Source organism: Paenibacillus sp. EZ-K15 (genome assembly GCF_002573715.1).
Classification (GTDB): Bacteria; Bacillota; Bacilli; order Paenibacillales; family Paenibacillaceae; genus Paenibacillus_AQ.
Map to the genome: position 1 here is coordinate 926 of NZ_PDHM01000003.1, position 57,671 is coordinate 58,596.

The 57,671-nt window shown below is 50.0% G+C and carries 57 protein-coding genes; 46 read left to right on the plus strand and 11 right to left on the minus strand.

The genetic code is table 11. From position 1 onward, the window contains the following. Positions 1-151: 151 nt before the first annotated feature. The 19 genes from CRG97_RS00635 (at position 152) to trxB (ending at position 19,902) form a co-directional block, all read left to right on the plus strand. The gene (locus tag CRG97_RS00635) at positions 152-1,366 is read left to right on the plus strand and encodes a PucR family transcriptional regulator (protein WP_098741285.1); all 1,215 of its coding nucleotides are present in this window, start codon (positions 152-154) and stop codon (positions 1,364-1,366) included. Positions 1,367-1,474: 108 nt separating this feature from the next. After that, positions 1,475-2,599 carry an ABC transporter ATP-binding protein gene (locus tag CRG97_RS00640; RefSeq protein ID WP_098741286.1) on the plus strand — a complete coding sequence of 375 codons (1,125 nt, stop codon included), beginning with the start codon at positions 1,475-1,477 and terminating at the stop codon, positions 2,597-2,599. Positions 2,600-3,138: 539 nt separating this feature from the next. Then, complete coding sequence (gene hprK / locus CRG97_RS00645) at positions 3,139-4,077, plus strand: HPr(Ser) kinase/phosphatase (protein WP_076326127.1); 939 nt, start codon at positions 3,139-3,141, stop codon at positions 4,075-4,077. Positions 4,078-4,097: 20 nt separating this feature from the next. Beyond that, entirely contained in the window at positions 4,098-5,231 is a 1,134-nt protein-coding gene (gene lgt / locus CRG97_RS00650; RefSeq protein ID WP_098741287.1) for a prolipoprotein diacylglyceryl transferase, read from the plus strand. A 7-nt stretch (positions 5,232-5,238) separates the two neighbouring features. Continuing rightward, positions 5,239-5,889, plus strand: a complete 651-nt coding sequence (gene ppaX, locus CRG97_RS00655; protein WP_098741288.1) for a pyrophosphatase PpaX — start codon at positions 5,239-5,241, stop codon at positions 5,887-5,889. A gap of 13 nt (positions 5,890-5,902) precedes the next feature. Then, entirely contained in the window at positions 5,903-6,409 is a 507-nt protein-coding gene (locus CRG97_RS00660; RefSeq protein WP_076326130.1) for an acyltransferase, read from the plus strand. 181 nt (positions 6,410-6,590) lie between these two features. Beyond that, positions 6,591-7,817, plus strand: coding sequence for an acyltransferase (locus CRG97_RS00665; protein ID WP_098741289.1), 1,227 nt, complete (start codon positions 6,591-6,593; stop codon positions 7,815-7,817). A gap of 342 nt (positions 7,818-8,159) precedes the next feature. Next, the gene (locus CRG97_RS00670) at positions 8,160-9,353 is read left to right on the plus strand and encodes an ATP phosphoribosyltransferase regulatory subunit (RefSeq protein ID WP_098741290.1); all 1,194 of its coding nucleotides are present in this window, start codon (positions 8,160-8,162) and stop codon (positions 9,351-9,353) included. 52 nt (positions 9,354-9,405) lie between these two features. Beyond that, on the plus strand, positions 9,406-10,047 hold the full coding sequence (gene hisG / locus CRG97_RS00675; RefSeq protein ID WP_098741291.1) for an ATP phosphoribosyltransferase: 642 nt from the start codon (positions 9,406-9,408) through the stop codon (positions 10,045-10,047). Between the two features lie 130 nt (positions 10,048-10,177). Further along, positions 10,178-11,461 (plus strand): histidinol dehydrogenase, encoded by a 1,284-nt coding sequence (gene hisD / locus CRG97_RS00680; protein WP_098741385.1) that lies wholly within the window; start codon positions 10,178-10,180, stop codon positions 11,459-11,461. A gap of 61 nt (positions 11,462-11,522) precedes the next feature. Further along, positions 11,523-12,128 (plus strand): imidazoleglycerol-phosphate dehydratase HisB, encoded by a 606-nt coding sequence (gene hisB / locus CRG97_RS00685; protein ID WP_098741292.1) that lies wholly within the window; start codon positions 11,523-11,525, stop codon positions 12,126-12,128. A gap of 3 nt (positions 12,129-12,131) precedes the next feature. After that, positions 12,132-12,740 carry an imidazole glycerol phosphate synthase subunit HisH gene (hisH, locus tag CRG97_RS00690; protein WP_098741293.1) on the plus strand — a complete coding sequence of 203 codons (609 nt, stop codon included), beginning with the start codon at positions 12,132-12,134 and terminating at the stop codon, positions 12,738-12,740. A gap of 42 nt (positions 12,741-12,782) precedes the next feature. Beyond that, entirely contained in the window at positions 12,783-13,514 is a 732-nt protein-coding gene (gene hisA / locus CRG97_RS00695; protein ID WP_202618844.1) for a 1-(5-phosphoribosyl)-5-[(5-phosphoribosylamino)methylideneamino]imidazole-4-carboxamide isomerase, read from the plus strand. A 68-nt stretch (positions 13,515-13,582) separates the two neighbouring features. Continuing rightward, entirely contained in the window at positions 13,583-14,341 is a 759-nt protein-coding gene (gene hisF, locus CRG97_RS00700; RefSeq protein WP_098741295.1) for an imidazole glycerol phosphate synthase subunit HisF, read from the plus strand. Then, positions 14,338-15,039, plus strand: coding sequence for a bifunctional phosphoribosyl-AMP cyclohydrolase/phosphoribosyl-ATP diphosphatase HisIE (hisIE, locus tag CRG97_RS00705; protein ID WP_098741296.1), 702 nt, complete (start codon positions 14,338-14,340; stop codon positions 15,037-15,039). The genes hisF and hisIE overlap by 4 nt, the downstream gene beginning before the upstream one ends. A gap of 11 nt (positions 15,040-15,050) precedes the next feature. Continuing rightward, positions 15,051-15,890 carry a histidinol-phosphatase HisJ gene (gene hisJ, locus CRG97_RS00710; protein WP_098741297.1) on the plus strand — a complete coding sequence of 280 codons (840 nt, stop codon included), beginning with the start codon at positions 15,051-15,053 and terminating at the stop codon, positions 15,888-15,890. 170 nt (positions 15,891-16,060) lie between these two features. Continuing rightward, a complete protein-coding gene (locus tag CRG97_RS00715) occupies positions 16,061-17,011 on the plus strand; it encodes a ribose-phosphate diphosphokinase (protein WP_076326139.1) in 951 nt (316 codons plus the stop codon). Between the two features lie 89 nt (positions 17,012-17,100). Further along, positions 17,101-18,837 (plus strand): tetratricopeptide repeat protein, encoded by a 1,737-nt coding sequence (locus CRG97_RS00720; protein ID WP_397330366.1) that lies wholly within the window; start codon positions 17,101-17,103, stop codon positions 18,835-18,837. 111 nt (positions 18,838-18,948) lie between these two features. Continuing rightward, complete coding sequence (gene trxB / locus CRG97_RS00725) at positions 18,949-19,902, plus strand: thioredoxin-disulfide reductase (RefSeq protein ID WP_076326141.1); 954 nt, start codon at positions 18,949-18,951, stop codon at positions 19,900-19,902. Between the two features lie 127 nt (positions 19,903-20,029). Here trxB and CRG97_RS00730 read toward each other — a convergent pair whose 3' ends face one another. Next, on the minus strand, positions 20,030-20,512 hold the full coding sequence (locus CRG97_RS00730; RefSeq protein WP_098741299.1) for a spore coat protein: 483 nt from the start codon (positions 20,510-20,512) through the stop codon (positions 20,030-20,032). Between the two features lie 83 nt (positions 20,513-20,595). After that, positions 20,596-21,048 carry a GNAT family N-acetyltransferase gene (locus CRG97_RS00735; protein ID WP_098741300.1) on the minus strand — a complete coding sequence of 151 codons (453 nt, stop codon included), beginning with the start codon at positions 21,046-21,048 and terminating at the stop codon, positions 20,596-20,598. 183 nt (positions 21,049-21,231) lie between these two features. Here CRG97_RS00735 and CRG97_RS00740 point away from each other — a divergent pair, with 183 nt between their 5' ends. The 15 genes from CRG97_RS00740 to CRG97_RS00805 all read left to right on the plus strand — a co-directional run bounded on the left by CRG97_RS00740 (position 21,232) and on the right by CRG97_RS00805 (position 40,229). Beyond that, entirely contained in the window at positions 21,232-22,050 is an 819-nt protein-coding gene (locus tag CRG97_RS00740; protein WP_098741301.1) for a methyltransferase domain-containing protein, read from the plus strand. A gap of 120 nt (positions 22,051-22,170) precedes the next feature. Continuing rightward, positions 22,171-22,509 carry a DUF2642 domain-containing protein gene (locus CRG97_RS00745; protein ID WP_098741302.1) on the plus strand — a complete coding sequence of 113 codons (339 nt, stop codon included), beginning with the start codon at positions 22,171-22,173 and terminating at the stop codon, positions 22,507-22,509. Between the two features lie 169 nt (positions 22,510-22,678). Continuing rightward, entirely contained in the window at positions 22,679-23,455 is a 777-nt protein-coding gene (locus CRG97_RS00750) for an aminoglycoside 3'-phosphotransferase (protein ID WP_098741303.1), read from the plus strand. A gap of 18 nt (positions 23,456-23,473) precedes the next feature. Next, the gene (locus tag CRG97_RS33425) at positions 23,474-23,626 is read left to right on the plus strand and encodes a hypothetical protein (protein ID WP_237566236.1); all 153 of its coding nucleotides are present in this window, start codon (positions 23,474-23,476) and stop codon (positions 23,624-23,626) included. A 30-nt stretch (positions 23,627-23,656) separates the two neighbouring features. After that, a complete protein-coding gene (locus tag CRG97_RS33430; protein WP_237566237.1) occupies positions 23,657-23,968 on the plus strand; it encodes a GNAT family N-acetyltransferase in 312 nt (103 codons plus the stop codon). A gap of 43 nt (positions 23,969-24,011) precedes the next feature. Then, on the plus strand, positions 24,012-24,563 hold the full coding sequence (locus CRG97_RS00760; protein WP_098741304.1) for a GNAT family N-acetyltransferase: 552 nt from the start codon (positions 24,012-24,014) through the stop codon (positions 24,561-24,563). A 227-nt stretch (positions 24,564-24,790) separates the two neighbouring features. Further along, positions 24,791-25,699 (plus strand): carbohydrate ABC transporter permease, encoded by a 909-nt coding sequence (locus CRG97_RS00765; RefSeq protein ID WP_098741305.1) that lies wholly within the window; start codon positions 24,791-24,793, stop codon positions 25,697-25,699. A 29-nt stretch (positions 25,700-25,728) separates the two neighbouring features. Beyond that, positions 25,729-26,550, plus strand: coding sequence for a carbohydrate ABC transporter permease (locus CRG97_RS00770; protein WP_098741306.1), 822 nt, complete (start codon positions 25,729-25,731; stop codon positions 26,548-26,550). 130 nt (positions 26,551-26,680) lie between these two features. Further along, positions 26,681-28,042 carry an ABC transporter substrate-binding protein gene (locus CRG97_RS00775; RefSeq protein ID WP_098741307.1) on the plus strand — a complete coding sequence of 454 codons (1,362 nt, stop codon included), beginning with the start codon at positions 26,681-26,683 and terminating at the stop codon, positions 28,040-28,042. A gap of 116 nt (positions 28,043-28,158) precedes the next feature. Beyond that, positions 28,159-29,973: a cache domain-containing sensor histidine kinase gene (locus CRG97_RS00780; RefSeq protein ID WP_237566239.1), complete on the plus strand. Its 1,815-nt coding sequence runs from the start codon at positions 28,159-28,161 to the stop codon at positions 29,971-29,973. After that, complete coding sequence (locus tag CRG97_RS00785; protein WP_237566240.1) at positions 29,942-31,546, plus strand: helix-turn-helix domain-containing protein; 1,605 nt, start codon at positions 29,942-29,944, stop codon at positions 31,544-31,546. Before CRG97_RS00780 ends, CRG97_RS00785 begins: the two co-directional genes overlap by 32 nt. 30 nt (positions 31,547-31,576) lie before the next feature. Beyond that, the gene (locus CRG97_RS00790; RefSeq protein WP_098741309.1) at positions 31,577-33,442 is read left to right on the plus strand and encodes a DUF2264 domain-containing protein; all 1,866 of its coding nucleotides are present in this window, start codon (positions 31,577-31,579) and stop codon (positions 33,440-33,442) included. A gap of 34 nt (positions 33,443-33,476) precedes the next feature. Continuing rightward, entirely contained in the window at positions 33,477-34,601 is a 1,125-nt protein-coding gene (locus CRG97_RS00795; protein WP_202618845.1) for a glycoside hydrolase family 88 protein, read from the plus strand. Positions 34,602-34,808: 207 nt separating this feature from the next. Then, positions 34,809-35,858, plus strand: a complete 1,050-nt coding sequence (locus CRG97_RS00800; RefSeq protein WP_098741311.1) for a peptidylprolyl isomerase — start codon at positions 34,809-34,811, stop codon at positions 35,856-35,858. A gap of 36 nt (positions 35,859-35,894) precedes the next feature. Then, positions 35,895-40,229 (plus strand): S-layer homology domain-containing protein, encoded by a 4,335-nt coding sequence (locus CRG97_RS00805; protein ID WP_098741312.1) that lies wholly within the window; start codon positions 35,895-35,897, stop codon positions 40,227-40,229. 122 nt (positions 40,230-40,351) lie between these two features. Here the strand turns inward: CRG97_RS00805 and CRG97_RS33935 are convergent, their stop codons facing one another. The 5 genes from CRG97_RS33935 to CRG97_RS00830 form a co-directional block, all read right to left on the minus strand. After that, positions 40,352-40,480 carry a hypothetical protein gene (locus CRG97_RS33935; RefSeq protein ID WP_272914341.1) on the minus strand — a complete coding sequence of 43 codons (129 nt, stop codon included), beginning with the start codon at positions 40,478-40,480 and terminating at the stop codon, positions 40,352-40,354. 157 nt (positions 40,481-40,637) lie between these two features. Then, the gene (locus CRG97_RS00815) at positions 40,638-42,059 is read right to left on the minus strand and encodes an NAD-dependent malic enzyme (RefSeq protein ID WP_098741313.1); all 1,422 of its coding nucleotides are present in this window, start codon (positions 42,057-42,059) and stop codon (positions 40,638-40,640) included. Positions 42,060-42,095: 36 nt separating this feature from the next. Further along, positions 42,096-43,622: a tripartite tricarboxylate transporter permease gene (locus CRG97_RS00820; RefSeq protein WP_098741314.1), complete on the minus strand. Its 1,527-nt coding sequence runs from the start codon at positions 43,620-43,622 to the stop codon at positions 42,096-42,098. 18 nt (positions 43,623-43,640) lie between these two features. Then, the gene (locus CRG97_RS00825) at positions 43,641-44,096 is read right to left on the minus strand and encodes a tripartite tricarboxylate transporter TctB family protein (RefSeq protein WP_098741315.1); all 456 of its coding nucleotides are present in this window, start codon (positions 44,094-44,096) and stop codon (positions 43,641-43,643) included. 63 nt (positions 44,097-44,159) lie between these two features. Continuing rightward, positions 44,160-45,167 carry a Bug family tripartite tricarboxylate transporter substrate binding protein gene (locus CRG97_RS00830; protein ID WP_098741316.1) on the minus strand — a complete coding sequence of 336 codons (1,008 nt, stop codon included), beginning with the start codon at positions 45,165-45,167 and terminating at the stop codon, positions 44,160-44,162. A 259-nt stretch (positions 45,168-45,426) separates the two neighbouring features. On the opposite strand from CRG97_RS00830, the gene CRG97_RS00835 reads away from it, so the two are divergent. The 12 genes from CRG97_RS00835 to CRG97_RS00885 all read left to right on the plus strand — a co-directional run bounded on the left by CRG97_RS00835 (position 45,427) and on the right by CRG97_RS00885 (position 55,064). Continuing rightward, a complete protein-coding gene (locus CRG97_RS00835; RefSeq protein WP_098741317.1) occupies positions 45,427-47,037 on the plus strand; it encodes an ATP-binding protein in 1,611 nt (536 codons plus the stop codon). After that, positions 47,015-47,707, plus strand: a complete 693-nt coding sequence (locus CRG97_RS00840; RefSeq protein ID WP_098741318.1) for a response regulator — start codon at positions 47,015-47,017, stop codon at positions 47,705-47,707. The genes CRG97_RS00835 and CRG97_RS00840 overlap by 23 nt, the downstream gene beginning before the upstream one ends. A gap of 489 nt (positions 47,708-48,196) precedes the next feature. Beyond that, positions 48,197-49,303: a VanZ family protein gene (locus tag CRG97_RS00845; protein ID WP_098741319.1), complete on the plus strand. Its 1,107-nt coding sequence runs from the start codon at positions 48,197-48,199 to the stop codon at positions 49,301-49,303. 44 nt (positions 49,304-49,347) lie between these two features. After that, positions 49,348-50,025 (plus strand): hypothetical protein, encoded by a 678-nt coding sequence (locus CRG97_RS00850; RefSeq protein WP_237566238.1) that lies wholly within the window; start codon positions 49,348-49,350, stop codon positions 50,023-50,025. Between the two features lie 48 nt (positions 50,026-50,073). After that, positions 50,074-50,550 (plus strand): hypothetical protein, encoded by a 477-nt coding sequence (locus tag CRG97_RS00855; RefSeq protein ID WP_098741321.1) that lies wholly within the window; start codon positions 50,074-50,076, stop codon positions 50,548-50,550. Between the two features lie 186 nt (positions 50,551-50,736). Then, entirely contained in the window at positions 50,737-51,198 is a 462-nt protein-coding gene (locus CRG97_RS00860) for an NUDIX domain-containing protein (RefSeq protein WP_098741322.1), read from the plus strand. Between the two features lie 66 nt (positions 51,199-51,264). Next, a complete protein-coding gene (locus CRG97_RS00865; RefSeq protein WP_006207549.1) occupies positions 51,265-51,468 on the plus strand; it encodes a DUF4177 domain-containing protein in 204 nt (67 codons plus the stop codon). Between the two features lie 26 nt (positions 51,469-51,494). Continuing rightward, entirely contained in the window at positions 51,495-52,244 is a 750-nt protein-coding gene (locus CRG97_RS00870; RefSeq protein ID WP_098741323.1) for a DUF3891 family protein, read from the plus strand. A 108-nt stretch (positions 52,245-52,352) separates the two neighbouring features. Further along, positions 52,353-52,529, plus strand: a complete 177-nt coding sequence (locus CRG97_RS33045; protein WP_009595674.1) for a hypothetical protein — start codon at positions 52,353-52,355, stop codon at positions 52,527-52,529. Positions 52,530-52,592: 63 nt separating this feature from the next. After that, the gene (locus CRG97_RS00875) at positions 52,593-53,402 is read left to right on the plus strand and encodes a DUF368 domain-containing protein (RefSeq protein ID WP_098741324.1); all 810 of its coding nucleotides are present in this window, start codon (positions 52,593-52,595) and stop codon (positions 53,400-53,402) included. Between the two features lie 270 nt (positions 53,403-53,672). Continuing rightward, complete coding sequence (locus tag CRG97_RS00880) at positions 53,673-53,867, plus strand: hypothetical protein (RefSeq protein WP_098741325.1); 195 nt, start codon at positions 53,673-53,675, stop codon at positions 53,865-53,867. A 201-nt stretch (positions 53,868-54,068) separates the two neighbouring features. Beyond that, the gene (locus CRG97_RS00885) at positions 54,069-55,064 is read left to right on the plus strand and encodes a serine hydrolase domain-containing protein (protein ID WP_098741326.1); all 996 of its coding nucleotides are present in this window, start codon (positions 54,069-54,071) and stop codon (positions 55,062-55,064) included. A gap of 88 nt (positions 55,065-55,152) precedes the next feature. On the opposite strand, the gene CRG97_RS00890 is transcribed toward CRG97_RS00885, so the two are convergent. The 4 genes from CRG97_RS00890 to CRG97_RS00905 are packed head-to-tail and all read right to left on the minus strand — an operon-like array spanning position 55,153 to position 57,599. Beyond that, positions 55,153-55,605, minus strand: a complete 453-nt coding sequence (locus CRG97_RS00890) for a hypothetical protein (RefSeq protein ID WP_098741327.1) — start codon at positions 55,603-55,605, stop codon at positions 55,153-55,155. 59 nt (positions 55,606-55,664) lie between these two features. Then, entirely contained in the window at positions 55,665-56,354 is a 690-nt protein-coding gene (locus tag CRG97_RS00895) for a hypothetical protein (protein ID WP_098741328.1), read from the minus strand. Continuing rightward, positions 56,347-57,225, minus strand: a complete 879-nt coding sequence (locus tag CRG97_RS00900; RefSeq protein ID WP_098741329.1) for an ATP-binding cassette domain-containing protein — start codon at positions 57,223-57,225, stop codon at positions 56,347-56,349. Before CRG97_RS00900 ends, CRG97_RS00895 begins: the two co-directional genes overlap by 8 nt. 5 nt (positions 57,226-57,230) lie before the next feature. Continuing rightward, entirely contained in the window at positions 57,231-57,599 is a 369-nt protein-coding gene (locus tag CRG97_RS00905) for a GntR family transcriptional regulator (protein ID WP_098741330.1), read from the minus strand. Positions 57,600-57,671: the final 72 nt, after the last annotated feature.

A 57,671-nucleotide genomic window follows, 5' to 3' on the forward strand; every position in this document is an offset into this window, starting at 1 on the left:
TCCGAAGAGTCGTCAACGTTGTTGACGGCTCTTTTTGTGTTGTTTTTAAGCTGTTTTTCTCTAATGTAACTGGACTTAGAGAGAAGGCATTGTCGCTTGCACTGGGTGTTATGCTAAAATAAGAAAAAACGATAAAGTGGTGGAGTCATCAATGGTGGAGATGGAGCACATCGTTCAGAAACTAGAGCAGACCTTGGGTACCTCACTCGGTTTAAAAACATTGAATGCTCAGGAAGCAGCATGGTTAACAAAACTAATAGCGACCTCACCGCCATTCGGTGATCGGATGGGTCATGAGGAAAGAGCCCAGGGGGCTAGTAGCCGTGAAGAAAACAGAACCTCACACCAATCACGAAGGGTTCACGGCGCCTATGTGCACAAGAACCTTGGTGAGATTTGGATTCCTGTGAATCAACAGGATCCTAGTCGGGTAATTGTAGCGAATCAGAGTGCTTTGACGGAGTCGGAGATTGGGCTTATAACTCTACTATTGTCGAGCCTTCAGGATACGACACCAGGGGTAGTGTCCAAGAGTGCCGGTAAGGTTGAAGAAGAACGACGCGCCCAACAGTTGGGTGGTTGGTTAAAGGAACGCCTGCAAGCCGGGGAACTGCTTGCTGAATTGCCAGAGGAAATGTGGATTCGGACAAGCTTGACGGAGGACATGGTTCCCTTTCTTCTTATTCATGAGAGCGAGCACGCCCCTACTCCAAGTTATAAGGCACTGCATCGGTTATTGCGCAGCTATTTTGGCGGGGACATCATTCTGGTGCCACTGCTTGATAAGGAATGGATTATCTTAGCGAACCAGGAATTGCTGGACGGTATAACGACGGATGATAAAGAGGATGCTTCGGTGGAAGGCGATCAAGATTTGCTCTCCTTATTCTGTATGGGGCTCTATGAGCTGATTTCAACGGAATGGGTGGGGGATTTCCATATCTCGGCGATACCGGCAGTTAATGCCCTGCATGCTCTGCCACAGACCGTTAGCATGTTAAGAGAGACCATGACCATCGGCCGTACCTTCCAGGTAAAGGAACATATCCATCTGTCGACCGGGCTTCATCTGGAGCGCCTGGTCTATAGCATTCCCGAGTACCAACGCAATCAATTTCTGCGAGAGTACGCTGCCGGACATACCGATTTATTCGAGGATAGTGAGACCTTGTCAACGCTGGAGTCTTTTTTCGAATTGGATTGTAACGTGAGCGAGACGGCCAAGCACCTATATATTCACCGTAACACGCTGCTATACCGCCTGGATAAGATCAAACAGGAGACGGGGCTTGATGTTCGCAGCTTCAGTGATGCGGTTTTAGTGAAAATAACGCTTCTATTGTATAAAGTGACGAAAAGGAAATAGGTTTTTTGTGCAGATTGTGTATAGCAAGTCAGGTGCCTATGGGGTAATATAAGATTATAAATTAATTGTATTCGATTTCATAACATTCATATGAGGGGGCAAATGCACATGGCTGGTGTACGCTTAGAGCATATTTACAAAAAGTATGCAGGTGCGGATAAAGCAACTGTAATTGACGTTAATCTGGATATTAAAGATAAAGAATTCTTGGTATTGGTAGGTCCTTCCGGTTGCGGTAAGTCCACGACATTGCGTATGATCGCAGGTCTTGAGGAAATTTCTGAGGGTAAACTTTACATTGGCGACCGCGTTGTTAACGATGTAGCACCTAAAGATCGTGACATCGCGATGGTATTCCAATCCTACGCCTTGTATCCACATATGAACGTATATCAGAACATGGCATTCGGTTTGAAACTCCGTAAAGTGAAGAAAGACGAAATCGATAAACGTGTACGTGAAGCAGCGAAAATCCTGGATATCGAGCATTTGCTTGAGCGTAAACCAAAAGCTCTGTCCGGTGGTCAGCGTCAGCGTGTTGCCTTGGGTCGTGCGATTGTCCGTGATCCGCAAGTCTTCTTGATGGATGAGCCGCTTTCCAACTTGGATGCGAAACTCCGCGGTCAGATGCGTGCCGAAATTACAAAGCTGGTTAAGCGTCTTGAAACCACTTGTATCTATGTAACGCATGACCAAACAGAAGCTATGACGATGGGTGACCGTATCGTTGTTATGCAAGACGGCATTATTCAACAAGCGGATTCCCCAGAGCAACTGTACAACAATCCGAACAACCTGTTCGTTGCTGGTTTCATCGGTTCCCCAACCATGAACTTCATCAACGGTAAATTGTCCGAGCAAAACGGTGGCGTATACTTCACTTCCCAGGGCTTGAACGTTCAAGTTCCAGGCGGTAAAGCACAATTGCTCAAAAATAAATCCATGATTGGCAAAGAAGTAATCATGGGTGTTCGTCCGGAAGATATTCATGAAGAGCCAGTATTCCTGGAAGCTTCCCCGAACACGATCTTCTCTGCAAAAGTCGATGTAACCGAGAACCTTGGTCACGAAATGCTCTTGTACTTGAGCGGATTGGGCTCCGATACAGTTATCGGCCGCGTAGACGGACGTTCGACTACTCGCGAAAGCGACAATGTAAAATTGGCACTCGACATGAACAAAGTTCATATCTTTGATAAAGAGTCTGAATTGAACGTATTGCTGGAAGACTAATCTTCAGCAATCGGGATCTCTTGAAAACCGCCCCCTCAAGGGGCGGTTTTTTTAGGAGAAAAAGACAATAATCATGGTAGTATTTACGCCTAGAAAAAGGTTTGGGGCGTCTTTCGCAGTTGCTAGTAGAAGTATTCGATGGGTAGCAATCTATTTAAAGCAGCTAACCCAGAGGCGGGAAATAAATAGAGTCCCATGCCTTTTCTAATAAAACATGACATTAATATTATTCAAGTTGTAGTACCGCAATAGTAGTGGAAGTCACCCCCATATAAGCCTAATGTCGCAATGGAGTAGCCGGTTAGAATTGCATTCATTGGCTTTTTTCGATAAGATAAGCACAAAGCAAGGGATACATAAGTATGGGACATACGGAATGTTGAAGCATATTTCATGTGAATTTCCAGATCGCTGATAAGGCTTATACAGATTATTTACTTTAGAAAATATCGAATATGGAATATATCATCCAATACGGGCCGTGTATAAGACGGTTGCGTTGTGATGTCAACATACAATGGAAGAAGAGGGGTAAGACCATGGCCAAGAAAGTGAAGGTATCCGAGCTGGTCCAGCAGTTTCAGTTGGAGGTCATCGCAGGTGAGGAAGGCTTAAAACGTCAGATTACAACGGACGATCTGAATCGCCCGGGATTGGAAATGGCCGGTTATTTTGAATACCATCCGCGGGAACGGGTCCAGCTTCTGGGGCGCACGGAGTTGGCTTTCTTCGGGATGCTGAAGCCGGAAGAGCGTAAAGAGCGGATGCGCAGCCTGTGCACGGAAGAAACACCTTGCATCGTGGTTACACGTTCCTTGGAAGTGCCGGAGGAACTGGTGGAACTCGGGAATGAGAGAGGTTTGCCTGTCCTGCGCAGCAGCATGGCGACAACCATTCTGACAAGCCGATTCACAAGCTTCCTGGAACGCAAACTCGCACCAACTACAACCATCCACGGGGTATTGTGCGATGTTTATGGCGTGGGGATGCTGATAACAGGCTCAAGCGGTATCGGGAAAAGCGAGACGGCACTGGAGCTCGTCAAACGCGGACACCGATTAATTGCGGACGATGCGGTGGAGATACGTCAGACATCGGATTTTCAGCTTCACGGTACGGCGCCGGAGCTCATTCGCCATCTTCTGGAGATCCGCGGAGTCGGTATTATTAATGTAATGACGTTGTTCGGTGCAGGAGCCGTTCGGAACAATAAACGGATTACGCTTGTTGTTCGATTGGAAGCCTGGCAGCAGGATAAACAGTATGATCGACTGGGGTTAGATGAAGAAACAACTCGAATTATTGAGACGGACATCCCTCTGGTCACCATTCCGGTTCGTCCAGGACGTAACCTTGCGGTTATTATTGAAGTGGCAGCTATGAACTACAGACTGAAACAAATGGGACTGAATGCTGCGCTGCAGTTTACGAACAAGCTGACAGCAACGATCGCTGAAGATATGGACGATTTGGACTAGGACTAGGGAGGTTATAAGTGATGCAAACATTGCTCATCGATCCGGTGGTGTTCTCCATCGGATCGCTGCGTGTTCATTGGTATGGCTTGATTTTAGGGCTGGGTGCTTTGGTGGGGCTGTTGCTGGCGATTCGCGAGGGGAAGCGTTTTGGCATTCCGCAGGAGTTCTTTATGGATTTGGTATTGCTTGGCGTACCTTCGGCAATTATTGGTGCACGTATTTATTATGTAGCATTTAAATGGGAAGATTATAAGGACAACTTCCTGGACGTGTTCAAAACATGGAATGGCGGGATTGCGATATTTGGTGCTCTCATCGGGGCTATTATCTGCGCTTTGATCTTTGTACATAGAAGAGGCTACTCATTCTGGCGGATTGCTGATATCTGTGCTCCGTCTCTGTTGGCCGGCCAAATCATTGGTCGCTGGGGGAATTTCGTTAACCAGGAGGCCTATGGCGGTCCTGTCAGCGAATCCTTTTTACGGGGGCAGCTGCACCTGCCTGATTTCATCGTCAATCAAATGAATGTACAAGGCGTATTCCATCATCCTACCTTCCTATACGAATCCTTATGGAACTTGGTGGGTATTGTCATACTGCTTATTCTTCGCAGACAGAAATTCCTGCGCGCAGGCGAGCTCTTCATCGGATATTTCATCTGGTATTCCATCGGCCGATTCTTCATTGAAGCGGTGCGCACGGACAGTTTGGCGTTCCAAGGCGCAGCCGGACTTGCCGACTTCATTAACAATACGTTATGGGCACCGATGACTTGGATGGGCTTTGAACTGGGCCATCTGGATCCGGCCTACGGCAATATTCGGATTTCTCAGCTGCTGTCGGTGTTGATTGTCATTGCAGGCATCATACTGATCATTGTGCGCCGTGTAACGGGTCGCGCCAATGTGCGTTATTTGGACCCCATCGTGTCAACGAAGACCGGAGCAGGCCCTACGCCTGAAGCGGACCTTCAGACCAATAAAGCCGCGAAGTCATCTGCGCAGGCACCTGTTAAGCAGGACAAACCGGCAGCAGAGCCAGCAGAGACGGCTGACAAAAGCACTCTAACCCAAGTCCAGGAGACGGAAGTCAAACCGTCCCCAGTAGAAGATACTCCGGCAATAAAACCAGATACGGAGGACAAAAAGGAGTAGTTGCAGCATGATCGAAACCGTACTGTTTGATTTGGACGGAACCATTATTGATACGAATGAATTGATTATCTCGTCGTTTCTGCATGTCTTCGAGGCTCAGGCCCCGGGACCGCTAACCAGGGAGCAGATCATTCCACATATGGGAACCACGCTGGAACAGCAGCTGCAGGCTTTCTCGGGAGGCGTCGAGGATGTTAGTCCGCTTGTCAAAGCCTACCGCTCCTTCAACACGCTTCATCATGATGAGATGGTTAAACCGTTCCCCCATGTAAATGAAGTCGTGGAGCGTCTTCATCGTCACGGGCTTTCACTGGGGATCGTAACGACGAAGATTCGTCCCTCCACGATGATGACTTTGGAGAAGTACGATCTGGAGCGCTTCATGTCGGCGATTGTGACGGTGAACGACGTCGAGCATCCGAAACCGCATCCTGAGCCCGTTCTGACGGCGATCGAGCGGCTGGGCGCCAATCCGGCTACGACATTGATGATCGGGGACAGTCCGGTCGACATTCAATCTGCCAAGGCGGCGGGCGTGAAGGCCGCCGCCGTAGCTTGGTCCCTGAAGGGTGAGCAGAAGCTGATGGAGTATGGTCCGGATTATGTTTTAATGGATATGAAAGACCTGTATGAGATCGTAGGACTTCAAGAGGAATAGGAGTTTTGGCAGCATGGCCAGAAAGGTTACCCGTTATCCTGTAGAAGGGCCCAACGCGCTATGGCAAATCTACCGCACCGTGAGCCCGTTCAAGGGCGTCAAGAACTTCATCTTTATCCAGTTGGCCCGCTATTGCCCTATCCTGCCCTTGAAGAACTGGATATACCGCCATATGCTCGGGATGAAGGTGGGGAGGCATACCGCGTTTGGATTGATGGTCATGGTGGATGTGTTTTTTCCGGAGAAAATATCTATCGGCGAGAATTCGGTGATCGGCTACAATACAACGATTCTTGCTCATGAGTATTTAATAAAGGAATATCGCCTGGGTGAAGTGCGGATCGGGGAGAACGTGCTCATCGGCGCGAACACTACGATTTTGCCTGGCGTAACGATCGGAGATGGAGCGGTTGTTGCTGCAGGGTCTGTCGTACATAAAGATGTGGCACCGGGTGTTTTTGTAGGCGGCAATCCATTGCGAGAGCTGAAGAGGACATCGACGGAAAGTGAGTCAATTTGAGGTAATGTGACAAGTTAGGTTCTCAAGCTACCTGAATTATTGTAGAATGAGTAGAGGATAACATGACACAAAGCGATTCCATAGTCCCCGGGGTATGATAGCCTTGAGGGACTTTTTTGCCCGCCCATCCTTATACATTGACTCTATGAAAATACTTGAAATCAAGGAGGCGACGCCTGACATGAGTGCAACGCTGAACAAGAAGGAAAGGCTCCCGCAGCTCGATATTTATCGTGCGCTGGCCATCCTGGGCGTGCTTCACGTTCATGCGACTTCATTTGCAACAGTTGATGCGATTGATTCGCGATTCTATTATATTATTAATTTTTTGAACATTTTCTTTAAATATGGTACACCTTCGTTTATATTCCTAAGCAGCTTCGTGCTGTTCTATAACTATGCGGACCGGCCTCTGACCAAGGATCTGATCAAAAACTTCTACAAACGGCGGCTCTTGTATATTTTGCTGCCTTATGTGTTGTTCTCGATCATCTATTTCTTTGTACGGATGTATCAGAACGGGTTGCTCAACAGCTCATTTGATCTATGGGCACAGATGCCGCTTTTCTTTGAACGTTTAATTCGGGGGCAGAACTATACGCACTTATATTTTGTATTTATCAGTTTGCAGTTCTATATCCTGTTCCCGATCTTCCTTAAGCTGTTCAAATCGTCCCGGTTTCTTGTACGGTGGGCGGTTCCCATCGGGTTCCTGCTTCAATGGGGCTTTATCATTTGGAATAAATACGAGCTTCAATACACGTTTAAAGGAAGCTTGGCCATCTCGTATTTAGCCTACTATATGCTGGGTGCTTATCTGGCGATGAATTACGACAAATTCAAGGGTTGGCTTACGTCATCCTGGAAAAAGCAGACTTCAGGTCAAAGAGCAGGTACGGTCGTGTTATGGGCCGGTTGGCTCGCAATGGCACTGACACATGTGCAGATTTGGTACAATCAGAGATTGCATGGTGCCAAATATGACTCCCTGTTGTACGAGCTGTTATGGAATCTGCACACGGTTTTCTCCGCGATTGTGCTGATGCAGCTGGCCAGCTGGCTGTATAACAGCGGTTGGAAACTCATCGTGAAGGTGCTGACGCGGATTGGCGAGCTGTCCTTCGCGATCTATCTAGTGCACCCTCTTTGGCTGTTCCTGTATCGGGAGTACGATCTCAAGCTAAATCCGGTAACCGATGATTATCTCATCTGGATATATGGCGGCATGGTAACTGCATTGATCGTCAGTGCGCTGGTGGTGCAAACCGTGTTCCGGTGGGTTCCGGGCTCCTGGATGCTGCTCGGCAGCGTTCCGCGATCTTTGAAGCCATCATCTAAAGCACCGAAAGCACCAACGCAGAGAAAAGACACCGTTACAGGCGACAGCAAAAAATCAGTAGATCTATAACCATAGCAGGCATACTTTTTTCTTTTTTATCATTATGAAGCAAAGCCGTCCGGCAATCGGGCGGCTTTTTTTGCATTATGCCGTCGCTGGACATAGCAGAGGTTCGCTCATAGACAAGTAAGCCACTCCAGCATGTTCTTGTGTTACAATTATACCCATAAGTTAAGAGGATTCTTTGGCGGCTAAGGCGGATTACAACGGAGAACGATACATAGCAGGACGCATTCATGATCCATTGACGATCAGGCAGGGTTCATGGTAATATAGCCAATATCCTTTAATTTATTAGCAAGGTACCACTTTACCATAGTAAAGACTTTTCTGAATTTGAGGTGGAGCGTCATGTCTAAACCAAAAGGCTTCGAGAAACCAGCAGGTGTTCGTGATTATCTCCCTCATGCGGTCACCAAGCTGCGCCGGATTGAACGTGAAGTGCTTGCATGTATGGACCGCTGGGGATACCAGCAGATTATGACACCAACGATGGAATATTACGATACGGTAGGCGTAGCAAGCTCTACGTCGGACCAAAAACTGTTTAAATTATTGAATAAGCGCGGAACGACCATGGTGCTGCGCTCCGATCTGACCGCTCCCATAGCACGGGTCATGTCATCTCTCCTGAAGGATGAGCCGTTACCGGTGCGTTTGTCTTACCATGCAAATGTGTTTCGCGCAATCGAAGAAGAGGCTGGCCGGGAGGCTGAATTCTTCCAGACGGGTGTAGAGCTTGTAGGCGACGATACGCCGGAGGCCGATGCCGAAGTGATTGCGCTGGCGATCGAATCCCTGAAGGCGGCAGGTGTGGAGAAATTCAAAATCGCGATGGGGCATATGGGTTACCTTAATGGCCTTCTGCAAGAGGTGCTGCCTGAGCGGACGGAGGATCAAGAGAGCCTGAAGCAGGATCTGCTGAACCGCGACTATGTCGGATACCGAAATACCATTGCCAGTCTGCGTCTTACGGAGACACAGCAGGACCAGCTGGAGGGAATCCTGAAGCTGCGCGGGGGCAGGGAGATTGCCGGGCAAGCACTTGAGATTAGCAGCAATGATCTCGCAAGAGCTTCTATTGAGCACCTGTGCAGAGTATGGGAGGTGCTGGAGGCATACGACGTTTCCAGGCATGTTCTGTTTGATCTGACGATGCTCGGAGATTTCTCCTATTACACCGGCATGACGTTTGAAGGCTATGCTGCTGAGCTTGGTTCACCCGTTGCGAGCGGCGGTCGTTATGACAAGCTGCTCCAGCAGTTTGGCCGTGCGGTTCCGGCTACCGGCTTTGCGCTTAAGACCAATCGCATATTGGATGGGGTACAGGGAGAAGAGATTACGGAGGAGCTGCCCGTTCTGATCCGTTACACGGCTTCCTATCGCAAAGAAGGTTTGGCAAAAGCATCAGAATTGCGGTCACAGGGTCATACCGTCATCACCTCGATTATGCCAGACTCGGCGAATGTCCGCGATGAGGAAGTACCCGTTGTATCCGGCAGTCTGCTTAATAGAGGCTATCGGGAGATCATTACCCTTCGATAGAAGTTGATATTTCACTCTATTTTATATAGGTTTAGGTCAGGAGGAGTTGAACGTGGCGGAAACGTTGAAAGTAGCGATGCCCAAAGGGCGTATATATAAAAAAGCATCCGCGCTGTTTCGTTCAGCCGGACTTCCGATTCCCCTCGATGTGGATGAGACGCGCAAGCTGGTCATTCCCTTGCCGGAGGCAGGAATGGAATTTATTCTGGCGAAGCCGGTGGATGTGCCGACTTATGTGGAATACGGTGTCGCGGATATCGGAATCGTTGGCAAGGATGTGCTGATGGAAGAGAACAAAGATGTCTATGAGCTGCTCGATCTCGGCATCGCAAGGTGCCGGATGTCGGTTATCGGCTTACCGGATTGGAAGCCGGGCATACGTCAGCGGGTTGCCACCAAGTATCCGAATGTGGCTTCGCAGTATTTCCGTGAACAAGGCCAGCAGGTTGAAGTGGTTAAGCTGAATGGTTCCATCGAGCTTGCACCGCTTATCGGCTTGGCGGACCGGATCGTGGATATGGTGGAAACCGGCCAAACGCTCAAGGAGAACGGACTTATAGAGATGACCAGCATCTTTGAAATTACAAGTCGCCTGATTGCCAATCGTGTCAGCTATCGGATGAAGAATGATGAAATTCAGGCATTGTGTGATCGGCTGCAAATGGTCATTATGTCTGAGGGAGCGAATATATAGCGCTAAGAACGAAGGTATAAACAGGATGAGCATGGATGGGTCGGACAAATAGATTGTCGATTCGTAAGAAATGCTATGCGTGTATCAAAAACAAGATGTGATGCAAGCAGCGGGATTGGGGGAGATGAAGGTGAAGGTTGTATCAGCACGGGACTTTCAGCTGAAACGGGAAAATGATTACGGTACACCAGAGCAGAATGAAGTCGTGAAGGCTATTGTGCGGGATGTGCGGTCTGAAGGAGATGCTGCCTTGCTTCGGCATACCGAGCAATTGGACCGCGTCCGTCTTACGGCAGATCAGCTTCGCGTAACGGATGAAGAGCTCAAAGAGGCTTATCATCATGTGGAGTCTTCGTTCGTGAAGGCGATTCAGGCCGCCGCGAATAATATTCGTGCTTTCCATGTGAAGCAGAAGCGTAATTCCTGGATGGATCTTCAAGCCGACGGCAGCATCTTGGGACAGATCATTCGCCCGTTGAAGCGCGTGGGTGTATATGTGCCCGGCGGGAAGGCAGCCTATCCTTCGTCCGTGCTGATGAACGTCATCCCGGCGCAGGTCGCAGGTGTGCCCGAGATTGTCATGGTCACTCCCCCTGCTACCGGCGGAAAGGATGGGATTAATCCCTATATCCTGGTCGCCGCAGCCGAGGCCGGCGTTACGGAGATCTACCGCGTAGGAGGAGCTCAGGCGATTGCGGCGTTGGCCTACGGTACGGAGAGCATCTCTTCCGTTGATAAAATCTGCGGTCCCGGCAATATTTATGTTGCGCTGGCCAAGCGAGAAGTGTACGGGGCGGTCAATATTGACAGCCTTGCCGGTCCGAGCGAGATTGCGGTATTGGCCGATGACAGCGCAGATGCTTCGTATATTGCGGCGGATTTGCTCTCCCAAGCAGAGCATGACGAGATGGCATCCGCCATTCTCGTGACGCCTTCACGCAAGCTGGGCGAGGCTGTTGCCACAGAAGTGCAGCGGCAGCTTGAACTGCTGCCGCGGCGTGACATCGCTCGCGCATCCGTGGATACTTACGGCGCGGTGATCATCACGGAATCCCTTAGAGAAGGGATTGAAGTTATTAACCGTTTGGCGCCGGAGCATCTGGAAATTGTGACAGAGGAGCCGATGGCGATTGTGGGCCAGATCGAGAACGCGGGTGCGATCTTCCTCGGGCCATACAGCTCGGAGCCGGTAGGTGATTATTTTGCAGGACCGAATCATATCATCCCGACGAATGGGACGGCTCGGTTCGCATCGCCGGTTGATTTGGACGATTTCATTAAGAAATCAAGCTTGATCTACTACAGCAAGGAAGCCCTGCTGCGCGATGGCGAGCAGATTATGGAGCTGGCTCGGCGCGAAGGGCTTGAAGGTCATGCCCGGGCGATCGAGATTCGGCTTGAACAGGAGCGTTAAGCATCAAAGAGGAACATGAATGATTCGTTCATACTAGATACGTTTAGAGGAGGCAATCAACGTGAGCAGTTTGGATGCAGCAGCAAGATCAGCCGGCGTGAGCCGCAAAACTAATGAGACCGATATTGCCCTGGATTTCAATGTCGATGGAACCGGGATCTCGGAATTGGAAACCGATGTGCCGTTTCTGAATCATATGCTTGATTTGTTTACGAAGCATGGTCAATTTGATCTTCGCGTGAAGGCGAAGGGAGATATCGAGATCGATGACCACCACACGGTGGAGGATATCGGGATTTGCCTGGGGCAGACGTTCCGCGAGGCGCTGGGTGATAAAAAAGGCATTAAGCGCTATGCCAGCGTGTTTGTACCGATGGATGAGGCGCTTGCTCAAGTCATTGTGGATATCAGCAACCGTCCGCATTTTGAGTATCGGGCCGAGTACCCTTCGCAGCAGGTAGGCTCTTTTGAAACTGAGCTTGTCCATGAATTTCTGTGGAAGTTGGCGCTGGAGGCGCGAATCACGCTGCATGTCATCGTTCATTACGGACACAATACTCACCATATGATTGAAGCGGTATTTAAGGCCCTCGGCCGTGCATTGGATGAGGCGACTACCGTGGATCCGCGGGTGACCGGCGTGCCATCCACGAAGGGAGTGCTCTAATCGATGGCCATTGCAATCGTGGATTACGGCATGGGCAATCTGCACAGCGTCAGCAAAGCAGTGGAGCGGCTTGGATATAAGCCGCTCGTTACCGGGGAGCGAGAGGAGATTCTGGCGGCGGATGGCATCATTCTGCCTGGGGTCGGCGCGTTCGGCGATGCTATGGAGCAGCTGCGCGAAACTTCGCTGGACTCGGTCATGAAGGAAGCAGCGAAATCGGGGAAGCCGCTGCTGGGGATTTGCCTCGGCATGCAGCTCCTGTTCAGCCGGAGCCAGGAGCATGGCAAGTTTGAAGGGCTGGATATTTTGCCCGGATCGGTTGTACGGTTTACGGGTGGTGACTACAAGGTGCCGCATATGGGCTGGAATTCATTGCAGTTCGAGAAGCGGGAGCATCCGCTGTTTGCGGGACTTGAGGAAGGTCATGTGTATTTTGTCCACTCGTATCATGTTCTTCCTGAGGTTCAGGCTGATTTGCTGGCGGTTACCGATTACGGTCAGCCAGTGACAGCCATCGTAGGCCGCGATTCGGTGTATGGCATGCAGTTCCATCCCGAGAAGAGCGGGGAGCTTGGGATGAGCCTGCTTCGCAATTTCTTGGCTTTAACGTAATGTAAGGTGATCAAATAGACCAGAAGGAAAGTGGGAATGGGGATGTCCTCTTTTATCATATATCCGGCAATCGATATTCGCGGCGGCAAATGCGTCAGGCTCGTACAAGGCGATTATAATCAAGAAACGGTATACAATGACAATCCGCTCGAGGTAGCCAAATCGTGGGAAGAGCAGGGCGGCACCTTTATTCATCTCGTGGATTTGGACGGAGCGAAGGCAGGCCATCCGGTAAATGACGGTATCATCGGGAAGATCGCAGCAAGCGTCCAGGTTCCAGTTCAGGTAGGCGGAGGTCTGCGCACGCTGGCGGATGTGGAGCGGCTGCTGTCGCTTGGCGTCAGCCGTGTTATCATCGGTACGGCGGCAATTGAAGACCGTGTCTTTACGGAAGAGGTGCTGGGCAAGTACGGGGATAAGGTGGCCATCGGGATCGACGCGCGCAACGGATACGTCGCAACTAGGGGCTGGCTGGAAACGTCAGAGGTTCAAGCCGAGGTGTTGGCTAAGGAGCTGGCAGCCAAAGGAGCGGAAACCTTCATCTTTACCGATATTTCCCGTGACGGGATGATGCAGGGGCCTAACGTGGAGGGGATTGTCTCGCTTGCGAAAGCCAGCGGCCGCTCGGTCATCGCTTCGGGCGGCGTGACGAAGCTGGACGATTTGCTGGCGCTCAGCGCACACAGCGGCGACGGTGTAGGCGGAGCGATCGTAGGCAAGGCGCTGTATACAGGCAATATTGACCTGAACGAGGCAATTACGAGAATCAAATAGGTCTGGACTTAGGGTCCGTTCAAATAAGAGGTTGATCGATACAGTTCATAGGGGAAGAGGGGAACAGCATGCTGGCAAAACGGATCATACCTTGCCTGGACGTGAAGGACGGCCGGGTGGTGAAGGGTGTAAATTTTGTGAATCTCCGCGATGCGGGCGATCCCGTGGAATTGGCGGCGCTCTATGACCGGGAAGGCGCAGACGAGTTAGTCTTTCTGGATATTTCGGCATCGGTCGAAGGCCGGGCGACGATGGAGGAAGTCGTGCGGAAAACGGCAGGGGAAATTGCCATCCCTTTTACCGTGGGTGGAGGCATTTCGTCCGTCGAGGACATGAAGCGGATTCTGCGGGCAGGCGCGGATAAGATCGGGATGAATACGGCAGCGGTCAAGCAGCCGGAGCTCATCTCAGCCGGGGCACGCAAATTCGGCTCCCAATGCATCGTTGTGGCGATCGATGCCAAGTACAACGAAGCGTGGGGAGAATGGGAAGTGTACACGCACGGCGGACGTACGCCTTCCGGCATCAAAGCGCTGGATTGGGTGAAGCAGGCGGAAAGCCTGGGTGCAGGCGAGATTCTGTTGACCAGCATGGATGCAGACGGAACGAAGGATGGGTTCGATCTATCACTTACCTCTGCCGTATCTTCAACAGTACAGATCCCGGTCATCGCGTCCGGCGGTGCTGGCAAAGAGGATCACTTCTATGACGTGTTCACCACAGGCAAGGCGGATGCGGGCCTTGCCGCAACGATTTTCCATTATAAAGAGATCACGATTCCTCATCTGAAGTTGCATCTTAGTCAAAAAGGAGTGGATATACGGTGAGCGAAGATATGTTGAAGGATTTATCCCTGGAGCAGGTCAGCGAGCATATCCGTTGGGATGCCTTGGGCCTGGTGCCGGCGATTGTACAGGATGCACAGAGCAAGCAGGTGCTGATGATGGCTTATATGAATCGGGAGTCTCTTCGCTTGACGCTGGAAAGCGGCGAAACTTGGTTCTGGAGCCGTTCGCGCGAGGAGCTGTGGCATAAGGGGGCAACTTCCGGGAACGTCCAGACGGTCGTTTCCATGACATACGACTGTGATGGAGACACTCTCTTGCTGATGGTGGATCCGAAGGGACCTGCTTGTCATACCGGACAAACAACCTGCTTTTACAATGAGATTACGATTCAGGGGCAGAAGAGCGGGACTGCGAATAACCCTGCAGCTGCAGAGAGCGGGCGGTTTGCGGTTCTTGCCGAGCTGGAAGAGGTCATTGCCCAGCGTGAAGTGGAGCGGCCTGAAGGGGCTTATACGACTTACCTCTTTGATAAAGGGGTAGACAAAATCCTGAAGAAGGTGGGCGAAGAAGCTTCGGAAACGATCATCGCCGCTAAAAATAAAGACAACGCCGAGCTTAAGCTTGAAATCAGCGATCTGATCTATCACCTACTGGTACTTCTCCAGGAGCGCAAGCTCCCGCTGGATGAGATCATGGATGAGCTGAGTCGCCGCCACGAACGGCCACGCCGCGATTAGGAGGTCTACCGATGCATATTGATTACCATACCCACCATGCCCGGTGCGGACATGCCGAGGGGCAGCTGGAGGAGTATGTACGGCGCGCCATTGAACTCGGGATGGATCAATTGGGCTTGTCGGATCATATGCCCTTGATTCACGTCAACCCGGAAACGTATTATCCGGAAATGGCCATGCCGATGGACGAGCTGCCGCGTTACGTGGAAGAGTGCCTGCAGCTGAAGGAACGCTACAAAAAACAGATTGACATTCGGATCGGTCTCGAAGGCGATTATATCGAGGGATACGAAGAACAGATTGAGCGGATTGTGAAGGACTATCCGTGGGATTATGTTATCGGCTCCGTACACTTTCTGGGAGAGTGGGATATTACGGATTACCGTCAGACCCAAGGCTGGGAGGGCAATGATCCGCTTGAGGTTTATCAGCAATATTATGATGCGGTGCAGAAAGCCACCGCGACTGGCTTCTATGATATCTTGGGCCATCTGGACGTGATCAAGCGGTTCGGTTATGGACCAGGCCCCGAACAGAAGTCGGAAGTGATCGCTCTGGAACAAGCCGCGCTTGCGGCTGTGGCCCAAAGCGGGAAAGCCATGGAGCTGAATGCCTCCGGTTTATCGAAGGCCTGTGAGGAAATGTTTCCGAGCCGCCGCATGCTGGAGGAAGCGATTAAGCTTGGCATTCCGTTGACTTTAGGGTCGGATGCCCATCAGCCGATGAAGCTGGGCGAGCATCTGGGCCAGGCCAGAACACTGCTATCGGAGCTTGGCGTTCGGGAGATCGCGACCTTCCGTAACCGGAAGCGGGAGATGGTGCTTTTGAATGTTGAGGGAAACAATGTATAATAAAGATAAGCACTAATTGCAAACAGGTTTATTGCAGACGGCTGTTTTCTACTCCTAGAGACCCTTCTTCGAAGAGGTTGATGGAGGCGGGAACGGCCTGATTTGACGATAACGCTTTCAACGAGATCGTTGCATCAGCCATTATCAACCACTCTCGTCAGGAGGTCCTCATGTATCGTTCATTACGATTGTTCGCCGGAACTTCCAATCCGGCGCTTGCAGCAAATATCAGTAAGCAGTTGGGAGTTGAACCGGGAAAGATCAAGATTTCCCGCTTTCAGAGTGGCGAAGTTTATGTGCACTTTGAAGAGAGCATCCGCAATTGCGATGTTTTTCTGCTGCAGTCCTTTTCTCACCCTATCAATGAAATGTTCGTAGAGCTGCTGGTGATGATTGATGCCGCGAAGCGTGCTTCCGCCAGAACGATCAATATCATTGTGCCTTATTACGGTTATGCCAGACAGGAACGGAAGGCAGCACCGCGTGAGCCGATTTCGGCCAAAATGGTAGCCGATGTGCTGACCACAGCCGGGGCCAACCGCGTGATTACGATTGATCTGCATGCCCCTGCTATTCAGGGCTTCTTCAATATACCGGTGGATCATCTGACTGCGCTCGATCTGATTACGGAATATTTGAAGACCAAGAAAATTGAGAACCCGGTCATCGTATCCCCCGATGCCGGGCGGGCGAAGACAGCCGAGAAGCTTGCGAGCCGCTTGGGATCGCCGTTTGCCATGATGATCAAGCAGCGTCCTGCCCATAACGAAGCCGTTATCACCCATGTCATTGGGGACGTGGCGGGGCGTACGCCGATTATTATCGAGGACTTGATTGATACGGGAACCACCATCGTGCAAGTGGTCGAAGGTCTGAAGGAACGGGGAGCTAATGATGCCATTGTTTGTGCAACCCATGGGCTCTTCTCCGGTGAAGCACTAAGCCGTCTGGACCATGCTCATATTGAGGAAATCGTGGTCACAGACTCCATCGTGCTCCCAGATCATCACTGCAAGATGCGGCTTAAGGTGCTGTCTGTTGCGCCCATGTTGGCCCAGGCAACCCACATTATTACCGAGGGCGGCTCGATCGCCACTTTATTCAAAGACGCCGGTGTGTAAACTGGTGTCTTTTTTCTGCAAATGACGTTGAAACTTGTGTTATACTGTTGTGGATAGAGGAGCAAGTTAAAGGAGGTGCCTTGCTTTTCGTGAATGGTTATCCATATGGGTCCAGTGACCCCCACAATGTTATATCTATCGAAATGAATGCCAATTTCTTCTTCGATCGCGCGGTTCGTTCGCTTGATCGTTTCCAATATGACAGGGCTCTGAAATATTTTCGCAAAGCTGTTGAATATGAACCGGATAATCCGGTGAATCATTGCAATATGGCGGGTATATTATCAGAGACGGGAGATTATAAAGCTTCCAACGATGTGCTGGCTCACATTTTGGAGCAAGTTGACCCGTTGATGACGGAGTGCTACTTCTACATGGCGAACAATTACGCCAATATGGAACAGTTCGAGCAGGCGGAAGAAGCGCTTGTTACTTATCTGGAGGAAGACCCCAGCGGTCAGTTTCTGGATGAGGCCGAGGAGATGATGGAGCTGCTTCATTATGAGCTGAATCGTCCTGCCAAGCTGAACCGGATCAAGAGTCGTGAAGGCGTGGTCGAGCATGAGCATGCCCGGGCGCTGCTTGAGGAAGGGAAATTCGCACAAGCGGTCAAGCTGTTGGAGGAAATCGTCAAGGATTATCCGGATTTTCTGGCTGCTCGTAACAATTTGGCTCTGGCCTATTATTATATGGGGCGCTTTGATACTGCGAAGCGCACCATTGGCGAGGTGTTGGATCAGGAGCCAGGCAATCTGCACGGTTTATGCAATCTGGCTATCTTCTTTCAGCATGAAGGAAATCAGGAGCAGCGTGACCGATTGATGGACATGCTAACGGTGACGGTTCCTTTTCATCAGGAGCATGTGTTTAAGCTGGCGACAACGATGGGAATACTGGGGCAGCACGAAATTGCCTACGGTCATTTTCGCCGGTTGTTGAAGGAAGAGGAGTTTAGCGGAGATCCTAGTCTGTATCATTATACGGCTGTTGCGGCATGCAACAGCGGTTATTATGACAGGGCCGAGAAATATTGGCGGCAAGCTTTGAAGCTGGACGGAGATTCGGTGATTCCGAATTTCTATCTGGCGCAGCTGCAGAAGCGTAAAGAGACCGGTACGGACCAGATGAAGGTGAGTTACCACTATCACCTTCCGTTCGAAGAGCAGTTCAAACGCTGGGAGCATGACGGCGACAAGTTGACGGAGGAAGCGAAACAGAATCCGCTGATTCGTTCTTCATTCTTCTGGGCGCTCCGGCATGGCGATCCCCATACCAAGCTGCAGGTGATCCGGACGCTGGAATTGATTGCCGATGAAGAGGTGCAGCATGCGCTGCAATCGTTCCTACAGGAACCGGGAGAGGATGCGGAGCTGAAAGATGCCGCCCGCCTGGTACTCCAGCAGATGGAGGCCGCAAGCAATCGGCTGAAAGAACGCCGCGACGATCGCGATATATCCAGCAGCAAGACCCGTGAGGTGCTGCCGGATTGGCTGCCTTCCTGGAAGGCGGTGCTGGAGAAGGCAGAGCAGACCATGGACATGCGGGTAGACCCTTTTTGGAAAAAAGAGATGGAGAATCTCTGGTCCGAGTTCCTAAGCCGGCTGTACCCTGATATTCCGAACATTCGGAATGTGGAGGGCTGGGCAGCGGCATTGGAATATCTGACGGCCAAGAAGCGTGGACGAACCCTAACCTATGAACAGGTGGCTGTCCGTTACGGTATTTCGCCATCAACGGTGAGTCGTTACGCACGTCAAATGGATAGCGTATGTGAAACGAAAGCACAGCCGGATGATAATTTCCGGCCATTTACGGAAAACATTTAAGTAAGAACCCATATTCGGATACTTAGGAGACCTTGGTACATGAAGATTCCATAAGTCCTGAATAGGATGTAACACGTAACAGAAATCGACACCTTAAAGGAGGCCGTATCTATGTACAAATCAATCGTAATCGGAACAGGACCTGCCGGATTGACGGCAGCCATCTACTTGGCACGCGCGAACTTGAAGCCGCTCGTTATCGAGGGAATGCAGCCGGGCGGTCAGCTTACGACAACGACGGAGGTTGAGAACTTCCCTGGATTTCCGCAAGGAATCATGGGTCCCGAGCTGATGGATAATATGCGTCAACAAGCGGAGCGCTTCGGTGCAGAGTTCAAGAGTGCCTGGGTCGAGTCCGTTGATTTCTCCGAGCGTCCGTTCAAGGTGAATGTCGAGGGCATGGGCGAGCTTCTGGCTGAGTCCGTTATTATATCGACGGGAGCTTCCGCGAAGTATCTCGGAATTCCGGGAGAGCAGGAGAACGTTGGTCGCGGCGTAAGTACATGCGCCACATGCGACGGGTTCTTCTTCCGCGGGAAAAAGATCATTGTCATCGGCGGCGGCGACTCCGCGATGGAGGAAGCCAGCTTCTTGACGCGTTTTGCTTCCAGCGTAACGGTAGTGAACCGCCGTACCGAGCTGCGTGCATCCAAGATCATGCAGGATCGTGCACGTGAGAATGAGAAGATCCAGTGGGCTCTGGACCGTACGCCGGTTGAGGTGGTTACCAGCGAAACCGGTGTTAAAGGGCTGAAGGTCCGCAACAACGAGACCGGAGAAGACGAACTGATTGAAGCGGAAGGCGTATTCGTGGCTATCGGCCATACACCGAACACGGGTTTCCTTGGCAATCAGATTACGACCGATCCGACTGGTTACATCCTGGTTAAACCGGGTACGACGGAGACGAACATTCCGGGTGTATTCGCTTGCGGCGATGTCCAGGATACCCGTTACCGCCAAGCTATTACGGCTGCAGGCACAGGCTGTATGGCCGCTATGGACTGCGAGAAATATCTCGAGGGCCATATGGTGCATGACTGGAGCGAAACGCTGAATAAATAATCTCTGATTTTTTGAGGGATGATATGTAAAATAGAAAAAGCCTCTGAGCTATACAGCTGACGGTTTTGGCGAGACTATCTCGTAAAAACCTGTGCTTGTGTAGCCCGGGGCTTTTTTTGCTGGGAGGTTACAGGCTTAATGCCTTGTTGGCATTGTTCACATCATTCTCCAGCAGCTGCTTCAAATTGTAAGACGGATACAGACCGCGTACATACATAAAGTAGAAGATCTTCCCGTGCAGGTCAATGGCTTTGTTCAACTGTTTCTGCAGGGTTTCTCTTACGCTTGGCGTTGCCGCTTCGGTAATGGCAATGGCGTAGCTGCGGACAGAGGTTTTGGCAAAGCCGAGCAGATGGCCTGCGTAATACGCCGTCAAATCGTCGCCGGAAAGGCTGCGGGTTCCTGTTGGCGCTTCCGCATAGTAAGGTAAAAGCTCTCGCAAGTTTTGTTCCACTCCGTGGATCGCTTCAGTGTACAGCCCATGGAGCTCCGGGTCTTTGATATCACGCAAGGACATTTTGAACCCCATCAGGTTATTTGCCTGAAAAGCGGTTAATTCATGAATCTCCAGCGTTTCATGCCAAGCGAGATGCCTCGGATTTTGACTCATGCTCAATAGGTTCTCCTCCAAAATCAATATGCGATAGCCTATTCACCGGATGGAGGAAGGGTGCATCTGCCCAGCCCCGAGCCTTACAAATCTTGCGCCAACCGCACCATGTCACGCAGTCGCATGCCGTTCTCATAGATTTCCTCATCATAATGGCGGACGAAAAAGTCCCGATCGATGCCTGTCATCCGAAATCCGCATTTCTGATACAGCGCCAGCTGCGCCACGCCAGTGCTTCCTGTGCCCACTTCAATCGTTGCATATCCGAGTTCCCGTGCCTGCCCGATGGCATGATTCACAAGCTGTTTGCCATAGCCCTGGCCGTGCAGATTCTCGCTTACTGCAACGTTAACCAGCTCGATCGTATCGGGCCTTGTAGGCAGCAGGACGTAGACCCCGATCTGATGCGAGTCCTCTTCAGCCACATAGCAATGACCGCGCTTTACATAGTCATCTACCAGCCTTAACGATGGATCTGCAAGCAGCAGCAGGTCCATAGGGGGTTTTTCATGAGTATTCAGCTTTCTAATGTTCACGAGCGTTCTCCTTATATATCTATAGTGATTTTAAAACAGGTTTATTGTAACATGCCTGGACACCGAATTCCTGGATTTGGATGATTTCAACTGACGGTTGAATTCTTCCGGGATTCAAAAACCAGGTTATTGTATGCCTTACGCAACGCCCCTACAATGAGGTTATATAGGAGCGTGATCCATATGAGAGACATGTTAGCCAAAAATATTAATCGTTACCGAAAGGAACGGGGGCTCACCCAGGAGGGATTGGCTCACAAACTGGGCGTTACCTTCCAGGCGGTATCCAAATGGGAAACGGGACAGACCATGCCCGATATCGCGCTGCTTCCGGAGCTGTCCCGGCTGCTGAACGTCAGCATCGATAAGTTGTTTGGTTATTCTTCGACGGGCAAGCCGATCAGCATATATGAAGAGGAGTACAAAACACCGGAGTACTATTGGGGCACGGAGCCGAACGCGGCCTGTTACCAGGTGCTTGAAATGATCCCGCCCACAAGAAGGGTAAAGCTGCTGGATATCGGGTGCGGGGAAGGGAAGGATGCCGTGTTTTTTGCCCGTAACGGCTATGAGGTCACAGCATTCGACATATCGGATGCGGGGATCGAGAAAACGAAGCGATTGGCTGATAACACCGGAGTACACGTGAACGTATTCAAGGCGGATATTTCGGATTACCGTCTGGACTCGGAGTTTGACGTGTTGTATTCCAGCGGCGTTCTGCATTATATCAGACCCGAGTATCGTGAAGAAATCTTTACGAACTATAAAAAATTCACGTCGGCAGAGGGATTTCATTGCCTTAATGTGTTCGTACAAAAGCCGTTCATTGCGCCTCCTCCCGAGGATGAGCCGTACGCTTACGACTGGAAATCCGGGGAGCTTATGATGCATTATCACGATTGGTTGATTCACAGCTGCCCGGAGGTCATTTTTGATTGCAATTCGTCAGGTATACCGCACCGGCATGCGATGAGTAAGTTGATTGCACAGAAGGCGTAATGGAAGGCGAGTTAGGCGGTTTTCTAACTTTTTCGTACAAATATGAGGATGGTTAACATAGCGGCCCCTTCCCAGACATACATAAGGGTGTAGGATTAATATTGGCATGGGAGGTCTTTCATGAACAACCATAACCATTTTGGTTATCCAGCGCCGCCTGCGGGTTATGCACCGGGTTACTATGCTTATCCCCCGCCCCAACCTATACCACCGTATTACGCGCCTCGTACCCCGGCAATTCCGCAGCCAGCCCATTACGCAACGTTGGTTGAACCGGTATTTATTGAACATCTGCTCCGGCATAAAGGAGCCAAGGTAGTCATCATGACCACCGCGGGGAAAGTCGATGGGATCTTATCCGCAGTTGCAGTGGACCATCTCCAATTGACGGTTGGGGATAATAAGGCACTGCACATTCGTCTGGCCGAGGTGGTGTACTTCGAGGGAGTTCCGTTCTGATAAACAGGTGAGCAAAAATAGTTTAATTGAAAAATTACCGGCTGGAAGGGAAGGATTAGGCCGGCAAATCGCCAATTCATACAGTACAGGTCCGAAGGCGTTCCGATGGGGACGTCTTTATTCTATTGGACTGAGGCCGACCGATTGGACGGGTCGGTGTGGAGGAACGATGAAAAAAGTGCGCATTCCATTCGACATAAAAACGCTGCCTGTTAGCTTGCAGCCCTATATTCAGACAGCTGCCGTCTATGACAGCAGCTCCTCGGAACAGGCCAAAACCCTGTACATCGAGGGAGCGAACCAACCGATGTTTTTAAAGATAACGAAACGGGATGAACTTAAGAGAGAAGGATTGATGTCGGATTATCTCCACGGAAAAGGTCTGGCTCCCAAGGTGCTGGCTTATGAGCAGCATGGCGAGAACGATTACCTGCTGACCGTCGCCCTGCAAGGGGATGATGGGGTATCAGGGGGACATCTGGAAGATCCGAAGAGGCTGGCTGCCGTGTTCGGGGAGAGTTTGCGTTTTCTCCATTCTATATCTGCTGCCGACTGTCCATTTCCGAATCGAACGGCTGAACTTATCCAGGAGTATCGGGAAAGTTTCATGAACAAAGCGGGAGATATCGAAGGGTTTCCGGGCGGAAGAGAACAGGCTCTATTAAGCCTGGAGAAGCTGCAGGGAACGGAGGACCATGATGTGCTGCTTCACGGCGATTATTGTCTACCGAATCTGATTATGAGGAATTTCCAGCTTGAAGGTTTTATCGATCTGGGTTATGGCGGGATCGGAGACCTTCATTACGACCTCTATTGGGGAATATGGACGCTGCGATATAACCTGGGGAGCGATGACTACAAGGATATTTTTCTCGACCATTACGGCCGGAACGATGTCGATCCGGAGAGATTGGCATTATGGACTGCACTGACAGAGAGTATCTAGGTGGAGAGGGAGATGCACATGAATTCATATCATATTCGAGTCGCTGGCCGGGAGGATGAATCTTTTTTGCGGGAAATGCTGTACCAGTCTCTGTATGTGCCCGAGGGAGAGGAGCCTTTTAGCAGGGATATCCTCGAGGAACCGTTTATGAAAAAATATGTGGAGAACTGAGGGCGAGCGGGCGATTTAGGCTATATTGCCGTGAATGCCGCAGGCAAGCCGATAGGCTCGATTACGATCCGTCATTTTGATGAAGAGAACAAAGGGTTCGGTTATGTGAGTGATGACATTCCGGAACTGGGCATGGCGCTGCTGCCGGAATCCCGCGGGCAAGGGCTTGGAACCGCCCTGATGAAGGAAATGTTCAGAGGAATGAAGGAGCAGGGGATCCAGAAGGTATCGTTAAGCGTCGCTCCCGAGAACACGGCCGCTATGAAATTATATGAGCGTTTCGGATTTCAGGAGGTAGGCGTGAGCGGAACATCTATCACGATGGTTGCGGATGTAATCTGAAACACGAGAATTGGGGATTAAATAATGAAGATGGGGGATCACGATGCTGGTGTACGAGGCTGGACCGATTACGGTTCGCGAGCTGGAGGAGAAAGATGAATTATCCTTAGTTTCTTGGTTGTCGAATCCGGATGTGCTGCAGTATTACGAGGGACGGGATAATCCTCATGACGTGGAGCGGGTGCGGGAGCATTTCTATGTGGATGATGATGAGACCCGCTGTATTATCGAGTATGAGGGGAAACCGATCGGGTATATCCAGTTTTATCTTCTGGATGAAGAGACGTTAGGCGAGTATGGGTATAACGGGAGTGATGCAGACTGCAGAACATTCGCCACGGATCAATTCATCGGGGAGCCGGATTATTGGAATCGAGGCATCGGTACGAAGCTCGTGACTTCCATGATGGAGTATCTCGTGTTTCAAAGGCAGGCTGACTGGATCGTGATGGACCCGCAGGCTTGGAATGAACGGGCGATTGCTTGTTACGAGAAGTGCGGCTTTCGGAAGATCAGGCTGCTGGAGAAGCATGAACAGCATGAAGGAGAACTGCGAGACTGCTGGATTATTGAATATCGGGCGGAGCGAAATTAAATACATTTGGACATAGAGGGATGGGCCAGTGTGGCTCATCCTTTTTTGCTCCGCGCAAACGCACAAAAAGTAAAATTCGTTCCAAAATGCACATTTCTCTTTCTTATAAGCGGCAAGCGACTTTTTTACAATGGAGGTATCCAGATTCTACGTTCAACAGCATCGGTCTCAAATAGAGATACAAGTGAAATGTGGTGCTAAGCAAAAATGCCCAGGAGGAGAGACGTATGAAACGAACAAACAAATCTGCCCATCTTAGCATGGCAGCGAAAGAGCAAATTGCCGGATATTTATTTGTTGCTCCTTTAATGCTTGGGCTGTTTATTTTGACATTAATCCCTGTCATTGGGTCTTTGCTGCTAAGTTTCACGAATTGGAACTTCGTAGCCGGGATGGGGGCAATCAAATTTGCAGGACTGAGTAATTTCGTCACCCTATTCAAGGACAGTGCATTTGTGCAAAGTTTGGTTAACAATCTGGTCTTCATTATTACCGTTCCTGTTACCATGATTTTGGCCTTGGTACTTTCGGTACTGATTGACCGGCAGGTCTATCTTAAGGGTGCTTTTAAGGTTATTTACTTTCTTCCCTATATTTCAAGCATTGTTGCCGTCGCCATGGTGTGGCAGGTTCTATTCCACCCATCTCTTGGCCCGGTGAATAAGTCGCTGATGTCCCTTGGGATAGATAATCCGCCGAAATGGCTTGCGGATATCGATTTTGCACTGCCGTCCCTGATGATGATTCAGGTGTGGATCCTATTAGGGTACAACATCATCATCTATATTGCCGGATTACAGTCCATCCCAAGAGACCTGTATGAAGCTGCCGAGATTGATGGAGCCAATGCATGGGTAAAATTCCGCAGCATTACGCTGCCGTGCATATCGCCGACCACCTTTTTCTTATTAGTGACAGGGATCATCGGTACCTTCAAGATTTTCGATCTAATCCAAGTGTTAACACAGGGCGGACCGGCTAATTCAACAACCGTCATCGTATATGAGTTGTACGATACAGCCTTCAACCAACTAAAGACAGGTTATGCCTCCAGTATGGCTCTGATCCTGTTCCTGATCTGTCTGCTGATCACGGGTGCACAGATGCTAGCTCAGAAGAAGTGGGTCAACTATTAAGCAAATTTCAATGAGAGGAGAGGTATCCCATGAAAGTAAATATATCCAAATTGATTTGGACGATCGTTATGGCCTTAATCGGTGTTCTGTTTATTCTTCCGTTTGTATGGATGTTGTCAACCTCCTTTAAACCGGAGATGGATGTGTTCAAATTTCCGATTGAATGGATCCCGAAAAATTGGAATGCCGTAGAGAACTACCAGACGGTATGGAGCGGACAGTTCGTACGTTATTATTGGAACTCCATTTATATCACGATCGCTACGACCGTCATTAATGTGTTTGTATGCGCACTTGCAGCCTATGGCTTCTCCAAGCTGCGTTTTCGCGGCAGAGATGCCATGTTTGTGCTTGTTCTGGCTTTGTACATGGTTCCGCCGCAGGCTTCGCTGGTACCGCAGTTCTTATTGTTCAATTGGATGAATCTGATTGATACCCATGCGGGTCTGATCCTGTTGAACAGCTTCAGTATTATTGGGGCATTCATGTTGAAACAATTTTTCATGGGCGTAAACAATGAATACATCGAGTCCGGCAAAATGGATGGGGCGGGTCACTTCCGAACCTTCTGGCAGATTGCTCTTCCGCTTATCCGTCCGGGTGTCGCTACTTACGCTATTCTCCGGTTCATCTGGACATGGAACGACTATCAGTATCCATTAATTTTCCTGAAGTCCAAAGATCTGTTTACGATCCAGCTCGGCATCCGACTCTTTGGGGACCAATATGGGGATGTATATTCCCTCATGATGGCTGGCGCCGTATCGGCCATATTGCCTCTGCTTATCATTTTTGCGATTGGTCAGAAGCAGGTTATCGAGGGCATTTCGCTTGGCGGAGTCAAGGGCTGATAAAAAGTCAAAATAGTTTGGCTTCCGTAAAAATAGGGAACTACGCTAAAAGATCGATCATGATAGGATGATTTTGTAAGCACTTACTTCTATGAATAACGGGAAGCAGTTACTTTCGAGGAGGGTCAATATGAAAATCAAGAGATTATCGGCGATGTTGTTAAGCTTATCCTTTGCGCTTGTTGTTTCGGCTTGCGGAGGTGGAGGCAGCACGACGTCTGATTCGGCCGCTCAAGGCAGCGCAGACTCAGGCAAGGAAGCAGCACCTGATCAAATTGTGTTGAAATTAAGCACGTGGCAGACAGATGCAAAAGCGCAATGGAGCAAGATTATTCCCGAGTTTGAGAAGAAGTATCCAAACATCAAGGTAGAGCTGGATCTACTGAACGAGAAGGGCGATTCGCTTGCTTCCATGCAAAAACTGGACCTGATGGCCGCTTCGAATGACCAACTGGACATCGTTGAGCTTCCTTATACGAATTATTCGCAGCGGGCAGATATCGGGCTTTTTGAACCACTCGAGAGCTACATAGAACAAGATGGCTACCAATACGATGATGAATACTTGGTGGATACCAGAGTCAACGGCAAAATTTACGCACTGCCATCCTCCATGCAGCGCTGGTTCGTTATCATGAACAAAGCGATGTTGGAGGAAGCGGGTCTGCCGATCCCTACGGACTGGACGTGGAAAGAGTTTGAGGATTACGCGAAGAAGCTGACCAAGGGGGACGGTGTCGAGAAACGATATGGCGCTTACCTGCACAATTGGCCGGATTACTTCCAGCTGCAATTGATGAGTAAGCCGTCTGATAACACGTTTCTTAAAGGCGACGGAACATCCAATGCGAAGGACCCACTGCTGAAAGCTAATCTGGAAATGATGAAGCGAATGATGTATGAGGATAAGAGTGCGAACCCGTACGAAGATATTATTTCGCAAAAGCTGGCTTACCGTAATCAATACTTCAACGGGCTTGCTGCTATGCTCCCTATGGGCGATTGGATGGTGGCGGAGTCTGGGGGAACGGACGCCATTCCGGCTACCTTCGAAACCGTATTTGCACCTCTGCCTAAACTGGAAGGGGAAAGCAAACATTACTCCCCGGTACAACCGACATATATGGCAGTGGCAGCAAAATCCGAAAATAAGGAGGCCGCGTATCAATTCGTCAGATGGTATACGTCCGAAGGTCTCGAAATAGGGGGAAGAGTATTCTCCGGCTGGGCCAAGTCGGATACGGATAAGCTGATCGATACAATTGTAGGCTCCTCGAAAGATCCATCGAAGATCGATGTGGAGTCACTGAAATATACGATTAATAACACGGTGCCAGGATCAGCTCCGGTGCCTGTAAAATATGCCGAGGAAGCAAAGAATGTTGTGATTCCGGAAGCGGAGCTGTATATTCTGAATAAGCATGATCTGGACAAAACGATCGACAGCATCGATCAGAAGATTACCGAGGTTGTAAATAGTAATAAAAATTAGGCTGAGTTCGCAAGAATGTGATATGCCTAATGCATTAACAGGATACGAGGATGGTTAAGGGGAAAACTCAGGTTTTCCCTATTCCAATTCATTAAGATTTGAGGACTGCATCTGTGATGATTCCCAAATTTTCATTGCGAAAAAAATTAATCTGGTCAGCACTGTTATGTTTTCTGCTCCCTCTGGGCGGAATATATTGGGTTACCAATTATTTAACCAAGGATCTTCTGCTGGATAGGGCCATTGTGAGCTCTGAGGATGCACTAAAAGCGGTTCAATCCGATGTGAATAGCGTTCTGGATCAAACATTGGAGCTGTCCAACATGGTGCTGACGAACTCGGAGATCAGACAGCAAATTATGTCCAGGCAGAAGCAGGGCACGCAGGAATACAAGAATGAGATCCTTGTAAACTACAGCCGCTTGATCCGGCTGCTCGATGAGCTCTTTAGACAGCATGATGATTATTATGTCACCATCCTTGGAAAGAACGATTTTACATATACCAATTATTCGCACAACGACTTTAATCCGGCCATCTTATCCAAGCAGCCGTGGTTCGCGGAGCTAAACCAAATTCCTTCGTTCTCAACTTATTGGGTGGGATTACAGGACAATTATTTTAATGCTGCCGACAAGGATTCCTATCTGATTACGATCGGGCGACCGATAAGAACCTCCTCCAACAGCATCATCGGTTATGTCATCATCAGCGTGAATGAACGTAAGATCCGCAGCCATCTTCAGAGCGGCTCTAATTCAGACCAGGATATGATGCTGCTGGACGAGAAGGGTGTGGTTATCTCTCACTCCGATCCGTCCCTTATCGGAAGCAGGATGACCTGGTGGAATCAGGATGAGCCTGCACGAACGATTGAAATGGACAGCCGGGAATATGTATACGCGGAGCAGTCCATTCGTCCGAATACTTGGAATCTGGTCAGCTTAATTCCGTTATCATCAGCCGTCTCCAAGTATAAACAGATTTTATTAATCAGTTTTGGGCTGCAGGTGCTTTTCTTTACCTTATTCTGTCTTCTTCTGATGGTATTGATTTCGGCCTTTACGAAGCCAATGAGGGAACTAAGCAGCTTCATAACCCGCATTGGCCGGGGGCAGCTGGATATCCGCTCGGGCATACGCGGCAACAACGAGGTGACTCAGCTGGCACGGACGATTGATCATATGCTGGACAGGATCGAATCCAATATCGAGCAAATTACCGTGGAACAGGCCAAGAAGCGAAAGGCCGAGCTGGAGATGCTGCAGGCTCAGATCAACCCGCACTTTATGTTTAATCTTCTGAATTCCATCCGGCTTAACATACTGATCGAAGGGGATAAAGAGAACGCCGAATTGATTGCTTCCTTGTCTTCCCTGCTGCGCATGACGATTAACCGCGATAATGAATTTATTCCGCTTCATGAAGAGGTGCAGACGGTTCATCACTATATCCGGCTCATGAATTTCCGGCATGCCAACCAGGTGAGACTTGAGGTGAATTACGAGGCAGGCTGCGAGCAAGCGTTAGTTCCGCGCTTCATGATTCAACCAATCATTGAAAACGCTATTATTCATGGCTATGAGCAGTTTGCCGGGGTCATCTTCATTGAGGCGGTCCATATCACTGAAAAAGGAGCCAACGACATCAGCATCACGGTCCGTGACAACGGGATCGGTATGAGTGAGGCTACGCTTCAAGAGCTGCGCGCCAATGTGGACTCGGTTCAGGGAGCAGCAGCACCTGCCAAAAAGGGATTTTCCGGCATTGGTGTCAAGAATGTATTTCAGCGCCTTCGTCTGATCTACGGAACGAACGCCCAACTGGAGATTCACAGTGAGCAGGACATTGGAACAAACATCACGTTAAAGTTTCCATTCGAGGTGGAGAGAGGTGAGCATGGTGTTGACAGCGATTCTGGTGGACGATGATTATCCTGTTGTACGCTATTTGTCACAAAGCATTGCGTGGATAGAGCTGGGTGTTGAATTGATCGGTTGTTACTCGAACGGCTTGGAGGCTTGGGAGGATGCGCAGCTTAAGCAGCCTGACATTATTATTACGGATATCGGGATGCCCAAGATGAATGGCCTGGAGATGCTTGAAAAGTTCAACACAGTGAATCCCTTGTTTCGAGCCGTCATTTTATCCTGTCATAACGAGTTCCATTATGCGCAACAAGCTATGAAGCTCAAAGTGAGTGATTATATTCTAAAAGAAAGCTTGGATGTAGAGCAGCTGCAGCAGCTGCTGCATAACATCGCCGTTGATCTGAGCGAGGAGAAGCACAAAGCGGCAGAAGTGATGATGTATATGCAGAAGGAATCGCTCAACCGGTCCGCGCTAAAAGATCAATTGTTGAAGGATACCCTGTACCAGTTATCCTGGACAAAGGAAGCATGGATTAAGCATGCCCGGTTAAATGGTGTCGACCTTCAGGCCAGATATTACTTGCCTTTCGTTGTTTCTATCGACCGCATGCCCGAAGTTTCAAGGACCCGCAAAATGAACGATTATACGATTGCATTCGCGGTCGAAAATGTGCTGCAGGAAGTGCTCGATTCAATGCACCGCAGCGTTATTTTTCATTACAGCAACAAAGAACTGGTTGTTTTCATCTGTTGCGAGGACCCTGTTAAGGAACAGCAGATACTCTACTATTCCCTGCAGCGGGCGATAACGGCCATGAAACAATATTTGAAAATATCAGTTACCTGCCTATTGGGAAGGGAAGCCGCAGCACCTGAAGAGCTTCGGCTTATATTAATGCCCATGCTCAAGGAATGGAGCCATCGCTTCTATCTGGAGGAATCCAGCATCTGCCGGTACGAGAAGGCGTCCTTCACCAGCGGAGATATGTATGGAGAGTATGCCGTATTCTTCTCGCGGATCAATGACATGCTGGCCTTGAATCGGCCTGAGCACGTAGAGGAGATTGTAAAGGAATGGGCGGCATGGGTGGAGACGAACCGGTTCCCTCCTGCGGATGTGAAAGAATGGGTGCTGCAGCTGCTCATGGATTTACAGATGAAAACGAAAGTGACATTACAGGTTCAGGACAGCATAACCGAAGAGAAGCTGTATGACGCGATCAACGATATTCATTCCATGGAACATCTGCGGAGCTGGATCATGGCATATCTAACGGAGCTCTCCCGCAGATTAAGCGTATTATCCATCCGCTCTAAGCGTTCTGAGATCATCCGGGCACAGAAATATGTGATTCAGCACGTGACCGAGAAATTGACGCTTGAAGAGATGGCGGGTTATTTAAATTTGAACTCAAGCTATTTCAGCCGCTTGTTTAAACGTGAAACGAACCAGAATTTTATCGAATATGTCAATATGGTCAAACTCCAGAAGGCAAAACAGTTGCTTCAACAGTCTAATAAGACCGTCGAGGAAATATCGGACTATCTGGGTTATGCCAATAAGAGCTATTTTATCAAATTGTTCAAACGGGAAATTGGCATGACGCCGAGCGAGTTTACGTCTTGGAGTTAATTTTTAGCGATAGGAGGAGAGAGTGAGATCATGGAACAGACACAAGGATCGTTACAAGGCTTTCCACTTCGCACCAAAGCCGATCTGCAAAAGGCCGTGCTGGATACGCTGGAGCCTTTGAAGCGGCGGTTCACGTCGGGATATGCCGGACTAACGCTTGGATCAACAGCAGCCATACATAATGACGCCATCGCACTTATGGAGGCTTTTGCCAGACCGTTATGGGGATTGATCCCCCATGCGAGCGGGGGAGGCGAATCGGATTTATGGCCCCTGTACCTGAAGGGCATCGTGAATGGTACGGACCCGAAGCATGCCGAATATTGGGGAGAGTTTACGACCCAGGATCAGCGTATGGTCGAGCAGGCGGTATTCGGATTTGGACTGGCGCTTGCTCCACATAAGCTGTGGGAGCCATTGCAGGAGCAGGAAAAGCAGCGGCTGTACCGGTGGCTCAATCAGATCAACCTCGTGGATCATTCCAATCCGAACAATTGGCTGATGTTTACGGTGCTTGTAAATATGGGCTTCAAGAAGGTGGGCATGCCTTACAATCAAGCCATTATAGATGAGTATCTCGATATCATCGATACTTACTATTTAGGCGATGGATGGTATTCCGACGGCAAGACGGACCAGCGGGATTATTATATTCCGTTTGCTATGCACTTCTATACGCTGATCTACGCGAAGCTGATGGAGCATGACGATCCTGAACGTGCACGGATTTATAAGGAGCGGGCGAAGATGTTTGCAGAGCAATTCATTTATTGGTTCGCCGAGGACGGAAGCAGTCTTCCCTTTGGACGAAGCCAGACCTATCGCTTCGCCCAGGTCTCCTTCTGGTGTGCACTCGTATACGCCGGCGTCGAGCCATTCTCCCTTGGTGTGATCAAAGGGATCATTATGAGGCATTTGCGGTGGTGGTTTGCCCAGCCCATCTTTACGATAGACGGCTTGTTAAGTATCGGATACGCCTACCCCAATTTGATCATGGGAGAGAGCTACAACGCTCCAGGATCACCATACTGGGCGTTTAAATCATTTCTCATATTGGATTTGCCGGATGATCATCCGTTCTGGACCGTGGATGAGGAGCCCTTGCCAAACTTGAAACCGGTGTCATCCCAGCCTCATGCCAGAATGCTGGTATGCAAACCGGAGGATGATGGGCATATAACGGCTTTGGCATCCGGTCAAATGGCTAACTTTGATATGGCACACAGTGCAGCCAAATATGCAAAATTCGCCTACTCTACTCGATTTGGTTTCAGCGTTCCCAAAGGGTATTATGGCCTCGGACAGGGGGCTTATGATTCGATGCTGGCTCTAAGCGAATGCGATGAGCATTATCGTGTACGGCGCTTTTGCGAGGAGTTCCGCATCGAAGAGCAGTATGTATACTCCAGATGGCTTCCTTGGCATGATGTCGAAGTGCGGACATGGCTGATTCCTGCCGGACTGTGGCATATACGGATTCACCATATCCATTCAAGCCGCTGCTTAACTGCGGCTGAGGGCGGATTTGCCGTGGGAAGGATGACTGATTTTGCCCTAAGCGAGATCGAGGCGGTCAAGGCGGAACCTGAGCGGATGGCTGCGATGATGCCGGGTGGAATCAGTGGAATCGTAAATGTGCAGGGATACAGTGGCGCGGTCATGGTTTACCCGGAGGCCAATACGAACCTACTCAAGCCGAGAACGATGATTCCGACGTTAACCGTCCAGCTGGAGCCGGGCGAACATGTTTTGATATCGGCCGTATACGGAGCTTCAAACCGCGAGGACAATCGGAGACGCTACGACCTGCCTCCGATTGTAGAGCGCACACTCGAAGGAAACATCGTCGTTATGGATGCCGAGAACGGAAGCGTCCTATTTCGTTTAGTCATATAGCACAAACAAGCATATGAGCAAGGGGAGGATGAACATGTGGAAAAGCGCAATTGACGATGCCATTCAGAAAATCAAGCAAAATATTAGGAAGCATCCGGGGAAGTTGCCGCATATTATCGAGGGCCAGCGATACGAGTGGGGCGATAATAACGACTGGATCGAAGGGTTCTATGTCGGGATGATGTGGCTTGCCTACGAGTATGGACAAGATCCCTTCTATAAGGAGGCGGCTGAGTCTTACCTGACCAATTTTCAGGATCGGCTGGATCGGCATGTGGCATTGGATCATCATGACATCGGTTTTCTATATTCACTGTCTGCGGTAGCGCAGTGGCGTGTAACGGGGAGCGATGCGGCTCGTATGACGGCACTGCAGGCAGCGGATACCTTGCTGGCACGGTGGCGCCCGAAAATGGGAATTATACAGGCATGGGGCCCAGCGGATGATCCTGAGAACGGGGGACGGATGATTATCGATTGTCTGCTGAATCTCCCACTGCTGTTTTGGGCTCATGAGCAGACAGGTGAAACGAAGTATTATGATATTGCCATGAAGCATGCTTTGCAGAGCCAGAAGTTTCTGGTGCGTGGGGACGGGTCCTCCTACCATACGTTCTATTTTGGCGTTAACAATGGAAACGCACTTCGGGGCGGTACCCATCAAGGGTACCAAGACGGATCGACCTGGACACGTGGTCAGGCCTGGGGGATATACGGTTTTGCACTGGCTTACAGATATACGAAGCATGAGGCATTTTTGGATACGGCCAAGCGTCTTGCCCGATATTTCATCGAACGTATGGCTGAGGATGCGGTTGTCTATTGGGATTTTGATGTGCCGATTGAGGAGGGCACACCGCGCGACAGCTCGGCATCGGCTATCGCAGCGTGCGGATTGCTGGAGCTTCTGGAGCTTATGGAAGACCATGATTCGGACCGGGCGCTGTTCGAGGATGCGTTGAACCGCAGCATGAGCGCATTGGTGGAGCATTATTCAACGATGGACCTGCCGGATGCGGAGGGGCTGGTGAAGCACGGCTCTTACCATGTGAGGGGGGACAGGGCGCCGGATGATTATATGATCTGGGGAGATTATTTTTATTTGGAAGCGCTGGTCCGGCTTGAACAAGGAATTAAAGGCTATTGGTACGAATCTTAAAGCTGAAATATGCAACGGGTATGTACCTCTGTCGGCGATCTGCCTGCAGAGGTTTTTTGTGATCAGACGAACGGGACGAGGCAGCGGAATCAAAGAGGTAAAAATCGTGTGGCATCCGTCAAATTTGTTCATTATATCTGTTTTTTTACTTTCCTATAATAAGGTTGATTCTAAATGTAAGGGCTTACAAAAGAGTGGGGGGAGATTATGTTTGGGAAAAGGCCTATAGCCCGTACGTTCATACTCCTGTTGGTTAGCCTTGTTGTGGCAACCGCGATTATCGCCGTTGCCTTGAACATGGAGATGCGAGCTTCAGCGGATGAAGTCGTTCTCACGATTGATGATGAGCCCGTTACGGTTCAGGAGTTCCAATTTTTTTTACAGCAAAATAAAGCATGGACTACCAGCTACTTCAAGCAGAAATACAATGCCGATTATAGTGAAGACTTTTGGACTTCTGCTTATGAGGGAGAAACACCGCTTGATTATGCCAGGCAAAAAACGGTGCAGGATGTAGCGCGTATAAAAACCGAACAGAGCCTGATGAAGCAGCACGGGATCATCCAGGATGTATCCTATGCGTCCTTCTTAAGGAATCTGGCAGCGGAAAATGAAACCAGACAACAGAAAATTCGGGAGGGGCAGCCGATATATGGTCCTCAGCAGTATGGTGCCGAGCCATTTTACTCCTACACGCAGAGCATGAATTATCAAAGATTAATCGATACGTTGGTTAAGCAAACAAGGAGTTCGCTTGGCGATAAAGAGCTGAAGGCCCTTTATGAAGAGGTTAAACCCGAATATTTTCATCTGGGGTATGCGTTCGTTTATGAAAAAGTAACGGCCTCAGGCACGGAGTCCTCCCGTACCCTGAATACCCTTCAGGAGCTTGTACTCTCTAAGAAGTTAAGTGTTGAGGAAGCTATCGCAAGGTTGAGCCCCTCAGGCCTTAAGGTGCAGAAAGACACGCTGGATATAGACACCAAATCCAAAGACGATGATGCAGCGCGTTATCTACACGATGTGCTGACGTCCACGCAGCCGGGTGAGTTTACCGCTATTCAACAAGATGCGGAGGGCTCTATGATGATCAGGCTTCTCGATACCAGGGATAAAGGCTATGCGCCGTATGAGCAGGTTAAAACGTCCCTGGTTCAACTATACATTCAGAAGCAGCTGGAACAGCAGGTAAGTCAGAAGTTACACGATGCTAACATTCGGATCAACGAGGAGGTGCTGAGGTCGATTTCCTTCTAATTCTGATAACCAAAAGATTGTAAGGAGGATGATGTAATGAATCATGGGAAAAGAAACAGCAAGCGAAGGTTGCTCACCGTTTATCTTAGTATGATATTGGCGGTTTCCCTGGGATTTCCCGATCTGCAAGGGAATCGGGTAAGCGCAGCAGAATCCTTGGAGGCAGCGACGTCTGTCCGGGCTGCATCGGGAACGGTCTATTATGTCAGCTCGGATGGGGATGATGCCAATAACGGAAAGTCGGAGAGCCAGTCCTGGAGAACGCTCGAGAAAGTAAATAGCATGAATTATGTACCCGGTGATCATATTTTATTTAAAGCTGGGGATGTGTGGAATGGATCACTCAAGCTTCGGGGAATATCCGGCACGGAGGATGCACCGATTGTATTCAGCAGTTATGGCGATATTGAGGGGCATGGCCGGCCGGTTATTAACGGAAACGGCACAACCACCACGGAGAGATCTGCGATTATAGAGAACTACAAAAGCGTTTCGGATAAGACGATGTCGGCCACCATCGATGTAGTGGATGGCAGCTATCTGGAGTTTTCCAATTTTGAGCTGACCAACTACCATCCGGATATCATCTCGCAACGAGCGGGCATCAATATCCGCACAGCCTCTACTACGGTATCGGAATGGGAAGCGAATCCTCACATGGGGATTGTCGTCAAGAATAATTATATTCATGACGTGAACGGCAATCCAAAGGGCTGGAAAATCGGAAGCGGCGGAATCCTGATTCTCGGTAATATTACGGACGTCCTCGTTGAGGGCAATATCGTGAAGCGGGTGGATATTGAAGGGATACGCAACGCCGGGCTTTATAAAGAAGGCGATATTAAAGCCAATTTTCCGAGAGTCTTCAAAGATATTATTTTCAGAAACAATTATGTAGAAGAAGTTCAGGGCGATGGCTTTGTGATGAGCAACGTCGGCGAGAATGGCAGAATGGAATACAACACCGTAGTCAAGCATTCGGCCAAAGACGTAGGGAATGTCAATTATGCGGGGCTATGGGTCATCGCTGTCAAGGACATGGTTATGCAGTATAACGAAGTGTACGGAGGCGTGTACGGGTATAACGACGGCCAGGCCTTTGACGTGGATATGTTCTCGGAGGGAGCGCTGTACCAATACAACTACAGTCACAGCAATCGCGGGGGCTTTATTCTCTTTATGGACGGTTCAACGAATTCTGTGGCTCGGTACAATATCAGCGTGAATGACGGAGACGGCAGATACCTGCTGCATTATTTACCGACACAGGCACAATATGCACCACTGATTCATAATAATACATTTTTTACAGACGAGAATATCTCGACCAAAATATTTAATACTTCGAGCAAGTATGCACGGCTCTATAACAACATCTTCTACTCCAAGGCAGATACTCCAATGGGTGCGACCTCCTTCTCCGGTGGGGAGATCAAGAACAATATCTTTTATCCGGGAACGGGTATCAAGGGTACTGTATTCCCTGGCGCAGTTGTAGAGGACAATATCTTTGAAAGCCCGAAACTCGCCAGACCGGGTGAAGAACCGAAAGATATTATTCAGGCAGATGCGAGTCTCTTCGATGCGGAGAAACTGAATGGTTATAAGCTGTTATCGGATTCACCGGCCATTAATGCAGGACTGGATATGAGCGCATATACACCTACGGTATGGGGCATGGCAGATAAGGACTTTTACGAAAATCCTCTGATTGATGCCAAAGCGGATATCGGTGCGCATGAATATTCGAGGGATGCACCTGCTCATCAGGTACCTGAAGTGCTGCCAACGTCGATGGAACTGAATCAGGACAAGCTGGACTTGTATGCCCAGCAGGCGGGTCAAACGTTAACAGCAGAGTTTACACCTCGAGACGCATGGTTCAAAGGGGTGAAGTGGTCCAGCAGCAATCCGCAAATCGCGGCAGTAGATGCGAAGGGTTTCATCACTCCGTTGAATCCGGGTACAGCGAGCATCAGGGCGGAAAGCACGTTCGATGCTGCAATTTACGCGGAGGCGCAAGTTACGGTTCACCCCCCATCCATGCTGAAGTCGTATCAAGTTGGGGCAGATCAAGTGGAGATATCGGATTCTCATCCATCCGTACAGCTCCGCATTGACGGCGTGACAGAGGAAGGCATTACCCTGAAACATGCGCCTTATTACAAAGTTCAATACAGGACGGACCAGGATCGGGTCACCGTGGATCAGGAAACCGGAATTCTAACGGCAAATGGTGATATCTCCGGTATGGACGCGATAGAAGTCATGGCTGATGTAGAAGAATACAGTGATATTCAGTATTCACAGAGCTTTGAAGCGGGCTGGGGAGACTTTGTGTCGGAGACCGGAACGCCGATTGAGACAGGGGTCATCTCTGATCGAGTGGCTTATCAAGGAGAACGAAGCGCCTTATTTGTAAAAGGGAATGGCAGCAATGCGATACAGAAGCTGTTCGGATCACCGCAGCAAGGTATTGTAACCATGATGTTGTATGACGATGGCTCCAAATCGGGGAATACCCGGGTTGTTGCCCATGTCGGAAACGCAAGAAGCCAGCTGCTAGCCGGTATGGGCTTGCTGTATGATGGGAACCCGGGTTATGGCTCCCAGGACTATTATTCCGTGAGGGCAAGCGGTGTTTCAACGGCATGGGAAAAAACGGGCATTAAGCGTAGTAAAGGCTGGCATGAGCTGAAATGGGACTATACCTCAGGAACCGAGTTGAAAATGTATCTGGACGGCCATTTGGTAAAAACGACGACGGCCATCACTCATTTTGACCGAATTGTGCTTGGCTTCCTGTGGGACAGCGCGAACGGCCGTACCTTTGCCTTTGACAATATCAAGTATGCTTCAACGGATGACAAGGTGACGAAACCGGCTGAGAAACTCACGCTGTCCGTGCATCAGACAACGGATAGAGCCGCCTTGGAACAGGCAATTACCGTCGCCCAAAGCGTATATGATCCGGCCGTGGAAGGAACTGAGCCCGGACAATATCCAGCAGGTTCGAAACTCCAGTTATTCGATGCCATCGAAGCTGCAAATGTAGTGCTGGACCAGGCAAATGCGAAGCAGGATGAAATCGACGCTGCCGTCACTGCACTTCAAGCGGCTGTGGCAGCATTCCAGTCCTTGGTGATCGTGGACCCGGGAGCTCCCGTGGATAAAAGTCGTTTAAACGAAGCGATTACCGTGGCCAAATCGGTGTATGCCGAGGCTGTGGAGGGAGTAGAGCCTGGACAATATCCGCCGGAGGCCATGCTGCGGTTCCATCATGCGATTCAGGCGGCAGAAGACGTGATGATGAATGAGGATGTGACGCAAGCGGACGTCCAGGCTGCCATCAACGCCTTAAACGGGGCCCTTGCGGAGTTTAAAGGGAGCATGATTCCAGGAAGTAAAGTCCCTTCTTGGTCAGGAGGCATACTTACAGCTGAAAATGTCTCTGCCACCAGTGTTCATCTTCACTGGTCAGGTGAGGTTCAGGCAGAGCAAGTTGAAGGCTATACAATTTCTCGGAATGGGGATGAATTAGCCACGGTAACCGGGTCAGTATACCGTTATCATGTCACAGGCCTAAGTCCTGACAGCATATACAGTTTCAAGGTTGAAGCAGGGAGTAAGGGTGAGTGGAGCCATGACGGGCCGAGTATGACCATCAGAACAGCCGCAATCGTAACGGAGCCTGGCGGCGGCTCATCGGATGGAGGGACATCGTCGACGATCCCATCCCCAACCGTTCCGAAGACCGGGAACCCGGAGGAGGAGTCCAGGGAAGCCGAAGAAGATGATAAGGGAGAAGCTGAGAAACCGAACCCTCCGAAGCTGGAGGTGCATCTTCAGGATATTCGTAAACACTGGGCTTCAAAGGCTATTGAAAAGGCGGTTGAGCTTGGTTGGGTCCAGGGATATAAAGATCATACCTTCCGTCCCAACGCCAAGATTACGCGTGCCGAGTTTGCAGTGTTGTTAGGAAGGGCGTTGGGATTGGGCCAGAGTCAGCAGGGGACAATAAGCTTCGAAGATGCGGACGGGATTCCTGCTTGGGCGAAACCATTTGTTACAGGAATTGTTCAAGCCGGGATCATGAATGGCTATGAGGATCATACCTTCCGGCCGGCCCAAGAGCTGACCCGGCTGGAGATGACTGTCATGATCGCCAGAGCAAAGAAGCTTCCATTAGACCCTCAAGCGAAGGTTTCCTTTGCCGATGCAGATCAAATCCCTGCGTGGGCTAAGCCTTACGTAGCAGCAGCTGTTGAAGCGAAACTGATCCAAGGCAGAGGCCATGGAGTGTTCGCTCCAAAGGCTCATGCGACCCGCGCTGAATCTGTCAGTTTGATTGTTGCAATCCTCGGCGAGTAATCCTTAGCCGAGCGTACATGCAAAGAGCAAGAGAGTACGGTTCCTGTTAGGACCGTGCACTCTTGCTCTTTTCTTCAGCTTTCATATCGTACGGGCCAAGCTCGATTTCGGTTGCTCGACTCTTAGGGATCCTCTTTCAGCTGCAGCTGAAGATGGTGCTTGGCGAATACTTCCAGCATAACAGCTTTCGTCTTCATTTGGTCCGGACCGTAAACGTAGAGAAGGTACGTTTGGTTGCGGTACAGTGTCATGCTTAGACCCAGTATGCTTTTTGCGTATGATCCGGTCCAAGGACGAGTACGATGCTGGATGAGAAATCATTCGCCCTCATATTGATGTCCACGATAGCTCGTATGCTGCTTCCCATTCATGCACCCTCCCCGTTTCATGGAATCGTAATCGTAATCGTTAGCGGTATTCCCTTGGAATACGGCGTGCGACCCCGGTTCGGATGGCTGCCTGGATGACAAGGTCCCGGATGCCGCTGACGACTTGCTGGTTGAATACGCTCGGGATGATGTAATGCCGGCTCCGTTCCTTGTCCGTGACCGCCGAAGCGATCGCTTCGGCTGCGGCGAGTTTCATCTCCTCATTAATGGCGGAGGCTCTGCAGTCCAGGGCGCCGCGAAAAATACCGGGAAAACATAACACGTTGTTAATCTGGTTCGGGTAATCGGAGCGGCCAGTTGCAATGACGCCCGCGATATCCTCCACCTCCTCCGGCAGAATCTCCGGGATCGGATTGGCCATCGCGAAAACGATAGGACGCGCTGCCATCGCCTGAACATCCTCTCTCTTCAGGATTCCGCCGGCAGACAAACCGATAAACACGTCGGCGCCTTGGATGACGTCTTGGAGTGATCCGGAACGCCGTTCGGGGTTGGTCTGGTTAGCATACCATTGCCACATGGGATGGTCATACGTCTGATCGGCGGTCAGCGCGCCGAGGCGATCGACGCCGATGATGTTCTTCACGCCAGCCGACATCAGGATCTTGCTGCAGGCAACGCCCGCGGCGCCGATGCCGCAGACGACAACTTTCAGATTCTCTACGGTTTTTCCGACGACCTTCAGCGCATTGATCAAGGCTGCATACAGGACGACGGCCGTTCCGTGCTGATCGTCATGGAACACCGGGATGTCCAATTCCTCGCGCAGGCGCTGCTCAATCTCAAAGCATCGCGGCGAGGAGATATCCTCCAGATTGATACCGCCAAACGCGGGGGCGATCGCTTTGATCGCGGTGATGATGCCTTCGGTATCCTGCGTATCCAGGCAGATCGGGAAGGAGTCCACGTCCGCCAGCTGCTTGAAGAGCATCGACTTGCCTTCCATCACCGGCATGGCCGCATAGGGGCCGATATTGCCAAGTCCCAGGACGGCGCTGCCGTCGGAGATGACGGCCACGGTGTTACGTTTGACGGTGAGCGTAAAGGCTTTACGCGGTTCTTCGTGGATCGCCATGCATACGCGAGCAACATCCGGCGTATACACGCGGGAGAGGTCGTCGCGGTTCTGGATCGGCGCTTTCAGCTTGGTTTCAATTTTTCCTCCAAGATGCAGCAGGAAGGTGCGATCAGATAGATGCAGCAGTTGAACGCCGGACATACTGCGAATGCGCTCGGCAATAATGTCGATGTCGATGGTGTCGATTACCGTGATGGTGACGTCGCGAATCGTGGTATGCCTGCTCGTCTGAATGACGTCAATGGCCACGATGTCGCCGCCAGCCTCAAAGATGGCGGCCGTTACTTGACCGAAGCTGGCTTCTTCCGTATTCATTTCAATTCTAGCGATGACACTTTTCCCGCCTAGTTTGCTGGTATTCATGACTGCCTCCTTGAGCTATCGATATACGTATGATGGTTAGCCTTCTTCGTTCACGACAACTTCCTTGCCTCTTCGCTTGAGTAGAATCGGAACGACAATCCAGAGCAGGGCGATGATGAGAAATGCCAGCGACATTGGCTTCTGCAGGAAGATCATAAAATCGCCGTTAGACGTGGTCAGCGCCCGGCGCATATTGTTCTCGATCATGGGACCCAGCACGAGTCCGAGTACCAGCGGGGCGAGCGGAAAGTCATTGCGAGCCAGCAGGAAGCCGGCAATGCCGCAGATGAGCAGCAGGACCAGGTCGAAGATCTGCGCTTGTACGGCGTAAACGCCGAAGATGGAGATGGCAATGATGATCGGAATGAGATATTTGGCCGGGGTCTGGATGACCTTGGCAAATACTTTGACCAGCGGCATGTTCAGTACGAGCAGAAGCAGGTTGCCGATGAGCATGCTCGCAATCAGTCCCCACGCAACTTGAGGATGCTCCTCGAACAGCAGCGGGCCTGGCTGGATGTTGTACATGATGAGCGCCCCCATCAGGATGGCAGTTGTCCCGGAACCGGGAATACCCAGCGTCAGCAGCGGGATCATAGCGCCTCCGGATGCCGCATTGTTGGCCGACTCGGGCGCAGCAACGCCAGCGATGTTGCCTTTGCCGAAGGATTCCGGATGCTTGCTTACCTTTTTCTCAACGATATAACTGAAGAAGGAAGCAAGCGTTGCACCGGCGCCCGGCAGAATACCGATAAAGAAGCCGAGGATCGAGCCTCGGGCAATCGGCCCCGCGCTATCCTTCAGGTCTTTACGTGTCGGCAGGATGCGACCGATCTTGGAAGTTGGACCTGCTGCGTAGTCTCTCTCCAGGATGGATTTAAACACTTCGCCAAGGGCAAACAAACCGACGGCAATCGTTAGAAATTCCAGTCCGGAGTACAGGATAGGGATATCGAAGGTGAACCGTGCGACGCCGGATACGGTATCCATGCCGATGGTAGCGAGCAGCAGACCGAATACGGTCATGATGAGCGCCTTGGTGATCGATTTGCCTGCAAGCCCGCTTACTGCACAGAGTCCAAGCAGCATGAGCGAGAAATAATCGGCCGGGCCAAATTTAATCGCTACATTGGATAAGGGCTCCGCAAGCGCGATCAATGCCACAAGCGCGAAGAGCCCGGCTGCGAACGAGCCGATCGCAGCGATGGACAAGGCCGGGCCTGCCCTGCCTTGCTTCGCCATCTGGTAGCCGTCCAGCGTCGTCACGACAGACGAGGACTCTCCGGGCGTATTGAGCAGGATCGAAGTTGTAGAGCCTCCGTACATGGCCCCATAATAAACGCCTGCGAGGAGAATGATGGAGCTGGTTGCTGCTGCTTCCGCCGGCAAGCCGCTAGTCATGGAGGCGGTGACGGGGATCAGAAGCGCGACGCCACTCATGGGACCGATGCCGGGCAGCACGCCGACCGAAGTGCCGATCAGCACGCCTATGAAGGCGAAGAGCAGATTATGCCACTGCAAGGCGGTCATAAAGCCATCCGCCAAATAATCCAGAACGTTCATTGTAGATTCCTCCCATGCTCATGATAGCCAAGACGGGAAGCCCGGCATGGAGCCTTCCAGCAAGACAACAAAGATGACGTACACACCGCCGGAGAACAGCGCGGAGATTAGAATGGATTTCAGCCACTTGCCTCGTTCCAGTGTCTGAAACGCAAACAGGAGGAACAGGAAGGTGCCGATGATATATCCGATGAATTCCAGGAAATAGGCATAGAGAAACGCTGCTGCAAAAATCATGAAGAAGCGTTTGTAGTCCAGCTTCTCTGCATGGTTTTCCGTCGGCTTGGCTTTCAAGGCTTCATAAAACAAACGAATGCTTAGCAGCGTAAGCGCCAATCCGAGACCAAACGGGAATATGTTAGGGCCGACGGTGCTCCCGTATGCGGATGCGCTGATCTTGGCGCTCTGCCACATAAAGCCGATGCCAAGGAGCAGAAATACGATGCTGGCGTAGCGGTCAAACGTTCTGTTCAAGGTTGACACCTCCTCAAGGATGAAACGGGAGAGGGGAGCGCACCGCTCCCTCAATTCCAAGGCTTACTTCTGCATGCCTAGCGCTGTGAGCAGCTCCTGCACGTCTTGCTCCTGTTCTTCAAGGAATGCTTTGAAGTCAGCGGCGTTTCGGTATTCGCTTGCCCAGTCGTTGGCAACCAGCTCTTTTTGCCACACTTCGTTCTCGGAGAGCTCCTTCAGCGTTTTGTCCCAGAAGGCCAGCTGCTCTTCCGACAGTTCCTTCGGACCGAATACACCGCGCCAGATGGTGAATTCGGCATCCAGACCCAGCTCCTTCAGAGTCGGTACATCTGCAAAGTCTCCGCCCAGGCGTTCGCTTGAGGTAACCGCCAGGATTTTGATCTTGCCTGCTTTCAGGTAGCTCCCGAGCGAAGAAATGTCCGTGCCGATCGCGTCGGCATTGTTGCCGAGGAGGGCCGCGATGGCCTCGCCGCCGCCATCATAGGATAAATACTTCACGGTTCTCGGATCTACACCGGATTTGAATGCAGGTAGAACGCTGATCAAGTGGTCCATCGAGCCTGGAGCGGAACCGCCCGCAAGTGTGACGGAAGTCGGATCGGCTTTGATCGCGTCGACCAGCGATTGCAGGTCAGTGAATTTGGAGTTTGCCGGTACGGCAATCGCTCCGAAGTCTTTGGTCATCTGGGCGAGCGGCGTCACGTCCTTGTAGCCGAACGGACTGTTCCCTTCTTTTTTCAAGTTGTTGATGAGGATTGGCGGAGAGCTGACGAACAGCTTGTAGGGATCTTTGTTGTCTTTTGCCACGTATTCTGCGAGAAACACGGTCCCGCCGCCGCCGGGCTTGTTCTCAACCGTCATGGTTTGTTCGATGAGCTTTGTTTCCGTAAGTACTTTGGTGAGGGAACGTGCGGTTTTGTCCCATCCACCGCCGGCGCCAGAAGGCGCGGTCACGATAAATGGTTTTTTCGGATATTCGCCGGCGCTGCTTCCGGTGCTGTTGCAGGCTGTCAGGCTCATGGCCAGGACAAGTGCAGCGGTTATGATTTTTATGCCGTTTCGTTTAAGCATGGATAAGTTTCCTCCTTATCGTTGTGCGAGAGTTCGCAATACTTGTAAGCGCTTACCCAATTGAAGTTCCTTCATATTATCATCGAGCGTCTGGCTTGAACAGAATTGCGACATAAGTTGAAAAAACATCATTTCGCTAATTTTGTTCATAAAATTTACGACCGATTTTTTCCAGAGACTATTGTCACATGTGTGATCTAGAATACAATAGGAAAATCAGAGCTGCGCTTATGGCGACAATGTGTATGGAGGAATATGAATGCGTTTACAGACGAGATTGATTCTGCTTATAGGCACCCTGTTGTTCGCCGTCATTGTCGCCCTCACCTTCAGTTTTGAGCGGTTGCTCATCACAACGCTGGAGAAGAGTATCGGCTCTTCGGCATTAAAGCTGGCGAAGGCCGTGGCGGAAATGGACGTTATTCAGAATGCGTTCGAGGAAGAGAACCCGTCAGCCATCATTCAGCCCGTGGTAGAGGAAATTCGGTTGGAGACGGATGCGGAATATATCGTCATCGGTAACCGTGAAGGAATCCGGTATGCGCATCCTCTCGCCGATCGGATCGGCAAAGAGATGGTCGGTGGCGACAACGGCCCGGTATTGAAGGGAATGAGCATCATATCGAAGGCGATTGGCTCCATGGGACCCTCGCTCCGGGGGAAGACGCCGATCTACAATGATAAGAACGAAATTATCGGTATCGTATCGGTTGGCATTCTAATGAAAGATATCGAGATATCAGCACAATCGTACCGAAATCGTGTCCTGTTCTTTGCAGGAATTGCGTTAATCCTGGGATGCGGCGGCGCTATATGGATATCGTCCAGCGTCAAGCGATCCATTCACGGGCTGGAGCCCAAGGAAATCGGTTTATTGTATCAAGAGAAACGCGCGATTTTGGAAACGATTCATGAAGGCATTATCGCCGTCAATCGGGAGGGCATCGTAACCTTGGCCAATCATACAGCCATGATGCTGATCGATCCAAAGGAGCGTAGGGTGATCACCGGGCAATATATTCAGGATGTCATCCCGGGCACCAGGCTGCTGGAGGTGATGCAGTCCGGGGTAGCAGAGAAGGATCAAGAGATGGTCATTAACGATCATGCGGTTGTGGTCAACCGGCTGCCTATCTATGATCATGAGCATCGGATTGTGGGGGCGGTCTCCAGCTTTCGGAACAAATCCGAGCTGCTGCGCCTGACCGAAGAGCTTACGCAGGTGAAGAGGTATACGGAAGCGCTGCGCGCGCAGACACATGAATATTCCAATAAGCTGTATACGATTTACGGACTGATTCAGCTGGAATCGTATCAGGAGGCGATGGATCTGATTACGCATGAGACGGATGTGCATCAGAACCTGATACAATTCCTGCTGCAGGAAATTCCCGATCCGATCATTGGCGGCATTCTCATTGGAAAGTTTAATCGCGGAAGCGAGTTAAAGGTGAAGGTTGAGATCGACCGGAGCAGTTCCTTTAAAGACATTCCCGGTCATATTAGCCGAAACCAACTGGTTACCATTATCGGTAATTTGATCGACAACGCCATGGAGGCCGCATTGGGATCCAAATCGGATAACAGATGGGTAAGCGTAAAGTTACACGACAAGGGCGATCAATTAATGATCGAAGTATCCGACAGCGGGTCCGGTATTGCCGAGGCTGGAACGGATCGTCTGTTTAAGCTGGGCTATTCCACCAAGGGGGAGCGCAATCGAGGCTTTGGCCTATCGATCGTCAACGGGGCCGTACAGCAAATACACGGTACGATTGCGTGCCATAACTCGCCTGCGGGCGGTGCGGTGTTTACGGTCAAGATTCCAAAAACAGGGGGGAATATCCATGATTCGGGTCGTAATCATTGAAGATGATGTGCGCATTGCCAGCATTAATCAACGGTTCGTAGAGAAGGTAGAGGGCTTTGAGGTCGTCGGCATTGCAACGGATCGGGTCCAGTCGCATGAGCAGCTGGATATTCTGGCGCCTGATCTGGTGCTGCTGGATTTGTATTTTCCCGATATGTCAGGATTGGATCTGCTGCAGCATATACAGCGGGGATACCCGAATACCGATGTTATTATTATAACGGCAGCCAAGGAATTCGATACGGTGCGGGAGGCGATTCGCGGCGGAGTGTACGATTTTATGATCAAGCCGGTGGTCTTCGACCGTTTCCAGGAGAAGCTGAAAGCCTACCGGAAATATTACGAGCAGATGAAGCAGCTCGGCGGAGCAAATAAGCAGATCGATCAACAGGGCATCGACCAGCTGTTATGGCGTGCCGGTGAACGGATGGAGAGGGAAGCGTATTTTCCAAAAGGCATCGATAAATTGACGAGTGAGAAAATTCTGTCCTACATCGAGGAGTCCGAGGACGTGTGGACCGCGGAGGATCTTGGAAAACGTGGCGGCTTCAGCCGAACGACGGCCAGAAGATACCTGGAGTACTTCGTGGAGAAGGGCATCCTCGTGGCGGATATTTCATATGGCACGGTAGGCAGGCCGGAACGGGTATACCGGAAAGCGGAGGATTAGATGACCGGATGCTGGCGCGGAATCTCTCCTAAACTTGCAGCGGTAGATTGCTTGAGACGTTACCCGTATCAGAGTTCCAAATCATTGAGTCGGTTTCCCCAATCTGCAAGCTCGGCATGAAGGGCATCTGGAAGCGGGATACCTATTATGACCGGGATTTTGCCAGGATGGGGAGATCACCGATTTACTCGAAATCATCCACGATTTAAAAAGTTGAAAAACCATTCTCTATGCATCCTCGTTATAATGATATGAGCCTAATTGGGATAACCATTCAATCCAATGCGTCTGCATATGGAGATCCTGCCCACACTGTTGGTGTGGGTTATTCGGTTTTGGGGTATAGCCCATAACCCCCGGGTTAACAGCAGGGCCGATTATGACGCGGGTGTGCGTTTTTTAAACGCATTTTAAACGAAGGAATCCCCGTCATTTAAACTTGATCCTGTAACTTATAAGTAGAACATCACAGAGGGAGTGAACGAAAGCATGCTGGAAGCCTACCTGTTTCCAATATCTTATGCATTTTTAACCTTTCCCATAGCGGCTTTGCTGTGCGCAGTTCCCTTTCTGATTGTGCAGTATCGCAAATATGGTTATTTTAATAAATTCCGGGGATTTCTGCTGTATTTATTTCTGCTCTACATGATGAACGCAGTGTATCTGGTGCTCCTTCCTTTGCCTGCCTCGCGGCATAATGCTCCAATGAATGTCGCCTCGGTCATGCAGTGGATTCCGCTGAATTTTATCCAAGACATATTGAAGGAGACCCAGGTGGTATGGGGCGAGCCTTCGACTTACATGCATTTGTTGAAGGAAAGAGCCTTCTTGCAGGTTGTGTTTAACGTATTTCTCGTGGTTCCGTTCGGCATGTTCCTGCGTTATTACGCTCGGGCATCCTGGGTTACGTGCTTGGTGGCCTCATTCGGATTATCGCTGTTCTTCGAGGTGACCCAGGTGACCGGCATTTACGGCATCTATGATCACCCATACCGGTTGTTTGACGTGGATGACCTGCTGTTGAATACCATGGGTGGAATGATCGGATTCGTGCTCGCGGATTGGATGAAAAATCATCTGCCTCGCCTCGATCGGCTGGATGAGAAGGTGGATCTGTCGCAGAAACGGGTCAGTTATACGCGCCGGGCGATCGCTTTCGGTATTGATGCAGGGGTCGTGCTGCCGATGATTGGCGTGTTGACGGTGCTGAACGTGAAGGGTGCGTATTTTATTGTCGTGATTTTATATCATATCGTGCTGCCGTATATGATGCAGGGACAGACGCTGGGCAAGTGGATTGTCCGGGTCCAGATTCGTGGAGCAGAGGAACATCTGAAGTTGAAGGAAGTGATCATCCGTAACGGACTGCTATATGTGGTATGGGGTGGAGTTCATGCCTTGCTTATTCCCGTTAATGTTTTGGGTTCGCAAATCCTGGCTGCCATGTATGCGCTGGGGGTATTGCTTCTGGATGGCGTTGTGTTTATCCATATGCTGTTATGTCTCATCCATCGTGACCGGAAGCTGCTCCATGAAGCCAAGAGCGGAACGAGGCTGGCTATCGTAGAGAATAAACCATTAATCAAGACGGATTAATGTAGGTTACCACAGCATCTCTTATTTGTTATAATGTGGTAAACGTGTTCGCCGAGGAGGAGATACAACTGAAAGGCAAAATCCTCTCCATTTCTGCAATCATCGTGGGCTTGCTGTTTATTTCCTACCAACATCTGGGTTATTCGTTCGGAGATGATCTGTTCCGCTGGGCAGGGATCTCGCCATGGACTAAGGAAGGCAATTATGGTCTTCATCTGCCTGTTCTAGCAGGTCTTATTTTGTTGGTAGCTGGCATCCTATGGGTGGCACGGATTTATCGTCCACGTTATCCGAAGATTATGAGCCGATTATTGATCGGCTGTATCGCATGGATCGTTATTTTCCCATTCATATCAGCGTTTGTGATGTACGCGGTGAATTATAATTCGAGCGGAATATCCACCGTGACGTACTCCAAAAAAGACAGCAAGTGTGATTATCGCACAGAGAACGATGCTATTCGGGCACATTGCCAGATTCATATTTACAGCTATGGCACCGAGCAACAGGTTATGATACGGCCGCTAAGCGTTGATATTGGCGGGAGGGTGGTTGATTTCGAGCCTAAGGTGGTTACGGTTCGGCCACGAGGTCGGATACAGATTAGTGAAACCTTTGAGGGTTTCTTGGAACAGCCTGACTCTTCCAACAGTATGTCGGGCGGAACCAACGAGCCGGGCATCGAGCTGATCGTGGATGGCAGAAGCAAGCAGGTGAAATAGCCATCCGTTACGAATGAAGGTACATGACTCTGATATCCGAGGTGGGCCATGGCGAATTTTCATCGCACGGAATGGTATATGAAAATACCGCTGTTAACGCTGCTATTGCTGGTGATGGGTTTATCGCCCGCTGCGGTTGCTTCCTGGGCATACTCATTTGTCGTCAATGATGGGAAGGTTTTTGTCGTGTCAGAGGACCGCGTGGATGAGTCCACGCTTGGAGACGTGGTGGGGAAGGTCACCTACCATACGGATCGGGAAGGGACCTACGGCGGCAATTTCTCTAATATTTACCCAAGGGGAACGAAATACTATGCCGTTCAAGGAATCGCTCCTGAATTGGCCATCGCGGTTGAGACGCAGGAAGGCTATCTGATGGCTCGTTATGAGGGTGAGTATAGCGGGTCCCGTGTTCCGTGGGAAGCCATCAAGGATTGGATGGCGGCGGGGCTGATCCTACTAATCGTTGTGTGGGTGGCGATCGTTGTTCGAAAGAAGCGGGCAAGTGGCTCATATAGGCGTTAGCTGCTTCGGGAGCTAAGCCAATTTATTCAAGATGTGCAATAACAGCCGGTATTCTTTGAGCATGCTCATTGGACACCGGCTTGTTACATTTATGTATTTGTACGGGTTACAGCTAGGCCTATGGAGGATTTATATTTGCTACAATAGAAAATAGAACTAGAAACCGATACGATAAGGAGACAGCTCATGAAACCGATACGAAACTCGGCCAAGGCCGTTATTATGCGGAATCATCAAATTCTTCTAACGAAAAACGTAGACCATTTGGGGGATTTCTATCTGTTCCCTGGCGGCGGACAAGAAAAGGGAGAAACCTTGGTGCAGGCGGTGATCAGAGAGTGCCAGGAGGAAATCGGGCGTAAGGTGGAAGCTGGTGATCTGTTGCATGTCCGTGAATACATAGGTTCCAACCACGAGTTCGCGGAATGGGATTCCGATGTGCACCAAGTGGAGTTTTATTTTGAGTGCAGCTTGGTGGATGCAGGGGATACCTTTCTTGGCCATAACCCGGATGAATACCAGGTGGGTGTGGAATGGATCGACCTGTCCGCATTGGATGAGATTCGAGTATACCCTCGATCCCTGGTCAAACCACTCCAAGATAAGGCTGCACGCCCCGTAGTTTGCTATGTTGGAGATACGAACTGATTTTATCTACAGAAAATCTTGAAGTTTGTGGTCAAAAATTCAATGGGATGATGGAGGATGCCGAATATGGATCAATGGGAATACAAAACGCTGAAATACAAAACCGGAGGATTCCTTGGAGGCAAGGTGAACGAAGAGGAATTTGAGGATTTATTAAACAGTTACGGGATTGACGGATGGGAATTGATCTCGTGTTTTGATACGAGTGTGCATCAAGGCCAGTCCAGAGACATCATTGCCGTAATGAAGCGAAGAGCTTATCTGGGGTGAGGAATGAATAAAGGGGAGACGATATTATGATCATTCGCGAGACAGAGGATGCTTTTGTGATGACAGCCCAGGACGACCATGGCCGATTCTCGGGCGATGTAGCCCGGGGCTTCCGGCGAGAGCTGTTTATGGATGAGTCTGTATTGGATGAAGTACTGCTGGCTATAACCGAGCATGACCGCGCTTGGCTTCGGATGGATGACACACCGATCTGGAATGACGAGAGCCGGACTCCATACACTTTTATCGATTATCCGGTCCTGCCGAAAATGCTAATGTATACAAAGGGTGTTGATGAGATCGAAGCGATGAGTCCTTATGCAGGGTATCTCTGCAGCCTTCATTTTGCATCATTTATGAAAGAAGCGACGGAAGCGCCGCTGGTGGAATTCTACCATGAGGAGTTGGCTCGGCAAAAACGACTAAGTGATCAGTTTCAATTTCCCGATGAAGATGTCGTTAACAGACAGTTTGGCCTGCTGCAGCTGTGCGATGATATCTCGCTCTATGTAAACATGAATGCACCTGGTGTTTCCAAGGATCAGGAGCATCCGTGGTTTAAAGAGGGCTTCGATATGTCGATTGATGGAGAAAGGGTCATAGCGGCCTGGGCAAGCGAGCACGAGATTCGACTGCGACCGTTTCTGTTCGAACAGGCATGGTCGGCTTCGGTGAAGTGGAAATATGTGCTGAAGGCGAAGATTGATGAACTGGGAGTGGCCAAGGCATTTGATGGTGCGGCGTGGACGGAGCAGACGGTTACTTTTGTACCGTAAGTTCATTCATATAAACGATCATACTTCATCGGCAAAAATATGATATGATCACCACAGTAGGTTGTAGACTGGACAGATTTGATTCTGTAGGAATGTAGAGGATGAATAATGAAGAAAAAGGAATTTTTGATCGTTGCGCTGCTTAATTTTTTGGCTGCGATAGCGTTCTTGGTGGTCGTTTTCATCACGGATCGAAGCTCTTGGCAATGGGGATTTGGAATCGTTTCACTGTTGTTTGCGATTGGTGGAGTAGGGAATTTGGTATTGCATGCCAAGAACAAGTAAAACCTCCTTCGCAGGGCTATCACGATAAGATTCACTTTGTAAGGTAGGAGGATTATGATTTTGATGGAATGGAAGAACCTTTATCGGGGTGTGCTGATGGGAGTCAGTGACCTGATTCCAGGTATAAGCGGCGGCACTATTGCTGTCGTGCTGGGTATCTATGATCGTTTGCTGGCGGCTATCAGTGGATTTTTCAGCAGGGAATGGAAGAAGCAGCTGGGCTTTTTGATTCCGCTTGGCGTTGGAATTGGAGCAGCTCTATTGTTACTGAGCCGCGTGATTGAATACCTGCTGGCAAGCTATTATGAGCCCACCCAGTTTTTCTTTACAGGATTGATTTTAGGGGTGTTGCCTCTTATTCTGCGTAAAGCGGAGGCGAGAACCAAATTCAAAGCCGTGCATGTGGTCGTGTTGATTGTGGCAGCCGGTTTATTGGCTTCGACGGCCTTTCTCAGAACGGATGCCGCATCCGATCCGATAACCGTCCTGACCTGGTCCAACGGGATCGGACTGTTCTTATCCGGCTGGTTAGCCAGCATGGCGATGCTGCTGCCTGGCATTAGCGGGTCGTTTGTACTTCTCCTTCTGGGTGTGTATTCTACTGCCATTTCAGCTCTATCCTCATTAAATTTAGGGATTATAGCTGTCATTGGGGCGGGAGTGGTGATTGGCTTCGTGGTTAGCAGCCGGTTGATTCGGTACCTGCTGGACCGTTTCCCACATATGACGTATGCCGTGATTATTGGATTGATATTAGGATCTATTGTTATCGTGTTTCCGGGTATTCCATCCGGAACGGGTATGATGGCTACCAGTATAGGAACCTTGCTGCTGGGGCTGATCGTAGCGGTGTTCATGGGTAGAAAAGAATAAGAATGAAATATAAAACAGGGGGCCGCGGGCTTCCTGTTTTTAGGTTGCTACGGAGCAACTTTGCTCTGAAGGAGCGAAGGGTTGAGATGGCATATGAATCATTTATGCCTTTACTTGTTATCGTATTTATGTGACAATATTCACAAATAGATTAACATTAAAAAAGTATTCATGAATAGGATCCGTGAGGATTCCGTTCATAAGATATGTTAAATGATAAAGCAATGCATAGATGTCGATGTTGTCTTTCCAAGTAAAGGAGCGTTATTCATGAGGAATAATGGGATTTGTGTCAGCTGCGGCGGCGAGGTATACCCTGCCTCTAACAGATGCGCTCAATGCGGAATGCTGCAGACGTCCGGTCCAACCAAGCACACATTCATGCTGCAGGTCGCTTCGATGATTGGTGCCGGGTTGCTTATTTTTGCGGTCCCGGTGATCCTGCTGCTGATGTGGAGACATTAGGATAGAAGCGAATAAACATTTTACAATCCCCCCACTTGCAGACTGTGTTCGAAGCGTTCATCAAGTGATGAATTCGACATGGAGCTTTAACCGGCATTCCGGACATAAGAAGGGAATGTTTCATTATACTGGTCTTGTACCAAGACCCTCATCCAAAAAGATGTTAAAATATCCCTAACCAGATAAAGGATGGGGTTCTTGATGATACATAAAATGAAGGAATTTGCTGCCGGCATTCGTTTTTCGGGAGCTGTGCTCGTAACAGATGAAAATGACAACGTCGTATGGGATGGTGCCTTCGGTTATTCCAACCGGGCCGATCACATCCCGAATCAAACAGACACCAGGTTTGGCATTGCCTCAGGCTGTAAGCTGTTCACCGCTATTGCGGTTTGTCAGCTTATCGAACAGGGCAAGTTGTCGCTGGACAGCAAGCTAAGCGATTGTCTGGATATTTCACTGCCTAATTTTAGCCCGGAGATTACCGTTTTTCATTTGTTGAGCCACAGCTCGGGTATTCCGGATTATTTTGATGAAGAGGTCATGGATGATTTTGAGGATCTGTGGAAGGCGGTTCCCATGTATACACTCCGGAACGGAAGGGATTTCCTTCCTTTATTCCAGGATGAGCGCATGAAATTTCAGCCCGGTGAAAGATTTCATTACAACAATGCAGGATTTGTGGTGCTTGGTCTGATCGTTGAACAACATGCCGGAATGCCGTTTCGCGACTATGTCCAGCAGTTTGTATTTGAGCCGTGCGGCATGCAGGATTCGGGATATTTCCCGCTGGATCGTCTGCCCGCAAATACGGCCTACGGGTATATTGATGAGGAGGACGGCACGTGGAGAACGAACCAGTATGCTATCCCGATTCAAGGTTATGCCGATGGTGGGGCGTATGTGACGGCACCGGACATGATCAAGTTATGGAGATCGCTTATGAACAATACGCTGCTCACCGCATCCATGACGGAGAAGCTGTTGGCTTCACATAACCTGAATTATGGGCTTGGCGTGTGGATTACCAAGAAAAATGAAGATGTGTTTAAATACCACGTCATGGGCTATGATCCGGGTGTGAATTTTCGGTCTGCCTATTACCCGGCCACCGGTCATACCCTTGTAGTGGCTTCCAATGCCGGTGGTGGCGCTTTTGAAATGATGCAGTTCATCGAGGAAGAATTGTTGAAGTGATCTTGATCTGTATGAAACAGCCCCGGGCCTTAAATAGGCCAGGGGCTGTTGTTCTGTTGATCCCAGATCAAGCGGGTGCTGAGTTGACTTACGATTCAGCTTTGAAGTACCGATTCGCCGCGGGTCTGAACATAAATATCAAGGCCGCAACAACGGCGATCATATGAAGGGTACGGCTGGAGGCAAATAGTATGGAAATATTGTCTGCTTGAGCAAAGGCGTCCCAAAGGGAACCGCCTGTTATAAGCCATTTGATAGGGTCAATGATTAGGGAGAGAGTGCCAAACCCGCCTAAAAACAAAGCCAGTGCGATACGCGCCCAATTCTTACCCCGAAGCATTCTGATCATAATGTAGACAAGGACAGCGAACATCGTCGTTCGTGCGGCGACTTGAATGAGAATACCGACAATTCCAGCACCCGTTAGGCTGGATATCGAATCGATGACAGCCAGGATCATCTCAAATACCCCTGCACCGATGGCAATTATCCATAACAGAAAGGACTGGAACACCTCAAGGGGGGCAGCATCCTTTTTCAAGATCCATCATTCCTTTCGTGCTAGAGTGATCCAATAACGCATTGTTAGGGAAAACAAGCTTAAGCGATGGTGCGTCTGGCCGTGAACCACCAGCCTCCTGCAAGCAGAACGAGGGAGATGATCAGCGTGAGTCCGAGTCCTTGCAGCAGCGAATCGTTGAAGAGAAGGGCCAGCAAGCCATCAGCCAGCGTATGCCGGAGTGAAGGGATGGATGTAAAGATCGGGATTGCCGCAATAAATATCACCCAGACGACCCAGCCCACTACATGACGCAGACCGGAAAACAGCAGATTTAGTAATGAAATAAGAAGCAGGTAAGCACCGAATTGATAGAAGAACATGCCAACGATTCCAAATTGATTCCACCCAAAGATTTCAAGGATGTTGTAGGTATTCTCATATTGTCGTATAAATCCGTTCTCCACCTGAAGCCAGATGATATTGAGGACTGCAAAGATGGCGGACCATATGGAGTAAACCAGAAGCATGCCAATATAATATTCCTTTCGTGTAGCTCCTAAATTCATTACCCGCCGGAACAAGCCTGCCGGGAGCACACTGCCTACAAATATCAGGAACACGGTGAGGATGTTAGCCGCAGACACCTGCGTATTCTCCGTACTATCTCCAAGAGACAGGCTTACGATAACATTTGCAATCAAACTAATCGCAACGGTACCGAGCATCACCAAGAGATAAGGTCGAAGCTGAAGAAATGAAGCCCTCATGAGTGCGGTGGTCTTATTCAATGGATTGCCCTCCTTCGATTAAATAGGAGAAAAACTTTTGCAGTGGTAAACCGTCAATAGCAATACCAAGCTTGTTGGCTTGTGCCCGGTCTGCCTCATGAATGGCTCCATATATCGCGGTTAAGGAACCTTTACCGTAAGACTCTTTATAAATCACGTGACGATCCTTCGTAAATTGTTCGATTTGTTCCTGGTTCCCGGTCAACAGATGAGAATTGGCGCGGATATGGTCAACATCGTCATGCAATAACATAGCGCCGGAATCCATGATATAGACTCTCTCAACGACGGTTGCGATCTCATCAATCAGATGGGTCGAGAGCAGGATGGTCCGGGGATGATTGGCATAATCCTCAACCAGAACGCGATAAAATCTCTCTCGCATGAGCACATCCAATCCCAGCACCGGTTCATCAAATACGGTGATCGGAGCCCGGCTGGCCAGACCGATGATGTTTCCGACCAGGGATTCCATTCCCCGTGAAAGCTGGCGGATTTTTTTGTCCGGGTTCAGCTTGAATGTCTTTAGCAGGCTCTGGGCATAGTCCCAGTCCCAGTTCTCGTGAAAGGCTGATGCCAAGCGCAGCACATCAATCACTTTGGCACCGCCGAAGAACAAATTTTTCTCTCTTACGTAGCAGATTCCTTTTGGGGTTTCCCCACTCTTAAGCGTTACCCCCGAGATCTGAATACTGCCATGGTCTGGGAAAGATCCGCCGGTCATCATATTAAGCAGCGTGGTCTTTCCGGCGCCATTGCGGCCCAGCAGGCCATAGATCGTATTCTCTTCCAGCTGGAGCTCCAGATTTCGGACCGCTTCCGTACGCCCGTAACTCTTGCTCAGGTTGGAACAGGTAAGTATTGCGTTCATCCTGCTCATCTCCTATCTCTCTGTTTGATCATTTCAATAACATCCTCGGTGGTCAATTCAAGCTTTTCGGCCTCATCAAGCAGCTTCAATACGAGTTCGTTGTAAAACCGATCCTGCCGCTTGGTTAATATGATCTGTTTGGCGTCTGCTGCAACAAACATGCCCAGCCCCCTTTTCTTGTACAAAATCCCTTCATTGACAAGCAGGGCAATGCCTTTTACAGCTGTAGCGGGATTGACCTGAAATGTACTCGCGAACTGCGACATCGAGATAATCTGATCATCCACTTGGTATGTCCCGTTCAATATGTCATCTTCAATCATATCTGCGATTTGCTGAAAAATCGGCTGTCCTTCGTCAAACCTGGAATTCATGATATCACCCTGTCGGTATGTTAGTCTTGTAACATACTATAATACCAGGTGGAAGGATGTGTCAATCAAAAA

Bases quoted from the DNA above. Each gene is read 5' to 3' on its own strand.
- CRG97_RS00780 (WP_237566239.1), top strand. From the start codon at position 28,159: ATGATTCCCAAATTTTCATTGCGAAAAAAATTAATCTGGTCAGCACTG.
- CRG97_RS00660 (WP_076326130.1), top strand. From the start codon at position 5,903: ATGGCCAGAAAGGTTACCCGTTATCCTGTAGAAGGGCCCAACGCGCTA.
- lgt (WP_098741287.1), top strand. From the start codon at position 4,098: ATGCAAACATTGCTCATCGATCCGGTGGTGTTCTCCATCGGATCGCTG.
- CRG97_RS33935 (WP_272914341.1), bottom strand. From the start codon at position 40,480: ATGACACTGTACCGCAACCAAACGTACCTTCTCTACGTTTACGGTCCG.
- CRG97_RS00730 (WP_098741299.1), bottom strand. From the start codon at position 20,512: ATGAGTCAAAATCCGAGGCATCTCGCTTGGCATGAAACGCTGGAGATT.
- trxB (WP_076326141.1), top strand. From the start codon at position 18,949: ATGTACAAATCAATCGTAATCGGAACAGGACCTGCCGGATTGACGGCA.
- CRG97_RS00805 (WP_098741312.1), top strand. From the start codon at position 35,895: ATGAATCATGGGAAAAGAAACAGCAAGCGAAGGTTGCTCACCGTTTAT.
- CRG97_RS00860 (WP_098741322.1), top strand. From the start codon at position 50,737: ATGAAACCGATACGAAACTCGGCCAAGGCCGTTATTATGCGGAATCAT.
- CRG97_RS33045 (WP_009595674.1), top strand. From the start codon at position 52,353: ATGAAGAAAAAGGAATTTTTGATCGTTGCGCTGCTTAATTTTTTGGCT.
- CRG97_RS00900 (WP_098741329.1), bottom strand. From the start codon at position 57,225: ATGAACGCAATACTTACCTGTTCCAACCTGAGCAAGAGTTACGGGCGT.
- CRG97_RS00885 (WP_098741326.1), top strand. From the start codon at position 54,069: ATGATACATAAAATGAAGGAATTTGCTGCCGGCATTCGTTTTTCGGGA.
- CRG97_RS00795 (WP_202618845.1), top strand. From the start codon at position 33,477: ATGTGGAAAAGCGCAATTGACGATGCCATTCAGAAAATCAAGCAAAAT.
- CRG97_RS00785 (WP_237566240.1), top strand. From the start codon at position 29,942: ATGGTGTTGACAGCGATTCTGGTGGACGATGATTATCCTGTTGTACGC.
- CRG97_RS00715 (WP_076326139.1), top strand. From the start codon at position 16,061: ATGTATCGTTCATTACGATTGTTCGCCGGAACTTCCAATCCGGCGCTT.
- CRG97_RS00865 (WP_006207549.1), top strand. From the start codon at position 51,265: ATGGATCAATGGGAATACAAAACGCTGAAATACAAAACCGGAGGATTC.
- CRG97_RS00670 (WP_098741290.1), top strand. From the start codon at position 8,160: ATGTCTAAACCAAAAGGCTTCGAGAAACCAGCAGGTGTTCGTGATTAT.
- CRG97_RS00765 (WP_098741305.1), top strand. From the start codon at position 24,791: ATGAAACGAACAAACAAATCTGCCCATCTTAGCATGGCAGCGAAAGAG.
- CRG97_RS00770 (WP_098741306.1), top strand. From the start codon at position 25,729: ATGAAAGTAAATATATCCAAATTGATTTGGACGATCGTTATGGCCTTA.
- CRG97_RS00845 (WP_098741319.1), top strand. From the start codon at position 48,197: ATGCTGGAAGCCTACCTGTTTCCAATATCTTATGCATTTTTAACCTTT.
- CRG97_RS00840 (WP_098741318.1), top strand. From the start codon at position 47,015: ATGATTCGGGTCGTAATCATTGAAGATGATGTGCGCATTGCCAGCATT.
- CRG97_RS00830 (WP_098741316.1), bottom strand. From the start codon at position 45,167: ATGCTTAAACGAAACGGCATAAAAATCATAACCGCTGCACTTGTCCTG.
- CRG97_RS00775 (WP_098741307.1), top strand. From the start codon at position 26,681: ATGAAAATCAAGAGATTATCGGCGATGTTGTTAAGCTTATCCTTTGCG.
- CRG97_RS00905 (WP_098741330.1), bottom strand. From the start codon at position 57,599: ATGAATTCCAGGTTTGACGAAGGACAGCCGATTTTTCAGCAAATCGCA.
- CRG97_RS00640 (WP_098741286.1), top strand. From the start codon at position 1,475: ATGGCTGGTGTACGCTTAGAGCATATTTACAAAAAGTATGCAGGTGCG.
- CRG97_RS00875 (WP_098741324.1), top strand. From the start codon at position 52,593: ATGGAATGGAAGAACCTTTATCGGGGTGTGCTGATGGGAGTCAGTGAC.
- CRG97_RS00820 (WP_098741314.1), bottom strand. From the start codon at position 43,622: ATGAACGTTCTGGATTATTTGGCGGATGGCTTTATGACCGCCTTGCAG.
- hisH (WP_098741293.1), top strand. From the start codon at position 12,132: ATGGCCATTGCAATCGTGGATTACGGCATGGGCAATCTGCACAGCGTC.
- CRG97_RS00815 (WP_098741313.1), bottom strand. From the start codon at position 42,059: ATGAATACCAGCAAACTAGGCGGGAAAAGTGTCATCGCTAGAATTGAA.
- CRG97_RS00750 (WP_098741303.1), top strand. From the start codon at position 22,679: ATGAAAAAAGTGCGCATTCCATTCGACATAAAAACGCTGCCTGTTAGC.
- CRG97_RS00855 (WP_098741321.1), top strand. From the start codon at position 50,074: ATGGCGAATTTTCATCGCACGGAATGGTATATGAAAATACCGCTGTTA.
- CRG97_RS00760 (WP_098741304.1), top strand. From the start codon at position 24,012: ATGCTGGTGTACGAGGCTGGACCGATTACGGTTCGCGAGCTGGAGGAG.
- CRG97_RS00790 (WP_098741309.1), top strand. From the start codon at position 31,577: ATGGAACAGACACAAGGATCGTTACAAGGCTTTCCACTTCGCACCAAA.
- CRG97_RS00870 (WP_098741323.1), top strand. From the start codon at position 51,495: ATGATCATTCGCGAGACAGAGGATGCTTTTGTGATGACAGCCCAGGAC.
- CRG97_RS00745 (WP_098741302.1), top strand. From the start codon at position 22,171: ATGAACAACCATAACCATTTTGGTTATCCAGCGCCGCCTGCGGGTTAT.
- CRG97_RS00635 (WP_098741285.1), top strand. From the start codon at position 152: ATGGTGGAGATGGAGCACATCGTTCAGAAACTAGAGCAGACCTTGGGT.
- CRG97_RS00835 (WP_098741317.1), top strand. From the start codon at position 45,427: ATGCGTTTACAGACGAGATTGATTCTGCTTATAGGCACCCTGTTGTTC.
- CRG97_RS00665 (WP_098741289.1), top strand. From the start codon at position 6,591: ATGAGTGCAACGCTGAACAAGAAGGAAAGGCTCCCGCAGCTCGATATT.
- CRG97_RS00800 (WP_098741311.1), top strand. From the start codon at position 34,809: ATGTTTGGGAAAAGGCCTATAGCCCGTACGTTCATACTCCTGTTGGTT.
- hisA (WP_202618844.1), top strand. From the start codon at position 12,783: ATGTCCTCTTTTATCATATATCCGGCAATCGATATTCGCGGCGGCAAA.
- hprK (WP_076326127.1), top strand. From the start codon at position 3,139: ATGGCCAAGAAAGTGAAGGTATCCGAGCTGGTCCAGCAGTTTCAGTTG.
- CRG97_RS00740 (WP_098741301.1), top strand. From the start codon at position 21,232: ATGAGAGACATGTTAGCCAAAAATATTAATCGTTACCGAAAGGAACGG.
- CRG97_RS33425 (WP_237566236.1), top strand. From the start codon at position 23,474: ATGAATTCATATCATATTCGAGTCGCTGGCCGGGAGGATGAATCTTTT.
- hisJ (WP_098741297.1), top strand. From the start codon at position 15,051: ATGCATATTGATTACCATACCCACCATGCCCGGTGCGGACATGCCGAG.
- ppaX (WP_098741288.1), top strand. From the start codon at position 5,239: ATGATCGAAACCGTACTGTTTGATTTGGACGGAACCATTATTGATACG.
- hisF (WP_098741295.1), top strand. From the start codon at position 13,583: ATGCTGGCAAAACGGATCATACCTTGCCTGGACGTGAAGGACGGCCGG.
- CRG97_RS00880 (WP_098741325.1), top strand. From the start codon at position 53,673: ATGAGGAATAATGGGATTTGTGTCAGCTGCGGCGGCGAGGTATACCCT.